This window comes from Streptomyces sp. NPDC049813, from assembly GCF_044465085.1.
Lineage (GTDB): Bacteria > Actinomycetota > Actinomycetes > Streptomycetales > Streptomycetaceae > Streptomyces.
Window position 1 is genome coordinate 609502 of sequence record NZ_JBITLI010000003.1, and the last position, 56842, is coordinate 666343.

Below are 56842 nucleotides of genomic sequence, written 5' to 3' on the forward strand. Positions count from 1 at the left end.
CAACTGCGCGGGGGCGCGCTTCGAGGCGGCCGTCCCGCAGGACGCGCTGGACTCGGCGCGAGGCGAGCTGGGACGGCCCGGCGTCGAGGTGGAGCCGAGGAAGATGTGGCCCACCGGGCTCGCCGCTGTCGGCATCGATCTCAAGGGCCGTATCCCGGCCGGAGAGCAGATGGGCGCGGGCCGGGCGCTCGGCCGCCTCTCGGACATCGGCTGGGGCAACCGACTGCGGCCCATGCTCACCCCCCAGGCCCCGGACGGCCCGGTCCCGGACGACGTGGCGCGGGCGGTCGTGGAGGTCCTGGCCGACTGGGCCAAGGGTCCGGGCGGCTGGGCGAGCGGCGCCCCGGACGCGCAGCCGCGGCCCGTCGGCGTCGTCACTCTGGCGTCCCATACGCGTCCGCAGCTCATCGAATCGCTGGGAGCGGGCATCGCCCAGGTGGGGCGCATGCCGCTCCTGGGGCGCATCGAGTACGCGCCGGGCAGCGACACCGCACACATTCCGCGGAGCAACAGCGCCCAGCGTCTGCGCGCGCTGGAGGGCACCTTGAAGTTGCCTTCCGAGCTGGGCGAGTCCCTTTCGCGCGCGGGTGGCCCCGTCCTGCTCGTGGACGACTACACGGAGACCGGATGGACCCTCGCGATGGCGGCTCGGCTGCTCCGTCGGGCCGGCGCCGAGGGGGTGTTGCCGCTGGTCCTGGCGGTACAGGGCTGACGCACGCGTCGAAGACCGTTCCGGTGGGCAGGATATAGACGACGGATCACCAGATACGGGGCCCCGACCGCAATTGCTCGTTGCCGTGCGCTCGCGCGCCGGGAAGAATTGGAAGCGCTCCCCGCGTGGCTCCCCGTGGTCCGGTAGGGCTGTGCCGCGGTGCGCTCCCCCAGTCCGCCCCTGCCCGCGTCTGGGCGTGTAGCCGAAGGGAGGACCGTGACCTTCGGATTCGCTCCATCCTCGGCCGCATCGCTGTCCGCTTCCTCGATGCGCTCCGAGAGGTCCGCCGACTCCGCCGACCGACCGACGAGGATGCTGGAACCCACGGAGTGGGCGGCGGCCGGGATACCGCTGCTGCGTAATCCGCGCGAGGTCGTCAGCGGACTGCACACGCGTCATCGGCCGAGACCGCGCACCGCCGTGGTGGCCGTTCTCGACCCGGAGGAGCGGCTGCGTGCCAGCGCCTCGTTCGTGCGCCGCGAGAGTGCCGTGGACGGCTGGACGTTCCGCAACGCCCTGCTTTCGCAGTTGCGTCGGGTGATCCCGCACGACCTGCGGCGTCGCACCCCGGTCCGGACGGCGGTCCTGCTGTACTGCCGAGAGGGCGACACCCGTTGGACGCAGGAGGACGGCGCCTGGATGTGGGGATTGCGCGACGCCTGCACTTTGCACGGTCTGCGCTGTGGCGCGTACATCACGATGACGCACGACGGCTGGCAGGTGCTGGGCGAGGGCCGGGGCGGCCGACGTCCGAGTGCGGACTCCGTCGCCGAGGCCTTCGGCGGCGACGAGGAGCCGGCACCGCGGACCGGGGGCGCCGCGACGGAGATGCTCCGTCGCGCGGCGGCGCGCTGACCGCAGCCAGGGGCACGCACCGGCCTGCCGGCCTGCTCCGGCACCGGCGAGCGGTGCGGACGGCCGGCAAGCGGTGCGTCAGACTCCGGCGCCCAGCAGCGTGTTGACCCGCTGCGGTTCACCGCACACGACCAGCAGGGTGCCTGCCCTGCCGAGAGCGAGCGGCAGGGCTGCCGTGGCTGCTTCCTCGTCGCCGTTCACGGCGACGACCACGACGGGCCGCGATGCCGCACGGTTCAGGGCGGACGCGTCGGCGTAGAAGACGTCGTCGCCGGCGTCGTGCTGCGCCCAGTAGGCGTCCTCACCGAACGACAGCTCGTGAGCGGCCCACGGGTGCGGTCCGCCCGTGGTGATCACCAGGATGTCGCCGGGCGCACGGCCCGTGTCGAGCAACAGGTCGACGGCTTCCTCCGCGGCGTCCAGCGCGCCCTCGGCCGAGGCCGGGATGAGCTGGACCTGCGGCTGGGCGGCCGAAGTCGACGGGACGGTGGGGGCGTTGACCCCCGGCTTGGCGGCCGGGACCGGCTCGCGCGGGGTGCGCTGCGCGGGCGGCGTGGGCCTGGGACCCGGACGTCCGGGTCGCGGCGGCGCCGCGGGACGCGGGCCGGGTACGGGACGAGGGGTCGGCGCGGTGCGGGGACCCTGGGCACTCTCGTGAATCTGAGGCTCCTCGGGAATGAGAGGCATGAGCTGATATCTATCAAACGCAGGTGCGGTATGCGTCAGCGGGTGGCACATCAGTGCGAACGCACTGGTCAGAAGTCGAAGCCGAGCTGGCCCTCGATCTCCGGAACGGTCGCGTCCGCCCAACTGCGGGCCTTCTTGAGATGCCGCCACTGGGGCAGCGCATCAAGATACGCCCATGAAAGCCGGTGGTGCGGGGTGGGCCCCCGCTCCTCCAACGCGGCGCGGTGCACCGGCGACGGGTATCCGGCGTTGGCCGCAAACCCGAAGTCTGCATGGTCGACGCCCAGTTCGGCCATCATTTTGTCGCGGCGGACCTTGGCGATCACCGACGCCGCGGCGACGGCGACGCAGGAACGGTCCCCCTTGATCACCGTACGAACCTGCCAGGGAGCACCGAGATAGTCGTGCTTCCCGTCGAGGATCACCGCTTCCGGTCGCACCGGCAGGGCCTCGAGGGCCCGGCAGGCGGCGAGCCGGAGCGCCGCGGTCATCCCCAGGTCGTCGATCTCCTCGTGCGAGGCGTGCCCGAGGGCGTGCGCGGTGACCCAGCTCTCCAGCTGCTCCGCCAGCACCTCGCGGCGCTTCGGGCTGATCAGCTTGGAGTCAGTGAGCCCCTCAGGCGGGCGGCGCAGTCCGGTGACGGCGGCGCAGACGGTGACCGGGCCCGCCCAGGCACCACGGCCGACCTCGTCGACACCGGCGACGATCTTGGCTCCGGTGAGGGCGCGCACGGAGCGCTCGACGGCGTGGGTGGGTGGTTCGTACGGCATGGCGGCAACCAGCCTACGCCGCCCAGGTCACGCCGCGACACCCGGCCGGGGTCAGTCCTCGTCCCGCCGCAGCAGCGGGACCATGACGTGATCGATCAGCGCCACCAGATCCGCCTCCTCCCATTCGCTTCCGCACACCTTGGAGCGGTACATCATCATGGCCGGGATGACCTCGAAGACCGCGGCGTCCGTGGCGTCGGGCCGGACCTCCCCGCGCTCGATCCCCCGGAGCACGACCTCCTTGATCAACTGCAGGCCGGGCTCGACGACACCACCGACGATCACCGCATGGAAGCGCTCGGCCGTGAAGGTGTCGCATTCGTGAAGCACGGAGCGAAGCGCGAAACCCGGACGCGAGTACATGGCCTCCCGCATCTGGCGGCACAGCTCCAGCAGGTCCTCGCGCACGCCTCCGAGGTCCGGGGCGGAGTCCAGCTTCGGCAGTCCGGCCTGCAGGGCGTCGACGACCAGGTCCTCCTTGGAGGGCCAGCGCCGGTACACGGCGGCCTTACCCGTCTGCGCGCCGGCGGCCACGCCCTCCATGGTGAGCCCGTTCCAGCCGACCGTGCTGAGCTGGTCCAGCGCGGCGTCGAGGATGGCCCGTTCGAGCACGGGACCACGTCTGCGCATGGACGCGGCCGATCCGGCGGAAGCGGGCGTCCAGCGCGAAGTAACCATCGTCTTCTCTCCGTTGAGCGGTTCGGGCGGCACGAGACGCACGGCAGCAGATTCAGTGAACGGTTGCGTTCACTGAAGGGGATTCACTACCGTTGACGCGACAGTGAACGGTCTCGTTCACTAAAACGTTCGTGGGGGATCCATCGTGTCAACCTCTCAGTTAACGCCACGTCAGAAACCTGGGACAGCCCGCCGGGAGGGACATCCCGGTATCGCGCTCGCCGTCATCGCCGCCTGCCAACTCATGGTGGTCCTCGACGCGACGATTGTGAACATCGCGCTTCCGCACATCCAGAATGCCCTCAGCTTCTCGACGACCGACCTCACGTGGGTCGTCAGCGCCTACACCCTCACTTTCGGCGGCCTGTTGCTGCTCGGTGGCCGCGCGGGTGACATCCTCGGCCGCCGCCGGGTCTTCATGACCGGCATCCTGCTCTTCACCTTCGCCTCCCTCCTCGGCGGTCTCGCCCAGGAGCCCTGGCAGCTGCTGACCGCACGCGCCCTCCAGGGTGTTGGCGGCGCGATCGCCTCGCCCACTTCCCTGGCCCTCATCACGACCACGTTCCCCGAAGGGCCGGAGCGGAATCGCGCGTTCGGGGTCTTCGCCGCCGTCTCCGCGGGCGGCGGCGCCGTCGGACTCCTCGCCGGCGGCATGCTCACGGAGTGGCTGGACTGGCGCTGGGTGCTGTTCGTGAACGTACCCATCGGCATCCTGATCGCGGCGCTCACTCCGAGGTACATCAACGAGTCCGAGCGTCACCCGGGGCGGTTCGACATAGCCGGTGCGCTCACGTCCACGCTCGGCATGGCCTCGCTGGTGTACGGGTTCATCCGCGCCGCCGAGGACGGGTGGCGGTCCAGCCTCACCCTCGGGTCCTTCGGCGCGGCGGTGGTGCTGCTCCTGGCCTTCGTGGCCGTGGAGAACCGCGCCAAGGAGCCGATCACCCCCTTGCGGATGTTCGCCGACCGCAACCGGTCGGGGACGTACGTGATCATGCTGAGCCTCGCGGCGGCGATGTTCGGGATGTTCTTCTTCATCGTGCTGTTCGTGCAGAACGTGCTCAGCTACTCGCCCATCAAGGCGGGGCTGGCCTTCCTGCCGGTGACGGTGGCGATCGCCTTCGGCGCGGGTCTGTCGCAGCGGTTCCTACCGGTCCTGGGGCCCAAGCCCTTCCTGGCCGGCGGATCGGCGTTCGTGGTGGTCGGACTCCTGTGGCAGACACTCATCAGCCCCGACAGCTCCTACGTGGGCGGTGTCCTCGGCCCGATGGTGATCTTCGGCTTCGGTATGGGCCTGAACTTCGTGACGGTGACGCTCACCGCGGTCTCCGGCGTGGCCCCGCACGAAGCGGGAGCGGCCTCGGGCCTGCTCAACACGACTCAGCAAGTGGGAGGTTCGCTGGGGCTGTCCATCCTGACCACGGTCTTCGGTACGGCCAGCCGCGACGAGGGGAAGAGCCAGGCAGCCGACTTCATGGCCACCGCGTCACCGGAGCAGAAGGCCGCGTTCGCCCGGACTCACGAGCTGCCGCCGCCCTGGGGTCATGAGGTGCTGGCCCACGGCATCTCCACGGCCTTCATACCGGCGGCGGCCATGGCCGTGCTTGCCCTCGTCGTCGCCCTTGCGGTCATCAAGGTCCGCAAGAGCGACCTGGAGGCGCTCTCCGGCACGGCGAGCGCGGCTGGACCGGCCGGAGGCTGAGCAGGCTCCTACGTGCTGGGCCACCCCGCGCGGCGCGGCCCAGCACGTAGGGCTCAGCGCTGCACGGCGTGGCGTGGCGTGGCGCAGCCTCAGACCGTCGTGGTCGGCGTCCATCCAGGAAGCGCCTCGGTGTGTTCCAGCCAGCCGGCCGGCGGGTCAGCAGGGATGACACCGCCCACGATGGCGCAGGTCGTGTCCATGTCCCCGCCCACCTGGGCGGTGGTCCAGAAGGCCTGCGCGAAGTCGCCGAGCCCGCGCGCGGCCGACCACAGAGCGAAGGGCACGGTGTCGTGCGCGGTGGTCCGCCGGCCGCAGCCGAGCACCGCGGCCACCGTGGCCGGGTCGTCGTAGTCGAGCATGTCCCGGGCCCGGCGCAGCCCCGCTCCCACCGCGCTGCGCGGCACGAGGGCGATCACGCCGTCCAGGAGTTCCTGCGGACGGGGCGGGCCCGCGGGGTCGGCCGCGAGCGCCGCGGCGGCGGCCACGGCCATCGCGCCGACGACCGCTTCCCGGTGTTGATGGGTCGGATAGGCGGAGATCTCGGCCTGGTGGGTGGCCTGCTCCGGATCATCGGCGTAGTAGGCGCCGAGCGGCGCGATCCGCATCGCCGCCCCGTTGCCCCATGATCCCTGTCCCTTGAACAGCGCGCTGGCGAGCGTCCGCCAGTCACCGCCCTCCCGGACCTGCCGGAGCAGCCGGTTCACCGCGGGCCCGTATCCGCGATCGAAGTCATGGCGCTCGGCGAAGGCACGGGCGAGGGCATCCTGGTCGATGCGTCCGTGCGCTTGCAGGACGGCCACCACGGAACACGCCATCTCGGTGTCGTCGGTCCACTGCCACAGGCCGTCCGGCACCGTCTGCCGCTTGAGCAGCGGGTAGTTCTCCGGTACGAAGAACTGCGATCCCAGCGCGTCGCCCACGGAGAGTCCGCGCAGACTGGACAGAGCGCGGTCCAAGCGCCTGTCGGGTGCGGAGTCAGCGATCATTGCGCAGCCACCCTATCCGGTTGCCCCATACGAAATGGGGTCGCACCAACGCTCGAATGGCCGGTCCATCGCGTACTTTCCGTTCTCCCCGAGAACGAGCGCCCGCGTCTCGGCGTTCCCGGGATTCGACAGCGACTCGAATTCCGCGACGGACCAGTGGAACCACCGCATGCAGAACAGCCGCATCGTCAGCCCGTGCGTCACGAGGAGCACGTTCGGCGGATGGTCCGGCTGCTCGAAACTGCGGTACAGGCTCTCCAGGAACGCTCCCACGCGGTCGTACACGTCCGCTCCGGACTCACCTTGCGCGAACCGGTAGAAGAAGTGGCCGTAGGCATCGCGATAGGCCTTCTGGAGCCGTACGTCGTCCCGGTCCTGCCAGTTGCCCCAGTCCTGCTCCCTGAGCCGCGGCTCCTCACGCACCCGGACGAGTCCGGGGTCGAGCCGGAACGCCCGGAACGTCTCGTGGGTGCGCCGGTACGGCGAGACGTAGACGCTGACGCGTTCTCTGCCGAAGAGGTCTCGCAGCTCCTTGCCGGTCTCCTCGGCCTGCTGCCGGCCCTTCTCGGTGAGGGCCAGGGCATGGTCGGGCTCGCGCTCGTACACGGTGTCGTCGGCATTGCCTTCGGATTCGCCGTGCCGGACCAGAACAATGCGCCGCGGTCGTGCCATGCCCAAACACTAGATCGGTTCGGTCGGTTTCGAGCACTCGTACGGGCTCCATCCGGCGTACCGATGTCTGCCCGTACGCACCAGGCACGCACAACGGGCACGCGCGCGTGGTGGCGCGTTCAGACCGTCCAGGTCGGCTCCAGTTGCACGATGTCACCGCCGATGGCTTGGATGTCCACCTCGGTCTGCGCCCGCAGCGAGAGCCGCTCCACCCGCTCCACCTGGTACTTTCCGCGCTCGGCCGCCGATAACCACATCGACAGGACCAGGAACTCGTCCGCGGGGGCCGCCGCGAAGAGGCCCCGGACCATTCCGGGCGAGCCCGCCATCGCGGGGTTCCAGACCTGCTGCTGCATCAGCGTGAAGTGCTCGGCGCGATCGGCGCGCACCGTGCAGTGCGCGATCCGCACGACATCCGCGTCCGTGAACCTCGGCTCGAAACCCGTCTTCAGGTCGAAGACGTGGTCGAACAGCTTCGCCTGCATGTCGCGGTAGGTCCCCGTCTGGGCAGAGGCGAGCCGGTCGTGGGTCCGCGCCATGAAGGAGTCGTAGAAGGCACGGCTCTCCCAGAAGCCGAAGACATGGGCCACGTCGGGGTGTTGTCTGCTCCAGCCCCCGCCCTGCCCCCGGAACCCCGGCTCCCCCAGGAGCCCCGCCCATTTCCGCTGCCCCCGCTCGAACCCCCGACGGTCCACCACAGCACAGCGAATCCACTTGACCAGCACCGCGCCATCGTACGGCGCGGCGCGTGGCCTGGGACCACTCTCGGGCGCAGTGCGCGCACACCGACTCGCGCTCCGGGCGCAAGCCCGGGCTCGGCGCCGAGCTCCCTGCGCGGCGCCTGTCTCCCCGGTGCGCGACCCGTGATGTCAGTGGGAGGACGTAGCGTGTCCGTAGACGCAACAGGACGCCGCGAAGGGGGAGTTCGGTGAGCAGTCTCCGCAAGGGGATCGAGAAGGTCGAGGTCGGCCTCAAGTGGGACCCGAGCCCGTTGGGCTCGCCGCCCCACGATCTGGATCTCGTCGCCGCGCCGTACACGAGCGACGACCCACACGGCGCTCCGGCCTACCTCGTCCACTTCGACAGCCGCTCCCCCGACGGGACCATCCATCTCGACCGGGACAGCAGGACGGGCCAGGGCTTCGGCTTCGACGAGGTGATGACCCTGGAGCTGGACCGGCTCGCGCCGCAGTACGTGCGCGTGGTCGTGGGCGTGGCGCTCCAGCAGGGCGAGCAACAGCAGGGCCGGGCCACGGTGTTCGGGGACGTGGCGAGCACCGCGGTGCGCATCCGGCAGGACTACACCGAGCTGTCGCACCACGACCTCTCCGCCGTGGAGAGCAGTTCGGCGGCCACCGTCGCGGAGTTCACCCGGGACGCCGACGGCGAATGGTCGTTCCACGAGCTGATACGCGGCTTCGACGGCGACCTCACGACGTTCGGCGCCGCCATGGGTTCCCTGTAGCGCTCCGCAGTTCCGTGGCGCGGACACGCCGAAGGGGCGGCGGGACCATGGTGGTCCCGCCGCCCCTTCAGGTCAGGCGATCAGCTGCAACCGCTGGTGGAGCCGCAGCCCTCGCAGATGTAGCAGGAGCCGGCCCGCTGCATCTTCGTACCGCAGGAGAAGCAGAGCGGGGCGTCGGCCTGGATGCCCAGCTGCATCTCGACGAGCTCGGCGCTGGTGTGCGCCTGCTGCGGGGCGGCCTGCACGGCGGCGCTCTCGGCCTTCGGCGTCTCGACGACCTTCAGCGACTCGGTCTGCGGCGACTGCAGGGGCGCCGACTGCGCGAGCCCCTCGACGTCGACCTCGTCCTCGGACGGCTCGTAGGAGCCCGTCTCCAGGTGACGCTGGCGCTCCTCGGCGGAGTGGATGCCGAGCGCGGAGCGGGTCTCGAAGGGCAGGAAGTCGAGCGCCAGGCGGCGGAAGATGTAGTCGACGATCGACTGCGCCATCCGCACGTCCGGGTCGTCCGTCATGCCGGCCGGCTCGAAGCGCATGTTCGTGAACTTCGAGACGTACGTCTCCAGCGGCACGCCGTACTGCAGACCCACGGAGACGGCGATGGAGAAGGCGTCCATCATGCCCGCGAGGGTGGAGCCCTGCTTGGACATCTTCAGGAAGACCTCACCGAGACCGTCGTCCGGGTAGGAGTTGGCGGTCATGTAGCCCTCGGCGCCGCCCACCGTGAAGGAGGTGGTGATGCCGGGACGGCCCTTGGGGAGGCGCTTGCGGACCGGACGGTACTCGACGACCTTCTCGACGGCCTTGCGGATCTCCGCCTCGGTCTTCTCCGTGACCTCCGCCTTCTCCTTCTCCTTGGTCTTGGCGGAGAGGGGCTGGCCGACCTTGCAGTTGTCGCGGTAGATGGCGAGCGCCTTGACGCCCATCTTCCAGGCCTCGAAGTAGACCTCCTCGACGTCCTCGACCGTCGCCGTCTCCGGCAGGTTGACGGTCTTGGAGAGGGCGCCGGAGATCCACGGCTGGATCGCGGCCATCATGCGGACGTGACCCATCGCGGAGATGGAGCGCTCGCCCATGGCGCAGTCGAAGACCTCGTAGTGCTCGGTCTTGAGACCGGGGGCGTCGATCACGTTGCCGTTGTCGGCGATGTGGGCGACGATCGCCTCGATCTGCTCCTCCTGGTAGCCCAGGCGGCGCAGGGCCTGCGGGACGGTGCCGTTGACGATCTGCATCGAGCCGCCGCCGACCAGCTTCTTGAACTTGACCAGGGCGAGGTCGGGCTCGAGGCCGGTGGTGTCGCAGGACATCGCCAGGCCGATGGTGCCGGTCGGGGCGATGACGGACGCCTGCGCGTTACGGAAACCGTTCTTCTCACCGAGGCGGACCACGTCCTGCCAGGCCTCCGTGGCGGCGGCCCAGATCGGGGTGTCCAGGTCGTCCATGCGCACGGCCGCGGTGTTGGCGTCGGCGTGCTGCTGCATGACGCGCTGGTGCGGCTGGGCGTTCTTGGCGTAGCCGTCGTACGGGCCCACGACCGCGGCGAGCTCGGCCGAGCGCTTGTACGACGTACCCGTCATCAGCGACGTGATGGAGCCGGCGAGGGCACGGCCGCCGTCGGAGTCGTAGGCGTGGCCGGTCGCCATGAGCAGGGCGCCCAGGTTCGCGTAGCCGATGCCGAGCTGACGGAAGGCGCGGGTGTTCTCGCCGATCTTCTCCGTGGGGAAGTCCGCGAAGCAGATCGAGATGTCCATCGCGGTGATGACGAGCTCGACGACCTTGGAGAAGCGGTCGACGTCGAAGGACTGGTGGCCCAGGCCGTCGTCCTTCAGGAACTTCATCAGGTTCAGCGAGGCGAGGTTGCAGGACGTGTTGTCCAGGTGCATGTACTCGCTGCACGGGTTCGAGCCGTTGATCCGGCCGGACTCCGGGCACGTGTGCCACTGGTTGATCGTGTCGTCGTACTGGATGCCGGGGTCGGCGCAAGCCCAGGCGGCCTCGGCCATCTTGCGGAAGAGGGACTTGGCGTCGACCTCCTCGATGACCTCGCCGGTCATCCGGGAGGTGAGGCCGAACTTGCCGCCCTGCTCGACGGCCTTCATGAACGTGTCGTTCACACGGACCGAGTTGTTGGCGTTCTGGTACTGGACGGACGTGATGTCGTCGCCGCCCAGGTCCATGTCGAAGCCCGCGTCGCGCAGGGCGCGGATTTTCTCCTCTTCCTTCACCTTGGTCTCGATGAAGCCCTCGATGTCGGGGTGGTCGACGTCGAGGATGACCATCTTGGCCGCGCGGCGCGTGGCGCCACCCGACTTGATCGTTCCTGCGGAGGCGTCGGCACCGCGCATGAAGGAGACGGGACCCGAGGCGTTGCCGCCCGAGGAGAGGAGCTCCTTGGAGGAGCGGATACGGGAGAGGTTCAGGCCGGCGCCGGAGCCGCCCTTGAAGATCATGCCCTCTTCCTTGTACCAGTCGAGGATCGACTCCATGGAGTCGTCGACGGCCAGGATGAAGCAGGCCGAGACCTGCTGGGGCTGCGGGGTCCCGACGTTGAACCACACCGGCGAGTTGAAGCTGAAGATCTGGTGCAGGAGGGCGTACGCCAGCTCGTGCTCGAAGATCTCGGCGTCGGCGGGCGAAGCGAAATACCTGTAGTCCTCGCCGGCCTTCCGGTACGTCTTCACGATGCGGTCGATGAGCTGCTTGAGGCTCACCTCGCGCTGCGGGGTGCCGACGGCACCCCGGAAGTACTTGCTGGTGACGATGTTGACCGCGTTCACCGACCAGAACTCGGGGAACTCGACGCCACGCTGCTCGAAGTTGACCGAGCCGTCGCGCCAATTGGTCATGACGACGTCACGGCGTGCCCATTCCACCTCGTCGTACGGATGCACGCCGGGAGTGGTGTGGATGCGCTCGATACGCAGACCCTTGGTGGTCTTGGAACCCTTCGTACGGGAACCTCGCGCCGGGCCGCTCGCCGTCTCTGTCATGCCGCCTCCCATATACCGGGCTAAAACGCCCAAAAGTGCCGCGTCATTCCCGTGGCACGGTGTGTGTCTTGTGTTGCGGACGCCGCTCACGCCGCCGCAACAGGTCTGTGGATGCCGCCGTCCGTCCCGTCCGGGTCCGGTCAGTCGGCAGCGTTCGCGGGCACGGGGACCTCCACAGTCCCTCCGGGCCCGCCGTCACTCTTTTCGCGCTCGTCGTCGGCGCGATCCGCCGTCGCGCCGCCGGCTTGCTCCCGCAGTTCGGCGATCGCCGACTCGAAGTCCTCCAGCGAGTCGAACGCCCGATAAACGGACGCGAAGCGCAGGTAGGCGACGAGGTCCAGCTCCTGAAGGGGGCCGAGCATGGCAAGGCCCACATCATGCGTGGTCAGTTCCGCACTTCCGGTGGCGCGCACCGCTTCCTCGACACGCTGGCCGAGCAACGCCAGGGCGTCCTCCGTCACCGGCCGGCCCTGGCAGGCCTTGCGCACGCCGTTGATCACCTTGGTGCGGCTGAAGGGCTCCGTGACCCCGCTCCGCTTGATCACCATCAGTGAACAGGTCTCCACCGTCGTGAAGCGGCGGGAGCAGTCCGGACACTGCCGGCGGCGGCGGATCGACGTGCCGTCGTCGGTGGTGCGGCTGTCGACGACCCGGCTGTCGGGATGCCTGCAGAAGGGACAGTGCATGAACTCCCAACCCTCCTCACGGCACGACTAGATAGCCCCGAGAGGCTGGACCCGCCCCTCGAAGCAGCCCCAAGCATAGGTGATGACCTAGGCCGCGAAACCACCGGGACCACAACCCCTGGGCTGCTGATGCCATCCAACCACTAGATGTGGGGTTCAGCTGCCTTTGGGGCCTAGAGCGTGTCGCGGGAAGCGGAGTCGTCCGCACACGGCCCGGAAACACCACAGGCCACAGCCCCGACCGACGCTCGACCGGCCCCCGATCGAGTTTCCGCTCGGCGCGGCGCACGCGAGAAGGGGGCGGTGCCCGGACGGCGAGGGAGCCGATGGCAGACTGGAAGCGCCCTCGGAGGGGCCTCGGTCCCGGCGGTGAAGCGTACCGGATTGAGCCGAAATGCCACTCCGCAGGCCCGCCAGCCATACACCTAGGCACATGATCACGACAAGTAATCTACGGTTTTTCACTCGAACGTGTGTTTGGCGCAACCTTTCGAAAGGAACTACCGTTGGCTAGCTAGGGAGACATTCTCGAGAGGGGCCGACCGACGTGACCACCACCGCAGACAGCGCCACCATCACTGCCCAGGGCCGCGCCCCTGGCCGACTCGAGCCGGTGCATGCCATGACTGACGCGACCATGAGCCAGGAGGGCCCCAAGCCGGGCCGCTCCCTGCCCGGACGACCTCCCGGGATCCGCGCGGACAGCTCGGGCCTCACCGACCGGCAGCGGCGGGTGATCGAGGTGATCAGGGACTCGGTGCAGCGTCGCGGGTACCCACCGTCGATGCGGGAGATCGGCCAGGCGGTGGGCCTCTCCAGCACGTCCTCGGTCGCGCACCAGCTCATGGCCCTTGAGCGGAAGGGTTTCCTGCGGCGCGACCCGCACCGCCCCCGTGCGTACGAGGTCCGGGGCTCGGACCAGCCGAGCACGCAGCCCACGGACACCACGGGCAAGCCTGCCGCTTCGTACGTGCCCCTGGTCGGCCGCATCGCCGCAGGCGGGCCGATTCTCGCCGAGGAGTCGGTCGAGGATGTCTTCCCGCTCCCCCGGCAGCTGGTCGGCGACGGTGAGCTGTTCGTCCTCAAGGTCGTCGGCGACTCGATGATCGAGGCCGCGATCTGCGACGGTGACTGGGTCACGGTCCGTCGCCAGCCCGTCGCGGAGAACGGCGACATCGTCGCGGCCATGCTCGACGGCGAGGCCACCGTGAAGCGCTTCAAGCGCGAGGACGGCCACGTCTGGCTCCTCCCCCACAACTCCGCGTACCAGCCGATCCCCGGTGACGAGGCGACCATCCTCGGCAAGGTGGTGGCTGTCCTGCGCCGGGTGTGACCCCTCCCTGACCGGGCCCCGGGACCAACTGCGCCGGTTCCGGGGCCCTGCGCTGTCCGCGCCGGGCCCCGATCCGCCGTGGAGCTACGTCTCGTCGGCCTTCGCGGTCGCGTCGATCGCCGCGAGCGAGCGCCGCACCTGATTGCGGTCCGTGGTGTACCAGAAGTCCGGCATCGAGGCCCGCAGATAGCTGCCGTAGCGCGCTGTCGCGAGGCGGGGATCGAGGACGGCGACGACTCCCCGGTCCCCGGACGCCCGTACGAGTCGCCCGGCGCCCTGTGCCATGAGCAGCGCCGCGTGGGTCGCGGCCACCGCCATGAAGCCGTTCCCACCGGCCTCCTCGACTGCTTTTTGCCGGGCGCTCATCAGCGGGTCGTCCGGCCGCGGGAACGGGATCTTGTCCATGACGACCAGCTGGCAGCCCGTGCCGGGAACGTCCACGCCCTGCCACAGCGACAACGTGCCGAACAGGCAGGTCTTCGGGTCCGCGGCGAAATTCTTGATCAACTCACCGAGGGTGTCCTCCCCCTGCAACAGGATGGGGAACTGGGGGATCCGCGTGCGCAGCTCCTCGGCCGCCGCCTGAGCGGCGCGCATCGAGGAGAAGAGCCCGAGCGTCCGCCCGCCGGCCGCCTGCACCAGCTCGGTCAGCTCGTCCGTCATGTCGGTCCGCGTGCCCTCGCGTGCCGGACGCGCCAGGTGCTTGGCGACGTAGAGGATGCCCTGCTTCGGATAGTCGAACGGCGAGCCCACGTCCAGGCCCTGCCACTCCGGCATGTCGTCGCCGTGTGTGCCTTCGGGGGCGAGGCCCAGGGACGCCCCTACGCCGTTGAAGTCGCCGCCGAGCTTCAAGGTGGCCGAGGTGAGCGTCACGGAGCGGTCGGTGAACAGCTTCTCCCGGAGCAAGCCCGACACGGACATGGGCGCCACTCGCAGGGAAGCCCCGCTCTGCCGGTAGGCGGAGCCGGCCCGCGGTTCGTGGCGTTCGTACCAGACGACGTCCCACTCCGACCCGTTCGTGATCCGCTCCGCGACGTCGTGCACGCTCTCCACCGACGCGAGAGCCTGCTTACGCACCGCGTCCTCGTCCTGGACGGACTTGTCCCGCGTCGAGCCGATGGCCGTGATCACCGCCCGGGTGGCGTCGCGCAGGGCCATCAGCGCGTAGCCGAGGTCCTCGGGGATCTCTTCGAGGCGGCCGGGCAGCGCCAGCTCCATGAGCCGCTCGAAGCCCTCGGCGGCCGTCTGGAGCTGGTCCGCCACCTTCTCGTTCACCAGCTTCGCGGCCCGGCGCACCGCGCGGTTCACCTGACCGGGGGTGAGCTCGCCGGTCGCCACCCCGGTCACTCGGGAGACCAGCTCGTGGGCCTCGTCCACGATCAGCACCTCGTGCTCCGGCAGGACCGGCGCGCCTTCGATGGCGTCGATCGCGAGCAGCGCGTGGTTGGTGACGATGACGTCCGAGAGCTTGGCCCGCTCCCGGGACATCTCGGCGAAGCACTCCTGCCCGTACGCGCACTTCGACGCGCCCAGGCACTCACGGGAGGACACGGATACCTGGGACCAGGCTCGGTCCGACACGCCCGGGGTGAGGTCGTCCCGGTCGCCGGTCTCCGTCTCGTCCGCCCAGTCCCGCATCCGCAGCAGGTCCTGACCGAGTTTGCTGGTCGGCGCGGCCGCCTCGAACTGGTCGAAGAGGCCCTCCTCCTCGTCCTGCGGGACGCCTTCGTGGAGGCGGTGCAGGCACAGATAGTTCGACCGGCCCTTGAGCATGGCGAACGAGGGGCGCCGCCGCAGCAGGGGGTGCAGGGCCTCGACCGTGCGCGGCAGATCGCGCTCGACGAGCTGCCGCTGCAGGGCGAGGGTGGCCGTCGCGACCACGACGCGCTCCCCGTGGGCGAGGGCCGGCACCAGGTACCCGAGGGACTTTCCGGTGCCGGTGCCCGCCTGGACAAGCAGATGGGAACCGTCGTCGATCGCCTTGGCGACGGTCTCGGCCATGGCCACCTGGCCAGGGCGCTCCGTGCCGCCGACAGCGGTGACGGCGGCGTGCAGGAGCTCGGGGAGTGAGGGCTTCGTCATAGCTCGACCACCCTAGACGGCGGCACTGACAATCCCGCGGTCACGGTTGGTGCAGGGGGTTGGCGACGGTCCCGTGGACGGCGGCGTGCGGGCGGTGGGCCCGGTCGCGGTAGCCGTCGAGGTGGAGACGGTTCCGGTTGAGACACAGGCGCTCGATCCGCGGGGTGAGCAGGTCGAACAACTCATACCGCTCCTTGAGCTCCGGGAAGCGGGCGTGGTGGCGGAGGATCTCGGCGCGCACCAGTGCCCAGAATTCAGCCTCCGGGACGCCGAGTTGGCCCTCGCACAGGGGCGCCAGATAGCGGAAGACGCCTACGAAGAGCCCGGAGTGGATGAATTGCGTGAGGAAGTCGGGACGCTCTGTGAGCAGGACGTCGCGTACGTCCTGCGGCATGGAGTCGTGCTCCGGCAGTGGAGTGGCGCTGACATTGACGTCGTCGACGAAGTCCTTGACCGCGAGCCGCACGGGTACGTCCTGCTCGTCGAAGACGACGATGGCGTTCTCCCCATGGGGAGAGAACACGGTTCCGTAGCGGTAGAGGAAGCGCAGCAGAGGGGGCAGCAGGGCGGCGAAGAGCCTGCGCAGCCAGGTTTTCGCGTCGAGGCCCGAACGCGCGATCAGCTCCGTCGTGACGGCCCGTCCCTGTGGGTCCACGAGTAACAAGGAAGCGAGGGTGCGGGCACGTTCGCCGGGTGCGAGGTACCGCTTCACCGGCTCTCGCCAGATGGCGCCCAGCAATTCCTTGTACTGATAGGGGACTTCTTCCAGGCCGCTGTACATGGGGTGTTGTACGGCCACAGAGGCGACCTCTCCCAGCAGGATGACGTCGCACTCGTCCCTGAGGAACGGATCGCCCTCACGCATTGCGTGCATCCATGTCGTCACGGCAGGTGCGGCAAGGGTGCGTTCGGTCGGTAGGCCGCGCCATACAAGGGTGTTGAGGACCGACAAAGGAAGTTTGACGGTGTGCCGTTCCGGGCGGCTGGTGTTGAGGAAGGTACGGATCGATTGCTGGGGAAGTCGCACGTCGCCGTCGGTGGGAAGCGGGACGATGGTGTCCGTGGCGACGGAGTGCGCGAAGAGGGGGAGCACGATGTCGTCCCATTGCCACGGGTGCACCGGCAGGTAGAGGTACGCGGCCGGGTCGAGGCCTCGCGCGCGCAGGCTCTCGGCGAACAGCCGTCGGGTGGGCGGATCCAGCTCGCGGGAGTAGAGGGAGTCGGCGGTGCCGAGGCCCGGGGCCCCGCGGTAGGTGGCGAGGCTGGTGTGCACCGCGATCCAGGGCAGGCGGGTCGGGCGGCGGGCTTCCGGTGCCCAGCGGGACGTGTCGGTCGCGGAGAAGCCGAGCCGGCCCTTGTTGAGGACGATCCAGGGGTGGCCGGTCTGGTGTCCTTCCAGGTCCGCGTAGCCGAGGTCGGCGAGCTGCAGGGCCGTCAGTGCGCTGTGGTCGAGGCGGGCGTCGGCGGCGAGAGTGACGGAGAGCTCGCGGATGAGGTGGCCGAGGGTGGCGCCGTCGAGGCCGATGAGGTGCCTGGTGCGCAGGAGGAAGGCGAGTGGGTCGGTGAAGGGTTCGGGGGCGTGGGCCGACCCGGCCTCGCCCTCCGTCGTGATGGGTCCCGCCGCCCATTCGATGCTGTCCGGCTCCACCTGCCAGCTGCCATAGGCGCCCCGTCGGGCGTAGAAGTGGAGCTGACCACCAGCCGAGTGGCCGGCCTGCCGGTCGTCCGATCCGTCCGGCTGGTGCCGGTCCGATCCGTCCGGCTGGTGCCCGGTCGCTCCGTCGGCCAGTGCCAGGGTCTGATCCCAATCGGGTGAACCGGTCGGACCGCCGGCCGGTCCTCGGGCCTGGTCCCGGTGGGGTGAACCGGTCCGGTCGCGGCCGGGACCACTGGTTCCGGCGTCGTCCGCCTTCTCCTGGCTCGGCACGGTCAAGGTGTAGGGGCGCCGGCCCGGGGTGACGACCGCGTCCGCGTCGTGCCCGACGGGCAGCGGCCGGAGGATCTCCTCGTACGCGAACTCACCGATCAGTTTGGCCAGCAGGCGTGCTCCCGCCCGCTCCCAGTTCTCCCGGGTGAGCTCGGGCGGGTCGTACAGCTCGGACGACTCGGCGGGAGGCGGGACGGCGGACGGATTCGGCACGACGGGCGGGTTCGGCACGGGGACTCCTCGCGAGGGAACCGGATCGGGTCGAGCGGTGTACTAAGAGTGACCGCCTCAGAGCACGGTGCGCAGGGCACGGTCACGGACCATGAGCGCGGCCCGCTTGTCGGGGAGGTCCACCTCGGCGGCGAAGCGGAAGCCGGCGCTCAAGAAGGCGGAGACGGAAGGGGTGTTGCGAAGGTCGGGTTCTGCGATGACGCGCGCGCACGTCGGGCGGTGATCGAGCACGAGGTCGGCGACGGCTTTGAGCAGCGTGGTCCCCAGCCCCCGTCCACGATTGGCGACACCACCGATGAGGAGGTGGATACCGGTGTCGTGCGGACGGGCGGGGTAGTGGCGGGCCAGCGGGTCGAGGTCGGCGCGGTAGATCTCCCAGTAGCTCATGGGTGTGCCGCCGAGGACGCCGAGGCAGGGGACGCTGCGCCCGTCTCCGTCGAGCTGGGGCGCCAGGTGGTCCGCGGTGACCGACTCGGGGCCCGCGAGCTCCCAGAAGGCGGCCACGGCGGGGTCGTTCATCCACCGGCTGATGAGCTTGAGGTCGCGCTCGACGCGGACCGGGACGAGCTGGAACACGCCCGCAGGGGTGGTGGCCGGCCCCCATCCCCCTACGTGGTCGAGCAGGTCGTCCTGGGGCGTACTCGCGGGGACGGGCACCCCCCGGTGCGAGGTGTCCGTGCCGTCCGCGGTTCCTGCTCCGTCCTGGTCGGCGATGAACGCGACGAGTTCCTCGGAGAGGCGCAGGTCAAGGGTGTCCTGGCAGTCCGGGTTCTCCGCCGGAGCGGCGGATTCGTCCGGAGCAGCGACGGGGGTGGCATCGGCGTCGGTGCTCGCGTCGGCGGAAGGCACTGCGCTCCTCTCGGGAGGGGGAAGGGGTGTGGGATGTGGTCCTCGGTGGTCGGGGAGGTCAGATGTGAAGGGGGTTGGCGATGGTGACGTAGACGGACTGGGTGTCGACGGGGCCTACGAGTTCGTCGAGGCCGTGCAGGCGGGTGAGGAGGTTGGCTTTGCAGCGCAGCGTGGGTGAGTCGAGGAGGCGGTGTGGCAGGGGGCTGCGCAGCTGCCGCGGCCCGGTGGCTGCTCCGCGGAGGAAGCGTTGGAACGCGGCGAGCAGCACCTGTTCGTCGGCGAGTTGCTGGGATCCGAAGGCTCCGATGAGACCGAAGACGTTGTTGATGGCGAGGTAGTAGGCGAACCGCTCGTCGGTGACGTCGTCGGAGACGAACGTGTCGCTGTGCTCCCCGATGCCGGGCAACCGCTCGTCGAGCGCGGCGCGACGGGACTCGCGGAAGTAGTAGCCCTGGTTGTCGCGGTAGCGGCCGCCTGCGGGCCAGCCCTCGGCGTCGAGAAGCAGGAGGGTGTTCTGCTGGTGGGCTTCCAGAGCGACGCCCGCTTCGCTGTCGAGCCAGAGCACGGGGCGCACCACGTGTTCGAGGTAGCGCAGGAACCACTCGGTGGCCACGGCTCCCCGGGGTCGACCGGTGCGGATCGCGAGGCGCGTGAGGGTGTCGGCGAGCCGGGAAGTCATCGGGGCGCGGTCCGGGCGGATTTCCTGCTCGTGCGCGGGTCGCGGTGAGACGAATCCGGCGATGCAGGTGGCGTCGGAGTCGGGCCCGAAGGGGTTGTTGCGGATCATGACGTCGAGGCCGGGGAGGGGGTCGCCGGACGGGTCGTCGACCGCGAGCCAGGCGGGGTCGCGGACGATGTCGAAGTCCGGGTGGGCGGCGTGCCATTGCTCGGCGAGGCCGTTGCGCAACAGCCGATGGACCTCGACGCCTCGGTGGAGTTCCTTGCGGAGGTTCTCGCGGCGGGAGTTGGTGATGCGCAGGCCGAGGGAGAGTTTCAGCATCGCCGGCGAGCCGGGCCGGTACAGGGTGCGGACGGAGGAGGTGGGGTACCAGGGGTCGCCGTGGGGGCCGAGTTCACGGAGGAGGTCTGCGGCCAGGAGGGCGGCGGAGTCCGGTCGGTGCTTCAGTTCGCGGAGCTGCCAGGGATGGACGGGCAGCGCGGCGTAGCCGTCCGGCAGTGACAGGTCGGCGCCCGCGAGTTGTGCGGTGAGGTGGGTGGCGGGGACGGTGCGGCCGCGTTCGGTCCAGGCCGAGTCGTGGGCGAGGATCTCGGGCGCGACAGCGATCCACTGCAGGACGAAGGAGCCGCGCAGCTCCGGGGAGTAGAGGCGGCTCTCGGTCTCGGAGAGGCCTTCGCGGCTCTTGGGTGTCGGGTGCAGCGGGTGTCCGAGGAGCAGCGCCTGTTCCGCGGCGAGGAAGCGGTCGGGGCTGTCGACGCGATGCCGGCGACGGTCGGCGATGAACTCGGCTGTGCGGCGGACGGAGTCGGCGACGCGGCCGACCAGATCACCGCCATCGCCGGCGTGAGCGGTGTCCGGGGCGGGCTCTGCCCCGGCGGGCGGGGTCGCCGGGGTCTGGTCGTCGTCGCCTCGGGACGCGTCCGGCTCGGCGGCGGAGGCCGTTTCGCGGCTCAGGAGGGCGGCGAGGGTCACCGCGTCGACGCAGGGGGCGCCGTGGGGGCCGTCCTCCAGGTAGGGCAGGCCGAAGCGATGCCAGCCGGTGAGGGACCAGTGGTGGACAGGGACGAGGAGGGCGGTGCCGCTCGCGGGCAGCGGGACGCGGAGGGCACCGACGGAAGGAGGAGCGATGTTGTTCTCGCGTACCCAGCAGCGGAGCAGGTTCTCGACGGCCGCGACCTGGGCGGAGGTCGCGGGGTCGGGGTGGCCGAGCAGGTCGGCGGGTGAGGCGTACAGGCGTTCTGCCTCTAGGACGCCGTCCTTCTGCCGGGGGACCGTTTCGCACTCCGGCCCGCAGGGGGTCTGCGTGTCGCAGGCTCCTTCGGCGAGGGGGCGGGGAGGACCGTCGGATGCGGGGGTGGCGTTCACGAGTGCTTCCTTGCGTGAGGTGGGGGGCTCCGTGGGGCGGTGGTCCGGATGGTCCGGTGGCCGTGGCCGGCGCTGGGGCAGCGCGTGCCTTCGTAGGCCGGCGTGGTGGTCGCCCCACTGGATCTCTGAAGGAGAGGGGGCGGCGTCCGGGGCGGATGCCCCTCGGCCTGTGAGGTGGAGGGCCAAGTGGGCGAGCCGCCGGTCCCGTCGTGTCAGCGACCGGCGCGCGTGCGGGGTGGCGCGGCGCCGGGCCGTGACAGCGGAGGGGGTTCTAGGGGCGGGCCCGGGCGACGGCGGCGATGGCGTCCGCGAGGCGGTCGACGATGGCCGCGGCCTGTTCGTCGGTGATGGTGAGGGGAGGCAGGAGGCGGACGACGCTGGAGTGGCGGCCACCGAGTTCGACGATCAGCCCCCGGTCCAGGCAGGCGTCGCGGACAGCCGCGGCCAGGTCGGGAGCGGCGGGGAGCGGACTGCTTACCAGGTCGCCGAGGAGGGGGTCGGCCGAGAAGTCGGGGGCCGTGGTGCCGTGTGTGACGTCAGCGGTCCGCGCGACGTTCGTATCGGCGGCGTGGCCAGGGCCGGGAGCGTCACGGCTTCGGAGGTCTCCCCCGCTGCTTTCCCGACGGGCGCTGCTTTCCCGAGGGGTGCTCTCCCGAGTGGGGCTGTATGTGTCCCCGGAGGGGTGGGATGCGCCGCCCTCCGGGTCCACGACTTCGACCCCGATCATGAGGCCCCGGCCCCGCACGTCGCCGATGCAGGGGTACTCCTTGGCGAGGGACTTGAGCTGACCGATCATGCGGGCGCCGAGCTCGGCGGCCCGGTGGGCGAGGCCGTTCTCCCGCACGTAGGCAAGGGTCGCGGTGCCGGCCGCCATGGCGAGTTGGTTGCCGCGGAAGGTGCCCGCGTGGGCGCCGGGCCCCCAGACGTCGAGGTCGTCGCGGTAGACGATGACGGCGAGCGGGAGGCTGCCGCCGATCGCCTTGGACAGGACCATGACGTCCGGCACGACACCACTGTGGTCGACGGCCCAGAAGGCTCCGGTCCTGCCGACGCCGGTCTGTACCTCGTCGGCGATCAGCGGGATGGAGCGGGCCTCGGTGATCGCGCGCATCCGGCGCAGCCAGGCGTCGGGGGCCGGGTTGACACCGCCTTCACCCTGTACCGGTTCGAGGATCATCCCGGCGGGGCTCGGCACGCCGGACTTGGTGTCGTCGAGGAGCGATTCGGTCCAGCGGGCGCCGAGTTCGGCTCCGCGCGGGCCGCCGATGCCAAAGGGGCAGCGGTAGTCGTGCGGGTAGGGAAGGCGGGCGACCCGTACGTCCTGGGCGCCGCCCGATGCTTCGAGGGCTCCGGCGGTCATGCCGTGGTACGCGCCGCTGAAGGCGAGGAGGCCGGGGCGTCCGGTGGCGGTGCGGACCAGTTTCAGGGCGGCTTCGACGGCGTCCGTTCCGGCCGGCCCGCAGAACTGGATGCGGGCCCGGTCGGCGAGGGCGCGCGGCAGCGTACTGAACAGTTCCGTGGTGAAGGCGTCCTTGACGGGGGTGGCCAGGTCGAGGACGTGCAGCGGCGCACCCGAGTCGAGCACCTTGCGGATGGCTTCGAGCACCACGGGGTGGTTGTGGCCGAGGGCGAGGGTGCCCGCACCGGAGAGGCAGTCCAGGTAGCGGCGGCCGTCGGCCCCTTCGATGGTGAGACCGCGGGCCCGTACCGGCACGATCGGCAGGGCGCGCGCGTAGGTGCGAGCTGCCGACTCCCGTGCGGACTGGCGGCGCAGGATCCCTTCATGCACGGCGCTCTCGCGTGCGGGGTTCCCGTGCCTCTCGCCGTCGTCTGGGGTGGGGTGCGCCCCGTCGTCCGGGGCGGGCACCGTCACGGGCGCAGGGTCGGTCACGGCCACGGTTGCTGGTCCTCCCGCTGGAAGTACGGCCGACTGGTCGGGTCGACTCACCGGTGGGCGCGGCAAGTTGGCGAGTACAGCATCGAAGGACCGCCCTGGCGGCACACCAGGACGGTTCGAGGGCTGAGCGCCGACTGCGGATCCCCCGTACGCCCTAACGACGAGAAGGCGAGAGGAACACGGGCCGCTCGAAGACTCGTGACGAGACCTGCGCCACACATGCCCGGGCCCACGCTTACATCTGTGACAGCGGCAGCGGCGGCGGCGTCGATCCCGTCCGGCCCGGCGGGTAGAGGGCGCGGCAGGCAGGGCGGCCGAGCTCCGGGCGGCCCAGCCCCGGGGGCACGATCCCGCCGTAGCCCCGTGGGCAAGATCCCGCCGTGACGGAACCGTTGCGGTTCCGTAGGTCGACCCCGACGGCACCGGCATAGTGTGGGGTGCCGTTCGGGGAGGGCCGGCACCGCTCGTGGGCCGCACCCGTTCGGCAGCGCACTGATCTCGAAGCCCAGGGGGATTCACACCATGCGACCCATACGCCCGCTGTTCGCCGCTCGCCGCGCCGGGAGCGTGCGCGGCCGAACGTCCCCTGTGGCGGCGGCCGTTGCCCTCGGCGCGGTCCTCGCGCTGACCAGCACCGCCTGTGGTCCGGGTGAGGACGACGCGAGTGACAAGGCGTCGTCCTCCGCGAGCGCGGGCGACGGCTCGTTCCGGATCCCGCAGAGGATCAAGGACAAGCTCCGGGAGCACGGGATCGACCCGGACAAGTGGAAGAACGGCGAGTGGAAGAACTGGGACCGGGACAAGTGGCTGCGTGAGGCGCAGGACTTCGTCAACCCGATCATCGACGGTCTGTGGGACTCGGACCGGATGCGCGACGCCGACAAGAACCCTGGCGGCGAGGTCGACGAGAACGACATCTCCGGTGACCAGGGGGTGACGGACCCGACGCCGCAGCCGGTGGAGGCCGCGGCGGTCGCGAGCCCGTACCACGGCAGTGCGCCGTACGCGGGCAAGCTGTTCTTCGACGGGCCGGAAGGGTCGATGGTGTGCTCGGCGACGGTGGTCGCCGACCCCGCCCACCCGGGCAAGTCCGACATGCTCTGGACGGCGGGACACTGCGTGCACGCGGGCAAGAAGGGCGGCTGGTACCGCAACATCGCGTTCGTTCCCTCGTACAACGACGCGGGCAAGAGCGCCGCGGAGTTGCAGGGGGCGCCCAAAAGCGAGGTCGCCCCGTTCGGTGTGTGGTGGGGCGACTGGGCGCAGACGTCCGACCAGTGGATCGAGCAGGGGGGTCCGACGGGCGGTGCGGGCGCGCCGTACGACTTCGCCGTCATCCATGTGACGCCGGAGAAGGGTGGCTCGGGCAAGTCGCTGGAGGAGACGGTCGGTTCGTCGCTGCCGGTGAACTTCAACGCGCCGACGGTGTCGAAGATCGCCCAGCTGACGGCGAAGGGGTACCCGGCGGCGCCGCCGTTCGACGGGCAGAGGCTGTTCCAGTGCGCGGACAAGCCGGGACGCCTCTCGCTGACCTCGGCGGATCCGACGATGTACCGGGTGGGCTGCACGATGACCGGGGGTTCGTCCGGCGGCGGCTGGGTCGGGCAGGGCTCCGACGGCAAGCCGGCGCTGGTGTCCAACACCTCGATCGGCCCGGTGACGGCAGGCTGGCTGGCCGGTCCGCGGCTGGGCAAGGAAGCCAAGGGGATCTACGACGCCGTGAGCAAGAAGTTCGCGAGCCAGTGACCCGGGTGCGAGCGGCGGCGCGGGGGTGGAAACCTTCACCACCCCGCCGCCGTTCGTCCGCACTTCCCCAGGCATAGTGGGGTGCTGTGTCGCAGCGGGTGCGTGCGGTCGCCCGCCCGCCTATGACACGCTCATGACAGTCCACGTGCCGCGCCCGGTGCCCACGCGCCCCGGGTGCGCGTCGCGTCGCATTACTTCGGGGGTACTCGCACCATGCGTTCCATACGTCCGTCCGTCGTCCGTGGCCGGAGACGGCGTTCCGCTCTCGCCGCCACAGGACTCGCCGCCGTTCTGGCGCTCACTGCCACCGCGTGCAACGACGGCGAGGACAGCGCCGCGGCCGAGCCGGCCACGGCCTCCTCGCAGGGGTCGCAGAGCGGGGCCGAGCTGCCGGCCGACATCGCCGGCAAGTTGAGGAAGCACGGCATCGATCCCGACAAGTGGGAGAGCGGTGCGTGGAAGAACTGGGACAAGGACGACTGGCTGCGCGAGGCCAAGGACTTCGTCAACCCGGTCATCGAGGGGCTGTGGAAGCCCGAGCGGATGAAGAACGCCGAGGAACCCAAGAAGACCATCGCGGCCAAGGACGCACTGAACGACCAGGGCGTCACGGACCCGGAGCCCGACCCCGTACCGGCTCAGGCCGAGAAGACGCCGTACCACGAGAACGCGGCACCGGTCGGCAAGGTCTTCTTCGACTCCCCCGAGGGTTCGATGGTCTGTTCCGGCACCGTCGTGAAGGACCAGCGCAACCCGGGCAGGTCGAACCTGGTGTGGACCGCGGGCCACTGTGTGCACGCGGGGTCGGGCGGCGGCTGGTACCGCAACATCGCGTTCGTGCCGTCCTACAACGACCGGGGCAGGTCGGCGGACGCGCTGCGCGACGCGTCGCAGGCGGAGATCGCCCCGTACGGAACCTACTGGGCTGACTGGGCCTCCACCTCGAACGAGTGGATCGACCAGGGGGCGGAGTCCGGCGGCGCGGGCGCGCCGTACGACTTCGCCGTGTTGCACGTGAAGCCGGAACAGGGCACCAAGTCCCTGGAGGAGACGGTCGGCAACGCGTTGGACGTGGACTTCTCGGCGCCGTCCGTGCAGTCGGTCGGTTCGATGGGTGCGTGGGGCTACCCGGCCGCTCCGCCGTTCGACGGGCTGCTCATGAACAAGTGCCTCGACCGGCCAGGGCGGCTCTCGCTGAACGCGACCGACCCGACGATGTACCGGATCGGCTGCACGATGACGGGCGGCTCGTCGGGGGGCGGCTGGTTCCGCGTCCGTGACGGCAAGACGGTCCTGGTGTCCAACACCTCGATCGGCCCGGCCGGCAACACGTGGCTGGCGGGCCCGCAGTTGGGCCGGGAGGCCCAGCAGGTCTTCGACATGATGAGCGCGAAGTACGGCAGCAAGTAGGGAGCGGCCGGTCGCCCCTGGCGGCCGTCAGCAGCCCAGGAGCCAAGTGAGGAGCCCCGCCCGGGTCGACCCGGGCGGGGCTCCTCACTTTCTTACGTCAGCTGTAAGCGCCCGCTCCGCGGTGCGGCTCAGCGCGCCGTACGGCCGAGCGCGGCACACGACTCAGCGCGCCGCACGGCTCAGCTCGCCGCGGCCGCGGGAACGTACGGCGCGAGTTCCGCCGCGAGTTCCTCGTGGACGCGCGCCTTCAGGAGGGTGCCCTCGGGGGTGTGCTCCTCGGAGAGCACCTCGCCGTCGGTGTGGGCCCGCGCGACCAGCCTGCCCTGCGTGTACGGGACGAGCGCCTCGATCTCGACCTCGGGCCGCGGCAGTTCGACGTCGATGAGCGCGAGCAGCTCCTCGATGCCCGCGCCCGTACGGGCCGAGACGGCGATCGAGTGCTTCTCCTGGCGCATCAGCCGCTGGAGGACCAGCGGGTCGGCCGCGTCCGCCTTGTTGATCACCACGATCTCGGGGACGTCGGTGGCGCCGACGTCGCGGATCACCTCGCGCACGGCGGCGAGCTGCTCCTCGGGGACCGGGTGCGAACCGTCGACCACGTGCAGGATCAGGTCGGCGTCGCCGACCTCTTCCATCGTGGAGCGGAACGCCTCGACCAGGTGGTGCGGCAGGTGCCGGACGAACCCGACGGTGTCGGCCAGCGTGTACAGCCGGCCGCTCGGCGTCTCGGCCCGGCGCACGGTCGGGTCGAGGGTGGCGAACAGCGCGTTCTCCACCAGGACGCCCGCGCCCGTGAGGCGGTTGAGCAGGGACGACTTGCCCGCGTTCGTGTATCCGGCGATGGCGACCGACGGCACCTTGTTCCGGCGGCGCTCCTGGCGCTTGATCTCGCGGCCGGTCTTCATCTCCGCGATCTCACGGCGCATCTTCGCCATCTTCTCGCGGATCCGTCGCCGGTCCGTCTCGATCTTGGTCTCACCGGGACCACGGGTGGCCATGCCGCCACCGGAGCCGGAGGAGCCACCACCACCCATCTGCCGGGACAGCGACTGACCCCAGCCGCGCAGTCGCGGCAGCATGTACTGCATCTGCGCGAGCGCGACCTGCGCCTTGCCCTCTCGGGACTTGGCGTGCTGGGCGAAGATGTCGAGGATGAGGGCGGTCCGGTCGACCACCTTCACCTTGACGACGTCTTCGAGGTGGATGAGCTGGCCGGGGCTGAGCTCACCGTCGCACACGACGGTGTCGGCTCCGGTCTCGAGGACGATGTCCCGCAGCTCCTGGGCCTTGCCCGAACCGATGTACGTCGCCGCGTCAGGCTTGTCCCGGCGCTGGATGACGCCATCGAGTACGAGGGCGCCCGCCGTCTCGGCGAGGGCGGCGAGCTCCGCGAGGGAGTTCTCCGCGTCGTCGACCGTGCCCGACGTCCAGACGCCGACGAGGACCACGCGCTCCAGGCGGAGCTGCCGGTACTCGACCTCGGTGACGTCCTCGAGCTCGGTGGAGAGGCCTGCCACGCGGCGCAGGGCCGCGCGCTCGGAGCGGTCGAACTGGTCGCCGTCCCGCGCGGTGTCGATCTCATGGCTCCAGGCGACGTCCTCTTCCATCAGGGCATCGGCCCGAAGACCCTCGGGTTGGTTCAGCGCGAAGCTCTGCGCGTCCTGGGAAGGGGAAGAAGAGGAGGTCATTGGATCCTTACGTCGCTGGGATTCGGTCATGGTGACGGACGTCTCGCCCGACACCACTGATAACGCTCGGCACCGCCCGGAGATTCCCGGGAGGTCCGGTCAGAGGCGACCGGGCCGGTCCGCGCCGTCGATGCACGATGTTCGCACGGGACGGGGCGTCTCGTCATCCGAGTTATGTCCCAGGATCACGGGGCTCACGCCTCACCGTCCGTACGGCGCACCGCTCACCCGCGCGACCAGCGCGTCTCCCGCCCGTCTCACCGCTCTGCCTGCTTCTGTACCGGGGTGGACTTCCAGTCCGGGTGTCCGGGCATCGGCGGCGTCTTCTGCCCGTAGAGCCACCCTTGGAAGAAGCCGGTCAGGTCGCGGCCGGCGACGTCCGAGGCGAGGCGGACGAAGTCGGCGGTCGTGGCGGTGGAGTCACGGTGCGTGCTCACCCAGGTCCGTTCCAACCGTTCGAAGGCGTCCTTGCCGATCTCCTGGCGCAGCGCGAAGAGGACCAGGGCGCTGCCGTCGTAGACGACCGGCCGGAAAATGCTGATCTTCTCGCCCTGTTCGGGGCCCTTGGGCCGGGCGGGCGGCCCGCCTGCGTGGCGCCAGCCGTCCGAGGCGAGGTAGGCGTTGCGCATCCGCTTCTCCACGGGTGCGTGCGCCTTCTCCTCGGTGTACAGGGCTTCGTACCAGGTGGCGTGGCCCTCGTTGAGCCAGAGGTCGGACCAGGTGCGGGGGCTGACGCTGTCGCCGAACCACTGGTGCGCGAGTTCATGCACCATGATCGATTCGACGTACCACTTCGGGTACTCGGGGCGCGTGAAGACGTCCCGTTCGAAGAGGGAGAGGGTCTGTGTCTCCAGTTCGAAGCCGGTGCTCGCCTCGGCGATGAGCAGGCCGTAGTTCTCGAAGGGGTACCGGCCCACCTTGCTCTCCATCCAGGCGATCTGGTCGGGCGTCTTGGCGAGCCAGGGCGTTACGGCCTTGGTGTCCTTGGCGGGGACGACGTCGCGTACGGGCAGGCCGTGCGGTCCCTTGCGGTGCAGGACGGCGGAGCGGCCGATGGAGACCTGTGCCAGTTCGGTGGCCATGGGGTGGGCGGTGCGGTAGGTCCAGCTGGTGGTGGGTCCGGAGCGCTGTTTCGCCACGGGCAGCCCGTTGGCGACCGCTTGCAGGCCCTTGGGTGCGGTCACCCGGAAGGTGAAGAAGGCCTTGTCCGAGGGGTGGTCGTTGCTCGGGAACACCCGGTGCGCGGCGTCCGCCTGGTTCGCCATGGCGAGCCCGTCCTTGGTGCGGATCCAGCCGATGTCCTGCTTGCCGGGCCGGGGGTCACTGGTGTGCCGCACCGTGATGTGCAGCGGCTGTCCCGCCTCCACCGGCTGAGCGGGCGTGACGACCAGGTCCTCTTCACTGGTCGCGAAGCGGGCCGGGGCGCCGTTGACCTCCACGGAGCGCACCGTGCCGTGCGAGAAGTCGAGGTTGACCGCCTCCAGGCGGTCGGTCGCCTGCGCGTCGATCTTGGTCACGGCGGCGAGCGGCTTGTTGTTATCGCCTCCGTAGGTGAAGGCGATGTCGTACGACCGGACGTCGTACCCGGGGTTGCCCAGGTGCGGGAAGAGCCGGTCGCCGATGCCGAGCGGGGTGACGGACTGCGGCGCGCCCGCCGCGAGGAGGGCGACGGAGGCACCTGCGGCGAGCAGCGCGGCGGTGCGGGGCGTTTGGGAGCTGAGCAGCATGAACTACCGCTATCAGCGGGCCGCCCTGCGGCGGGGCCGGTACACGCCGCTCCCACCCGAACGAGGTCCACCGGCGCCCAGGCGGTCTCCGGCCGGAAATACCACCGCACGCCGGCGGTCCTGTCGACGCCGCACGCCTGCGTACCGGGCGTCGCGGGTCAGGTGGGACTTCCAGAACAAGCCGCTAGAGCGCCCCGGTCGTCGCGTGCTGCGCGCGTCCCACGTCGTACACGCCCGGCACGTTCCGCATCGCCCGCATCAGGCCGGGCAGGTGGGCGGCGTCCGGGAGTTGGAGTGTGTACGTGTGCCGGACGCCACCCTGGGTGGGCGGTTCGACGGTCGCCGAGATGATGGCGACGCCCTCCAGCGCTATGGCTTCGGTAAGGTCGGCGAGGAGGTGCGGGCGGCTGAACGACTCGGCGGTGAGCGTCACCCGGTACTCGGCGGTCTCCGCGTCGGCCCAGCGCACGCCCACCTCGGCGCGTCCGTCGCTCTTCATGCGCGCCACGCCGGGGCAGGCGACGCGGTGCACCGTGACGACGCCGCCGCGGACGGCGAAGGCCGTGATCTCGTCGGGCGGCACGGGCGTACAGCAGCCCGCCAGCCGCACGGTGGCGCCCGGCTGGTCCACGACGGCGTTCGCCGTCGCGGGCCGCGCCGAGGGGCCGCTGTAGGGCGCCCGTGGGGCCGTCTCCTGGACGCTCGGGCCTTCGGGATGGGCGGTGAGCCAGCGACGGATGGCGATGCGGGCGGCGGGCGTACGGGCGTGGTCGAGCCAGTCGCGGGACGGTTCGGAGGCGGCCGCGCCCTCCATCCGGTCCATCAGGAGCTGCACCGTGTCGCCGTCGACGAGGACCGTGCCGAGCGCCGCCAGGCGGCCGTTGACCCGCGCGCCGATGCAGGCGTGGGCGTCCTCGCCGTACTGGGCGTAGGCCGCGTCCACGCAGCTCGCGCCCGCGGGCAGCCCGATGGTGCCGCCGTCCGGCCGGAAGACGGTGATCTCGCGGTCCTGGGCCAGGTCCTCGCGGAGCGTCGACCAGAACATGTCGGCGTCGGGCGCGGACTGCTGCCAGTCGAGGAGGCGGGAGAGCCAGCCGGGGCGCGTGGGGTCGGCGCGCTCACCGACCGTGTCCAGGTGCTCCTCGCCGGACGGCGTGTAGGGATTGCCGAGGGCGACGACGCCCGCCTCTGCCACCTTGTGCATCTGGTGCGTACGGATGAGCACTTCGGCGACTTCGCCGTCGCCGCGGGTGACGGCCGTGTGCAGCGACTGGTAGAGGTTGAACTTCGGTACGGCGATGAAGTCCTTGAACTCCGAGACCACCGGCGTGAAGCAGGTGTGCAGCTCCCCGAGGACGCCGTAGCAGTCCGCGTCCTCCGCCACGAGGACGAGGAGACGGCCGAAGTCGGTGCCGCGCAGTTCGCCGCGCTTGCGGCGGACCCGGTGGACCGAGACGAAGTGCCGGGGGCGGATGAGTACTTCGGCGCTCAGGCCCGCCTCGCGGAGCACGCCGCGCACCTCGTCGGCGATGGCGGCCAGGGGGTCGTCCTCGCGCGCCGCGTTGGTCGCCATGAGGGTGTGGACCTGCGCGTACTCCTCCGGGTGGAGGATGGCGAAGACGAGGTCCTCCAGCTCGGTCTTCAGGGCCTGGACGCCGAGGCGCTCGGCGAGCGGGATGAGGACGTCGCGGGTGACCTTGGCGATCCGTTCCTGCTTCTCCTGGCGCATGACGCCGAGGGTGCGCATGTTGTGCAGGCGGTCGGCGAGCTTGATGGACATGACGCGTACGTCGTTGCCGGTGGCGACGAGCATCTTGCGGAACGTCTCGGGTTCGGCGGCCGCGCCGTAGTCGACCTTCTCCAGTTTGGTGACGCCGTCGACGAGATAGGCGACCTCCTCGCCGAACTCGGCGCGCACCTGGTCGAGCGTGACGTCCGTGTCCTCGACCGTGTCGTGCAGCAAGGAGGCGGTCAGGGTCGTGTTCTCGGCGCCCAGCTCGGCGAGGATCAGCGTCACGGCGAGCGGGTGGGTGATGTACGGCTCACCGCTCTTGCGCATCTGGCCGCGGTGCGAGGACTCGGCGAGTACGTAGGCGCGGCGCAGCGGGTCGAGATCGGCGTCTGGGTAGTGCGCGCGGTGCGCCTCGACCACGTGTCCGATGGCGTCGGGGAGGCGGCCGCGGGCAGTGGAGCCGAGGAGCGCGGCGCGGCCGAGGCGGCGCAGGTCGATCCGGGGGCGGGCACGCCTTCGGTGGGCTCCGGGCGTGATCGGCCCTGGGGTGGCGGGGTTGGTCGCCTCCGCGCTCATGAGCACCTCCGGCTTTCTCTACCCGGCGGCGGGCTGGCGGGGGTACCCGTCCGGACCGGTGCTTGATGCTACCGAGCCCACCACGTGGCACAGACCAGCTCTCGCCCAGCGTGAAACGGATCACCCATTCGAGCGATGCTTCACGGGTTTACGGTTTCGATCGTCGCGAACCAGTCCGCGTCGATCATGCCTTCGGCCACGATCTCGGCCGGTCCTGTCATCTCGATCTCGCCACCGGGCCGCTCGGTGATCGTCAGGCGGCCGCCGGGCAGATCGATCTCGTACGTCACCGGAGCCCCGGTCGCAGCCGGGTCGAGGCCGTCTCTTCGCGCCGCGGCGACGGCCACCGCGCAGGCGCCCGTGCCGCAGGAGAGCGTCTCGCCGGAGCCGCGCTCGTGCACGCGCATGGCCAGTTGCCCGGGACCGCGGTCGACGACGAACTCGACGTTCACCCCGTCCGGGTAGGCGGTGGCCGGCGCGAAGGGCGGCGGGTCGTACAGGGTGCCCGCGTGGGCCAGGTCCGCCACGAAGGCGACGGCGTGCGGGTTGCCCATGTTCACGTTCGTCGCGGGCCAGGTGCGGTCACCGACGGAGACGGTGACCTCGCCCGCGGGCAGCTCGGCGCGGCCCATACCGACCGTGATCAGGCCTTCCTTGTCGATGTGGACGCGCTTGACGCCGCCGCGGGTGGCCACGGCGAGGTCACCCTCCTCGACGTGCCCGGCGCGCTGGAGGTAGCGGGCGAAGACCCGGACCCCGTTGCCACACATCTCGGCGACGGAGCCGTCCCCGTTCCGGTAGTCCATGAACCACTCGGCCTCGGCCGCCATGGAGCGCGCCTCGGGGTGGGCGGCGGAGCGCACGACGTGCAGGACCCCGTCACCGCCGATACCGCCACGGCGGTCGCACAGCGCGGCCACCGCGGCCGCGGAGAGCTCGATGCCGTTCTCCGGGTCCGGGATGATCACGAAGTCGTTCTGCGTCCCGTGGCCCTTGAGGAAGGTGGTCATTCCTCGATCGTACGAGACGGCGCCGACAGCGGGCCCACCGCGGTCAGCGCAGGCGGGCGACGCGCCAGACGGCCAGGACCGCCACCGCGGCCACCACGACCACGTACGCGGCCACGACGCGCCAGTCAGGCCGGCGGCCCGCGCCGCGCGGCGGGAAGCCCGGCAGGGTGTAGCCCACCCGGCGGGCGGCCATCATGCCCCAGCCGGCCGCGCACGAGCTGATCAGCAGGCCCAGCATCGCGACGACCGCCCCGCCGTCGCCGAACTCGAAGAAGAGCGGGAACGCGAACATCAGCGAGCCGACCGTGGCAAGGATCACGATGGGGGCGAGCTGCCAGATGCGCAGGCGGCGCTGCGGGCGCAGCTCGATCTCGACCTCGGCCGCCGCGTCCTGGGCGGTGAGCTCGTCGGCGGTGGGCCCGTCGGCGATCACGCCGTCCGGGATCGCCTGTGGACCGTCGGGGCTCAACTGCTCCCCGCCTGGTGCGGTGTCACGAGGGCCGGCCTCCATCGCCACGCGCCCTCCCACTCCGGACTCCATTGGTCGATCGATGGTCGATGATGGCACGCCCGAAGAGGCGCGGATGACGGGCAGAGCGTCCCGATGCCATCACGTGATCAGGCTGTGACCGGTCGTTCGACCAACGCCATTGCCCGGCCCCGGAGTTCCCCGCGTCCGGTGATTGTTCCGTTCAACCAGTGCACCCGTGGGTCGCGCCGGAACCACGAGTCCTGGCGGCGTGCGAAGCGCTTGGTGGCGCGGACGGTCTCCGCGCGCGCCTCTTCCTCGGTGCACTCCCCCGCGAAGGCGGCAAGGACCTGCTGGTAGCCGAGGGCGCGCGAGGCCGTGCGGCCCTCGGCCAGGCCCTGCGCCGCCAGGGTGCGCACCTCGTCGACGAGGCCCGCCTCCCACATACGGTCCACGCGCGTGGCGATGCGCCCGTCGAGCTCCGGGCGCGGGACGTCGACGCCGATCTGGACGGTGTCGTAGACGGAGTCGTGGCCGGGAAGGTTGGCCGTGAAGGGCTTGCCGGTGATCTCGATGACTTCGAGGGCGCGCACGATGCGCCGGCCGTTGCTCGGCAGGATCGCGGCACCGGCCTCCGGGTCCGCTGCGGCGAGGCGCGCGTGCAGGGCTCCGGAACCGCGCAGCGCGAGCTCCTCCTCCAGGCGCGCGCGGATCTCGGGGTCGGTGCCGGGGAACTCCATCTTGTCGACGGCGCCGCGTACGTAGAGCCCGGAGCCGCCGACGAGGACGGGCCAGCGGCCCGCGGCAAGGAGGCGGTCGATCTCGGCGCGGGCGAGCCGCTGGTACTCGGCGACGCTCGCGGTCTCCGTGACGTCCCAGATGTCCAGGAGGTGGTGCGGAACCCCGGCGCGCTCCTCGGGCGTCAGCTTGGCGGTGCCGATGTCCATCCCCCGGTAGAGCTGCATGGAGTCGGCGTTGACGACTTCACCGCCGAGCTCCTGGGCGAGGAAGACACCGAGATCTGACTTTCCGGCGGCGGTCGGACCGACGACGGCGATGACCCGCGGGGCGGGAGCTGCGCTACTCACCGCCCCAGTCTTGCAAATCGCGGATCTCTTCTCGAATGAGCTACGTGACGCCACAGGTCCGGGGTCGTTGCCTGTTGCGAGGTTCCAGCCGCCGGTTTCGAGGACCGGTGACCCGGGCGACGCAATGGGACGCACCGGGCAGGGCGGGATTTCGCCCGCACGAGTAACGTATGGAGTTGAAATGGGCGTTTTTGCCATGTTTCGCCGGAAGGCCAAGGACAGTGACGCGGTCGCGTCCGCCGAGACGCAGGCTGCCCCTCTGACCACCGCCGCGGACGCGGAGGAGGCGGAGGGCGCGGAGCGCACCGAGGGTGCGGCGTCCCCCTCCGAGGCGGCCGGTGAGGCCTCCACGGCCGCGTCCGGGGCCGGGGAGACCGAGGCCGGCGCGTCGGCGGAGGCTGCCGCACCGGAGAACGTGGAGATCCCCAAGCAGCAGTCCGCGGAACAGGCCGCGGACAACGAGGCGGCCGACGAGGGCGCCAGTAAGTGACGTTCGCGAGAGAGGTGGCTCCATGGGCTTCCTGGACAACCTGAAAGCCAAGCTCGGCCCCGCCAAGGACAAGGTCTCCGACCTCGCGCAGCAGCACGGGGACAAGATCGACCAGGGTCTGGACAAGGCCGCCAAGGCGGTCGACGGCAAGACCAAGGGCAAGTACAGCGACAAGATCCAGCTGGGCACGAGCAAGGCGAAGGACGCTCTGGACCGTCTCTCCGCGCCGGACGGGCCCGGCGGCCCGGAGAGCCGCGGCAAGGACCGCGGCGCCCCGCCGTCGCCTCCTGCGGCGTCCTGACGCCGCGCCCCGCCGCGTCCTCGCGGCGCCACGTCCCGCTCACGGCGACGGCCGCGAAGCCCTCGGGTTTCGCGGCCGTCGCCGTGTGTGCGGGGCTTGCCTCGTCGTGAGCGCGGGAGGGGCTAGTGGCGCGCTACGTGCTGGCCGTCGGGCCTCTTGCAGCGCGCTACGTCCCGGACGAGGGCCCCTTGCAGAGCGCCATGCCCAGGAAGTGGGACCCCTTGCCGCGCGCTACGTCCAGGACGCCACGAAGTAGCCCACTCCGTAGGGCGCGTCCTCGTACAGGAGGCGCGCTGTGCCGTGGTCGCCGTGGTCCTGGGTCCAGGCCGCGGAGAGGAGCTGCCAGGGTGCGCGGCCGGAGACCTTCAGTTCGGCGGCGAGGCCGGCGTCCAGCTGGGCCAGGTAGCCGTCCCGGTCGAGCGTGCGCAGGGATTCGGCGATGCGCATGTCGACGCCCTCGGCCCGCTCGTCGAGGTAGCCGGGGGCTTTCACGGTGCGGCAGGCGGTGCCGTCGCCCATGACGAGGAAGCCGACGCGCTGCGCCCCGGTGGGGCCGCCGGTGAGGTCCCGTACACCGTCCGCCGCCGCGAAGGGCGTGCCGTCCTGTGCCACTTCGTAGCCTCGCGTCTGGCCCGTCCATCCCGCGCGCGCGAGCAGCCATGCACCTACGGAGAGGGACGGTGGGAGCGCGAGCGCGCCCGCTTCGGCGGTCTTCTCGGGCGCTCCGAGACGCACGTCGAGGTCGACGCCGAAGGAGCGGAAGGAACCCCGGGCGCCCGGCTTGTGGACTCCTGGACGCGGGCCCCCGCCGATCACCCACAGCACGTCGGGCCCGGCGGCGAGGACCGCGCCGATCGCCTCGTCGCAGGCCGCGCGGGCGGCGTCCAGCTCGGGGGCGGCGCCGGCGGCGACCTCGGGCACCAACAGCGGCGGACAGGGGCAGACAGCGGCGGCGACAAGCATGATCGTCAGCCTACTTGCCGCCGTCGGCCGCGGGCGGTGGGACGCAACCGTCGCGCGGGCGAGCGCGCGACCGGGCACGCAGCCCCTGCGTAGCCGTCCGCTCAGCCGACCGCACTACCGATCACACCGCCAGGGGGCACAGCCGTCCGCTCAGTCGACCGCGCAACCCCCCGTCACCGCCGGCAGCGGTGCCGGGACGCCGACCGTCGGGAGGCCGAGCAGGACGCCCTGCTTCTTGTCCTGCTGCTCCTTCGTGCGACGTTCCCAGGCATCGCCCGCGCGCGTGGGGCGTACGTCCAGGACCGGGCCCTCGGCGAGAAGGTGGTGCGGGGCCGCGTAGGTGATCTCGACCGTGACGACGTCGCCGGGGCGGACCTGTGCGTCCGGCTTGGTGAAGTGGACCAGGCGGTTGTCGGGGGCGCGTCCGGAGAGGCGGTGCGTGGTGCCGTCCTTGCGGCCCTCGCCCTCGGCGACCATCAGTTCCAGGGTCCGGCCGACCTGCTTCTTGTTCTCCTCCCAGGAGATCTCCTCCTGGAGGGCGACGAGACGCTCGTAGCGCGCCTGGACGACCTCCTTGGGGACCTGGTCCTCCATGGTCGCGGCCGGGGTGCCGGGGCGCTTGGAGTACTGGAAGGTGAAGGCGTTGGCGAAGCGGGCCTCGCGCACCGCGTGCATCGTCTGCTCGAAGTCCTCCTCGGTCTCGCCGGGGAAGCCCACGATGATGTCGGTGGAGATCGCCGCGTCCGGCATGGCGGCGCGGACCTTCTCGATGATGCCGAGGAAGCGGTCCTGCCGGTACGAGCGGCGCATCGCCTTGAGGACCGAGTCGGAGCCGGACTGCATGGGCATGTGCAGCTGCGGCATCACGTTCGGCGTCTCGGCCATGGCGGCGATCACGTCGTCCGTGAAGTCGCGCGGGTGCGGAGAGGTGAAGCGCACGCGCTCCAGGCCCTCGATCTGCCCGCAGGCGCGCAGCAGCTTGCTGAAGGCCTCGCGGTCGCCGATGTCGCTGCCGTACGCGTTCACGTTCTGGCCGAGCAGCGTGATCTCGCTGACGCCCTCGGCGACCAGGGCCTCGATCTCGGCCAGGATGTCGCCGGTCCTGCGGTCCTTCTCCTTGCCGCGCAGCGCCGGGACGATGCAGAAGGTGCAGGTGTTGTTGCAGCCCACCGAGATCGACACCCAGGCCGCGTACGCGCTCTCGCGGCGGGTGGGCAGCGTGGACGGGAAGGCTTCCAGCGACTCGGCGATCTCGACCTGTGCCTCTTCCTGGACGCGGGCGCGCTCCAGGAGGACGGGCAGCTTGCCGATGTTGTGCGTGCCGAAGACGACGTCCACCCAGGGCGCCTTCTTCACGATGGTGTCGCGGTCCTTCTGAGCGAGGCAGCCTCCGACGGCGATCTGCATCCCCGGGCGCTGCGTCTTCCGCGGGGCGAGCCGTCCCAGGTTGCCGTAGAGCTTGTTGTCCGCGTTCTCGCGCACCGCGCAGGTGTTGAAGACCACGACGTCGGCGTCGCCGTCGGCGCCCTCGGGGGCGCGGACGTAGCCCGCGTCCTCCAGGAGGCCCGACAACCGCTCGGAGTCGTGGACGTTCATCTGGCACCCGTAGGTGAGTACTTCGTATGTCTTGGGCACGCTGGGTGAACGGTCGTCCACGGACGGACGCGGGTGGCTGCTGCTCATGTCAACAAGGGTATGGGGTGCACGGGGCCGCCCCGCGCACCCCTTCCTCGCTCCCCTCGCTACCTGCGGCGGTCCGCGACTGCGGCGATCCAGCGGATGAAGTCGGCCGGGTCCTCGTCGGCGCCGTGACCGGCGTCCCAGTAGCAGGCGGCGTTCACGTCGTCGCCGAGAGCGGTGAGCCGCGCGGCGAGGTTGCCCGCGACCGTGTGCGAGGTGTCGGTGTCCTTGGTGCCGAGCCGGATCCACCAGTGCCGGGAGCGGTGGCCGTTGCCCGCGCCGGCGAGGTGCGGCATCGGGTTCATGAGGCGGAGCTTGGCGGGCAGGTCCGGGGCGAGGCGGGCGCTGTCGCCGTTCGCATGACGGAGGCTGTAGAGGGTGAAGTGGCGCGCCTTGGTGGTGCCCGTGCCGAAGAGGTTGGTCTCGGGGCTCGTCATCGCGAAGTCGTCGAAGGCGGGGGCGTTCTTCTTCCGAGGCCCTACGTGGTTGAGGAAATCCACCCAGGTGAAGGCGGCCCGGCCGTGGGACCAGGTGAGGAACGGATGGGCGGCCAAGTAGGCGGTGCGGTCCGCGTCCGACAAGGAGGCGAGGTGTTTCGTGGCCGAAGGCTCCATGAAGGTCTTCAGGAGGTACGTGTCCATGGTGCGGGCGGTGAGCGGGCCGACACCCGTCGCCTTCAGGTGCAGCGACGCCAGGTAGTCGCCATAGGAGGTGGCGAGTTCCCTGGAGACGGCGCGGTCGACCAGGGAGCCGTCACGCAGGGGGTTGGTTCCCCAGCACCACTCGTACGCCATGTCGGCGTGCTCCAGGTCCGTGATCGGGCACCACGTGCCGGTGGCGTGGATCGCGTCCGACCCCGGGGCGGCTCCGAGTGCCTCCAGGTAGGGCCGGTAGAGCGGGCTGTCGCCCGAGGCGCCGAGCAGGGCGGAGACGGCGCCGCCCGCGCTGACTCCGGCGGAGACGATCCGGTCCACGTCGCCGGGGACGCGCCCCTTGTTGAACTTCAGGTACCGGACGGCCGCCTTCAGATCGACGATCACGGCGGGCGCGGTGCCGTAATACGTACCACTGGAGTCGACGAGGGTACGGCCGCGGGCGCCGGGCTCCACGACCACGTATCCGGCGGCGAGCGCGAGGCCCTGGCGGCTGGTGCCGCCGCCCACCCCGGAGGCGTTGATCCCGATGGCGGCCGCCACGGAGGACGGCATGTAGCCGCCTATCTGGTTGGCCAGCAGGATGGGTGCGCGGCCGGCGTCGACGGCCTTGCCGTCGATCCGCACCGGGACGCTGACGTTCAGGGACTGGTACGCGGGGTCCACCGGTTTCGCCACGTAGGACGCGACCTTGGTGAAGCGGTAGACGACCTCGTGGGCCATGCCCTCGGTGTCCTCGATGGTGGTGGTGAGCTCCGTGTACGCCTTCGGGTCGAAGACCAGGGAGTCGGCGGCCGGGGACGCGGGGCCCCGGGACGGGGGCGCGGCCGCTCTGGCCGCCGCGGCGGCGGTGAGGCCGGCCGCCGGTGCGGCGGCGGCCGCGGTGAGTCCCCTGACCACTGTCCTGCGCTTCACGTACGTCTCCTGTCGTCACGACGGGTGCGGGCCGCTGCCGGGCAAGCCGCACGCGGTGCGACGCGGGCTCGCCTGATCGGGCAGCGGGGCACCACTGTAGGAATCGCCTACAAAATTGTCAGCAATTTTGCCCGCATTCGAACGGCGTGATCGCCCCGGATTCGATCGGCGTGATCGATGCGCCTGGCAGAAGGGGGCGCCGCACCGGGCGATGACCTGGTTGGGCGGGACGCCGCAGGCGGCAGGGAGCCGGCGGCCGGGGCCTCCCCGGGATCCCCGACAGGCCTGGTCAGCGCACGGGCGAGCTGGCAGGATCGCGCCCATGCCCGCTGCGTACACCCGTGTCACCCGCCGTCGCGCCCTGCTCGGCGCCGCCGCCGGGCTCGTCGTGTCCGGGCTGCTGCTGTGGTGGCTGCTCCCCCTGGGCGAACCGGCCCAGAGCGGCCGCGTCACCATCAGCACGGGCGCCCACACCGGCGTCTACGAGAAGTACGGCAACCTGTTAAAGACGGCGCTGTCCCGTGACATCCCCCGGCTCGACGTCTCCCTCACCAGCAGCGAGGGCTCCTGGGACAACGTCGAGCGGGTCGCCACCGGACGGGCCGACTTCACCATCGCCGCGGCCGACGCGGTCGCCAAGTACCAGTACGAGGACCGGCCGGGCGCGACCCGGCTGCGCGGCTGCGCCCGCCTCTACGACGACTACATGCAGCTCGTCGTGGCACGTTCCTCACCGGTGAAGAAGGTCGCGGACCTGCGTGGCAAGAAGGTCGCCGTCGGCGGGGACCGGTCAGGTGTGCGGCTCATCGCGGACCGCGTGCTGCGCGCGGCGGGCCTGGACATCAACCGGGACGTCACGCCCGTGGGCATCGGCATCGACGCCATGCCCAAGGCCCTCAAGTCCGGGGAGATCGACGCTTTCTTCTGGTCCGGGGGCCTGCCCACCAACCACGTCCGGACGCTGTCGCAGCAGTTCCCGGTCCGGCTCGTCGAGCTCGGCAGCCTCGTCGACACGCTCCACAAGCAGGGCGAGTCGTCCCGCTACTACCGGGCCGCCGTGATGCCCGCCGACGCCTACCCGGCCGCCCAGCAGGGCCGGGCCGTCAGCACCCTGGCCGTGGCGAACCTCCTGGTGACCACCGACCGCACCGATCCCGGACTGACCGAGGCGATGACGCGTACGGTCATCGACAGCCGCGACCACATCGGCGCCGAGGTCCACGCGGCGCAGCTCGTGGACCTCAGAACCGCCGTCTACACCGACCCGCTCTCCCTGCACGAGGGCGCACGCCGCTACTACCGCTCGGTCAAACCCTGACGCGCCGGCGCGCTCACCGTTCGGCGGCGCGGGACGGTGGCACCGGCGCCGTCCTGGGCACCCGCACCGTCACCCGCAGCCCGTGCGGCTCGTGGTGGGCGTAGACGATGGAACCGCCGCCCGCGGTCAGCAGTGCGCGCGAGATCGACAGGCCGAGGCCCGAGCCCTTGATGTTCTGGTGCCTGCCACTGCGCCAGAACCGGTCGCCGATCCGGGCGAGTTCCTCCTCGCGCAGGCCCGGGCCGCCGTCGGCGACCACGACGGCGGTCGTCTCCCCGTTCGCCGCCACCGTGACGGTGACCTGCTCTCCGGCGGGCGTGAACTTCAGGGCGTTGTCCACGACCGCGTCCAGGGCGCTGGACAGCGCGACCGGGTCGGCCCAGCCGGTCGCCGCTGGGCAGTCGGCGACCAGCCGTACGCCCTTGTCGTCCGCGAGCGGACGCCACGCCTCGACCCGCTCGGCGGCCAGCTCACCGATGTCGGTCAGTCGCAGGTCCGCGGGGGCGTGCTCGGCCAGGGCCAGGTCGAGCAGGTCGTCGAGGACCCGGGCCAGGCGTTTGCCCTCAGCCCGTACGGACGCGATCTCCTCGTTTCCCTCCGGCAGTTCGTAGGACAGCACTTCGATGCGCAACAGCAGGGCGGCGAGCGGGTTGCGCAGCTGGTGCGAGGCGTCTGCGACGAAGGCGCGCTGCTGCTCCAGCACGTCCTCGACGTTGTCCGCCATCTCGTTGAACGAACGGGCCAGGCGCTGGAGTTCCGGCGGGCCGCCGGCGGCCGCGACCCGTGACTTGAGGCGCCCGGTGGCGATGTCGTGGGTGGTCGCGTCCAGCACGCGGACCGGCCGCAGCACCCAGCCGGTCAGCCGCAGCGCGGCGCCCACCGCGAGGAGCATCGCGGCGACCTCGCCGGCCGCGACGAAGAGCCAGCCGCGCAGCGTCGCGGCCCGCATCGCGTCCGTGGGCGAGTCGGTGACGACGACCGCGACGACGTCGCCGTCCCGGATGACCGGTGAGGCGACCACCACGCGGCCGCCGCGCTGCCACGGCCACACCTGTGGTGGATCGTGGCTGCCGCGCGAGTACAGCGCCTCGTCGAAGGCGGACCGCACGGCGCCCCGCGTCGGCACGAGGAAGTCGCTGGGCGCTCGCCCCATCGGCTGCCAGTCGCGGTAGAAGACACCGGCCTTTATGCCGTAGACGTCGTGATAGCGGGCGAGTTCCTTCTGCAGCGTCTGCTGCCGCTCGTCCGCTCCGTCATCCTCCTGCCGGCCGGCCGCCTCCTTGTCGTCCTCGTCCGGCCTGGTCGTCACGAACTGCGCGAGCGAGGCGAACCGGGCCGTGTCGTCGATGCGGTCGACGACGACTTTCTGCTGCTGCGCGGAGGCCACGCTCACCGCGAGCGGGAAGCCGAGCGCGAGCAGCACGCCCGCCATGAGGACGATGAGCAGCGGAAGCAGGCGGGCGCGCACCCGGGGACTCTACGGCTTCCGCTACGCGGCCGGCGCCACGAGCCGGTAGCCGACACCGCGCACCGTCTCGATCAGGGCGGGCCTGCGCAGTTTCGAGCGCAAGGAGGCGACGTGGACCTCGAGAGTGCGCCCTGTGCCTTCCCAACTCGTGCGCCACACCTCGCTGATGATCTGCTCGCGCCGGAAGACGACGCCCGGTCGCTGCGCGAGGAGAGCAAGGAGGTCGAACTCCTTACGGGTGAGCTGCACGACGGAGCCGTCCACCGTGACCTGCCGGGTGGGCAGTTCGATGTGCACGCCGCCGAACCGCAACCCGGTCTCGGCCACGGGCGCGTTCTCCGCGCCCGTGTTGCGCCGGCTCACGGCATGGATGCGGGCCAGCAGCTCTCCGGTGTCGTACGGCTTGACCACGTAGTCGTCCGCGCCGAGATTGAGCCCATGGATGCGCGAGCGGACGTCCGCGCGCGCGGTGACCATGATGACGGGCGTCGAGGTGCGCTTACGGATCTTGCCGCAGACCTCGTAGCCGTCCTGGTCGGGCAGGCCCAGGTCGAGCAGGACGACACCGAAGGCGTCGGGCGCGGGGACGAGCGCCTGGAGCGCTTCCTCGCCGCTGCGGGCATGCAGGACCGAGAAACCGTGTCTGGCCAGCACGGCGGAGAGGGCCGCCGCCACATGGTCGTCGTCCTCGACGAGCAGCAGTCGCATCCCGGCCCCCCTCTCACGTCCCGGCTTGTCCAGGTTCACCAAGGCATCCACGCCGATACACAAGGACGCAGTCAAGAGCCCGCCGGTCACGGCCCGGTTCCGTTATGCAGCCGGTACGCGCGACCCCCGCCCCCTTCACGCAGAGTGTCGGGTTGCAGCCGGATCGTTATGCTCAATTTCCCCTCAGATGTAATGACGCTGGTCGCATGGCGTTACTAATGTCCTCCCAACCGAGGAGGATGGAGCAAGACCCCGATGACCGAAGTTTCGGTGACCAAGGACGCCACTCCCCCTGCGGGCGACGCACTGGTCGCGCTGAGCGAAGTCAACAAGCACTTCGGCGCGCTGCACGTGCTGCAGGACATCGACCTGACCGTCGCGCGAGGTGAGGTCGTCGTCGTCATCGGCCCCTCGGGCTCCGGCAAGTCGACGCTGTGCCGCACGATCAACCGCCTGGAGACGATCGACTCCGGCAGCATCACGATCGACGGCAAGCCGCTGCCCCAGGAGGGCAAGGAACTGGCCCGGCTGCGTGCGGACGTGGGCATGGTGTTCCAGTCCTTCAACCTCTTCGCGCACAAGACCGTGCTGGAGAACGTGACGCTCGGCCAGGTGAAGGTCCGCAAGGCGGACAAGAAGAAGGCCGACGAGAAGGCCAGGGGGCTGCTCGACCGCGTCGGGGTGGGCGCCCAGGCGGACAAGTACCCCGCGCAGCTCTCCGGCGGCCAGCAGCAGCGTGTGGCCATCGCACGGGCGTTGGCGATGGATCCGAAGATCATGCTCTTCGACGAGCCGACGTCGGCGCTCGACCCGGAGATGATCAATGAGGTCCTCGAGGTGATGCAGCAGCTCGCCCGGGACGGCATGACGATGGTGGTGGTCACGCACGAGATGGGCTTCGCCCGCTCGGCGGCCAACCGCGTCGTCTTCATGGCGGACGGCCGGATCGTCGAGGAGGCCGTCCCCGACCAGTTCTTCAGCAACCCGCGCAGCGACCGGGCCAAGGACTTCCTGTCGAAGATCCTGCACCACTAGTTCACTGCCGAATCTGCCGACACGAAGGCCGACACGAAGGATGTTCACCATGAAGCTCCGCAAGACCGCCGCCGCGGCGACCCTGGCCGTGCTCGCGCTGACCGCGACCGCCTGCGGTGGCGAGTCGGGCAACGCCGGCGACAAGCCCGCGGGTTCGGCCGGCGGCAAGGACCAGCCGAAGCTGCCCACCTACAAGGTGGCCACGGACGTCAAGCTCGACTCGCCGACCCTGCAGCGGGCCCAGAAGGCCGGCAAGATCGTCGTCGGCGCCAAGAACGACCAGCCCTTCCTCGGCTTCGAGGACACGGACGGCAAGCGCTCCGGGTTCGACATCGAGATCGCCAAGATGGTCGCCGCCGACCTCGGCTTCAAGGCCTCCCAGGTCGAGTTCAAGACGGTCGACTCGAACGTCCGTGAGACCACCATCTCCAAGGGCGAGGTCGACCTCTACGTAGGCACCTACACGATCAACGACGAGCGCAAGAAGCAGGTCGGTTTCGCCGGACCGTACTTCCTGGCCGGCGCGGACCTCCTGGTGCGCAAGGACGAGAAGGGCATCACCGGCCCGGACTCGCTCAAGGGCAAGACGGTCTGCTCCATCAAGGGCTCGACTCCGCTCCAGGAGATCAAGAAGCCCAAGTACGGCGCGAAGACCATCGAGCTGTCGAAGTACTCGGAGTGCGTGCAGCAGCTGCTCAACAACGAGGTCGACGCCGTCACCACCGACGACGCGATCCTCAAGGGCTACGCCGCCCAGCGCAACGAGAAGCTGAAGGTCGTCGGCAAGCCCTTCACCAAGGAGCCGTACGGCGTCGGCATGAGCAAGAACGACAAGGTGCTGCGCGACGCGGTCAGCGACGCCATCGAGGCGCACCAGAAGAACGGCGACTACAAGAAGGCCTACGACGCGACGCTGGGCCTGTCCGGCTCCGCGTACACCGAGCCGCCGGCCCTCGCGCGCTACTGATCACCGCCTGAGGAGCCCGTCTGCGCAGCGGGCGCACCCCTGCCGGTGCGCCCGCTGCGCGGCTCCCGCCGCCCGTCCGCTGTCGCCCGTCCGCTGCCGCCCACGAGGACATCCCCGTGAACGTATTGCTCGACTATCTCCCGGAGTTCCGCGAGGGGTTCATAGGCACCGTCCTGCTGACCCTGGCCAGCGGGCTCCTGGCGATGGTCCTCGGCGTGATCATCGCCGGCTTCCGTGTCTCTCCCGTCCCGCCGCTGCGCCTGTTCGGCACGGCCTGGGTCACGCTGTTCCGCAACACGCCCCTGACGCTGCTCTTCCTTGTCGTCTGGTTCGTCATCCCGGTCATCTTCCTGCCGGGCCTGAACCCGTGGACCAAGGCGCTGCTCGCACTGGGCTGCTACACGTCGGCGTTCGTCTGTGAAGCCGTCCGCTCCGGCATCAACACGGTGCCGCTGGGCCAGGCCGAGGCCGCCCGGTCGATCGGGATGACCTTCTCGCAGACCCTGCGCATGATCATCCTCCCGCAGGCGACGCGGACCGTGCTGCCGCCGCTCAGCTCCATCTTCATCGCGCTCACCAAGAACTCGGCCATCGCGGGCGCCTTCAGCGTCGCCGAACTCTTCGGGGTGCAGAAGCTGTTGAGCGACAAGGGCTTCGCGATCGGCTGGATCTTCCTGTGGGTGGCCCTGGGCTACCTGATCATCACCTTCGCCATCAGCGGTCTCTTCCGGCTGCTCGAGCGCCGCATGGGGGTCGCACGATGAGTGGTTCGAGCGTCCTGTACGACGCGCCAGGCCCCAAGGCCCAGGTGCGCAACCGGATCTACACGGTGGTCGGCTCCCTCGCGGTGCTCGGCCTCATCGCGTTCACCCTGTACCGGATGAACGCCACGGGCCAGCTGGAGCCCGAGGTCTGGAACATCTTCAACAACGCGGGTGTGCGCGCCAACATCCGCGACGGCGTGGTGACCACCCTGAAGGTGTTCGCCGCCGCCGGCGTGCTCTCCCTGGTGCTCGGTCTGCTGCTCGCCGTGGCCCGGCTCTCCGACCACAAGGCGATCCGCTGGTTCGCGACCGGCTTCATCGAACTGTTCCGCGCGATCCCGCTGCTGATCACGATCTACGCCCTGTGGGTGCTCTTCCTCACCTACAAGGAGAACCTCGGGGTCGTCGGCGACAACTCCGCCTTCTGGGCGCTCGTCATCGGCCTGACCGTCTACAACGGCTGCGTCCAGGCCGAGGTCCTGCGCGCCGGTGTCAACGCCGTACCGCGCGGCCAGGTCGAGGCCGCGTACGCGCTGGGGCTGCGCAAGTCCCAGGTGATGACGATGCTGCTGCTGCCGCAGGCCGTCCGCGCGATGCTGCCGACGATGATCAGCCAGCTCGTGGTGACCCTGAAGGACACCTCGCTCGGCTACATCATCACCTACGGCGAGCTGCTGTTCGCGGCCCGCACGATGGCCAACAACATCATCGTGAACGGTGACAACCCGATCACCGCCGTCGTCATCGTCGTGGGTCTCATCTACATCGCGATGTGCCTGGCCCTGTCGGCGCTGGCCACGTGGATCGAGCGGCGGGGGCGGCGCAGCACCAAGAAGGGCGTGGCCGTCGCGCCGGCCGGCGAGCCGACCGTGGAGATGTCGGAGATCGAGCAGGCCCTCGGCAAGGGGGGCACCGGCGGTGCCGGAGGCATCGGGGGCCCCGGCGGCTCCTGACGGGCCATCAAGGTCCGCGCATCGACCGTTCCGGTGTCACGGAGGCAGTGGCATGATCGCCACTGCCTCCGTCACTTGACGCAAGCACCAGCAGTGGGTTGCATACGCTCTGTGAACGTGCACCCTGCTCCAACTGCCCCTTCCCGTACGTCCCGTCCGCCGTCCGCACCGCGCGGGACGCTTTCCGGCGGGCTTTTCGGGGCAGGAGGCGCCGCGCCGTGGACCCGGTGATCGTCGTCGGCGCGGGCCCTGTCGGGCTCACGCTCTCCCTCGCGCTCGCCCGCCACGGCGTACCGACCCTGGTCCTGGACGAGGGTCCCGGCAAGGACGAGCAGCGTCTCGCCCGTACGGTCGTCCTGCGGGAGGACACCGCAGCGCTCGCGGAGCGGCTTTCGGGCACGTCGTTCGACCGGGCGGGCGCTCGGTGGACCGGCTGGCGTTCCCTGCGCCGCAAACAGGGAATGCAGGCCCTCACCTTCGGTGAGCATCTGCCCGCCCCGCTCCACATCGCCCAGCACGAACTGACCGGTGCGCTGCGCCGGGCCGTCGCCCACGAGCGGCGCGTCAAGGTCGTCGTCGACAGCCGCATCGACGCGATCGAGGAGGACGCCGGGGGGCTGACCGCTCACACCCGTGGCCCGAAGGGCACGTGGTGGCGCGGCAGTTATCTGGTGGGCTGCGACGGCCCGCGCTCCACCGTCCGCAAACTGCTCGACATCCGCTTCCCCGGCCGCACCGCCGTCGAACGACACGCCGTGGCCGCTCTGCGGACGGAACTTCCGTGGCCCGGTGAAGCGTTGCTCCATCGGAACCCTCCGTGGCGGACCTCCGGCCCGGCGGGTCCGGAGGTCGTCGGCCGCCCCCTCGCCGACGGCGTCTGGCGCCTGGACTGGCTGCTGCCGCCCCGCAGCGACCTGGTCACCCCGGACGTGCTGGTGGCGCGCATCCGGGAGACCCTCGGCGGGTGGTGCGAAGGCTCCACCCCGCCGTACGAACTGCTGGACACCGGCGTCCACACCGTCCACCACCGCCTCGCCCGCCGCTGGCGCGTGGGGCGCGCCTTCCTCGCCGGCGACGCGGCCCACCTGCTGGGCGCGCTCGGCACCCAGGGCCTGGACGAGGGGCTGCGCGACGCGGACAACCTCGCCTGGAAGCTGGGGCTGGCCTGGCACGACGGCCCCCGGCCCGTCCCCGCCGCCCTGCTCGACAGCTACCAGGCCGAGCGCCGGGCCGTCGTCGCCGGCCGACTGCGCGCGGCGGACCAGGCCCTGCCGATACTGCGCGGCGGCAAGGGCGCCAAAGGGCTGCGCGCGTACGTTCCCGGTGGCGCCCGGGGCCACGACGCGCTGCTCACCGACGGTCACCTGGGGCACGGCCCGCTCGGCGCGCCGGGGGCGTACGCCGATTCGCCGCTCGCGCCACCGCCCTCCGAGTCGCAGGTGGAGGTGGGTACCGCGGTCGGCGCCCCGGTCGCGGACGTGCGGGTGACGGCACCGGACGGCTCGTTCGTCCAGCTGCGCGACCGGCTGGGCCTGGGGCACCTGCTCGTCGTCCTCGTGGCGCCCGGCACCGGTGTGTGGGATCGCAAGCACTGGATGTCCGCCGGGCTGATGCCCCGGCTCGCGTCGGCCATCGCCGCGCTGCCGCACAGCGCCGAGCTGCTTGTCGCGGAGAGCTACCCCGAGGCCGCCGCGCACACGGTGTTGCTGATCCGGCCCGACGGGCATCTGGTGACAGCCCTGAGCGGCGTGCACCCCACGGAGCTGTACGAGGCGGCGTGCACGGCGCTCGGTGGCCCCGCCCCCGACGGCGAGCCGGTGGAGGCCGGCGCGCGGTCGGGCGGCTCCGCCTGACCGATCCCCTCCCGGCGGCTCGGTAGCCGGCCGGATCGGGCCGCGCGCGGTGTCGGGAAGGGGCGTGCGCCGGGCGTGGCCCGCCCGCATGTCCCGCCGGGCCGCGCGCCCGCGCAGCCCCTTCGGACACGTGAGCGGATCGCGTGTCCGGAGCGGCTGATGAGGGCCCTGGAGGCACCCCTGGGCCCGAGAAGAGGGCGCCGGACGTGAGTTGACCGGCATCCACCTCCGTGGTGTACTCCGGAGCGTGACGATCGACACCGATGTGCGCCTGTGGCGGAGGGTCCATATGGACCTGGTCCGCTACGCGGGCTGCGTGTGTCGCCCGTCCTGCTGATTTCGCCTTCTTCTCCCTCCGCGCCCCGCCCTGCGCTGCCGACCTCTCGGCACCCGCGGCGCGCGTCCTCAGCGAACTCCAGGACGGTACCTGCCGTGTCTCTTCCCACGCCCCTGACGTCTTCCCCTGCCCCGGCCGGCCCGGCCGCGCCCAGGACCGAGCCGACCCAGGCCGAGCTGCTCGCCTTCGTCCGCCGCACCGCTGCCGCCCGCGACCTCATCGCTTCGCTGCCGCTGGATCCCGAGGGCCGTACCTGGGTGCGCCTCGAAGGGCCCGGCGGCAGCGAGGCCTGGCTCATCGGCTGGCCGCCCGGCACGGGCACCGGCTGGCACGACCACGCCGAGTCGGTCGGCGCCTTCCTCACCGCCTCGGGCGAGCTGAAGGAGAACTCCCTGGCGGCCCGGCTGCCCGCCGACGGCTGGCAGACCCTGGAACTGTCCGAAGGCGTCGACCGGGAGCGCCGGCTGACGACGGGTCAGGGCCGCGCCTTCGGCCGCCATCATGTGCACGAGGTCATGAACGAGTCCCGCACGGCGCACGCCGTCTCGGTCCACGCCTACTATCCGCCGCTCCCGCAGATCCGCCGGTACAGCCGCACCGGCCAGGTCCTGCGCCTGGAGTCGGTGGAGCGTCCGCAGGACTGGCAGTGAGCACCGCGGAGCGGCCCCCGGTGGGCATCGACGCGCTGCTGGAACAGGTGCGGGCCGGGCTGGACCGGGTCGAGGCACAGGACGCCTTCGACGCGGCGGCCACCGCCGGAGCCCTCCTGGTCGACATCCGGTACGCGGCGCTGCGCGAGCGCGACGGGCTGATCCCCGGCGCGCTGGTCGTCGAGCGCAACGAACTGGAGTGGCGGCTCGACCCCCAGGGCAGCCACCGCGTCCCCGAGGCGACCGACCACGACCTGCGCGTCATCGTCCTCTGCAACGAGGGCTACGCCTCCAGCCTCGCGGCCGCCTCCCTGCGGCAGCTGGGCCTGCACCGCGCGACGGACCTGGTGGGCGGCTTCCAGGCGTGGCGAACGGCGGGCCTGCCGGTCCTGCCACCGATCACCGAGGCGTAAGCGGGGCATGGGCGGGACGGGCCCAGCGGCTCCTGCTCAAGGCTCCGCCCACCGCCTGCCCGCCTGCTTGCCCCAGCGCAGCAGCCCGTCACCGCTCCCGGCCTACTCCCCGAACCCCAGGTCCTCCGTCTCCTCCCCCTCTTCCTGCAATGCCTGCCGCACCACCCGCAGCGCCATGCCCTCGGAGTACCCCTTGCGGGCGAGCATGCCCGCCAGCCGGCGCAGCCTCTTGTCGCGCTCCAGGCCGCGGGTGGAGCGGAGCTTGCGGGCGACGAGTTCGCGCGCGGTCTCCTCCTCCCGCTCGGCGTCGAGCTGCCCGACGGCCTCGTCGATCACCGTCGAGTCGACCCCCTTGGTGCGCAGCTCACGCGCGAGCGCGCGCCGTGCCAGGCCGCGCCCGTGGTGGCGGGACTCCACCCAGGCATCGGCGAAGGCGCTGTCGTTGATCAGCCCGACCTCTTCGAAGCGGCTGAGCACCTCGTCCGCCACCTCGTCCGGGATCTCCCGCTTGCGCAGCGCGTCCGCCAGCTGCTTGCGCGTGCGCGGCGTCCCGGTGAGCAGCCGCAGGCAGATGTTCCGCGCGCGCTCCGCCGGGTCCCCCGTCGGCTTCTCCCGTCCGGCCCCCGAGGGGTCAGGAGGGCCGTCGTCCCCTGCGGCGCCCGGCTGATCCCCGAATCCGCCTCTGCGCCGGCGTCCGCGGGGCCCGGCCGTGCCCCGCGCTCGTCCCCCGCGGCGCGGCCCCCCGCTCGCCGCCGTACCGTCCTCCCCCGTTCCCCCGTCGTGTCCGCTCTCCCCGTACGCGGCGTCGTCGTACGCCTCGTCGCCCTCCTGTCCCCGGCCCGCCGGGACAGTGGGGCGGGCGTCGTACTCACCCCAGTCGGTTCGTCGTGTCACGGACTAGCTCTTGGCCGCCGCGGCCTTGGACTTGGTGGCCTTGGGAGCGGGCACCGTCTTGGCGGCGTCCTCGGTGGGCGCACCGGCCACCGCGTCCACGACCGGTTCGGCGGCCGGCTCCTCCGGGCGGACGCCGACGCCCAGCTTCTCCTTGATCTTCCGCTCGATCTCGTTGGCGAGGTCGGGGTTGTCCTTCAGGAAGTTGCGCGCGTTCTCCTTGCCCTGACCGAGCTGGTCGCCCTCGTACGTGTACCAGGCGCCTGCCTTGCGGACGAAGCCGTGCTCGACGCCCATGTCGATCAGGCCGCCCTCGCGGCTGATGCCCTGGCCGTAGAGGATGTCGAACTCGGCCTGCTTGAAGGGCGGCGCGACCTTGTTCTTGACGACCTTCACGCGGGTGCGGTTGCCGACCGCGTCCGTGCCGTCCTTCAGGGTCTCGATGCGGCGGATGTCCATGCGCACCGACGCGTAGAACTTCAGCGCCCGGCCACCGGTCGTGGTCTCCGGGGAGCCGAACATCACGCCGATCTTCTCGCGGAGCTGGTTGATGAAGATCGCGGTGGTCTTGGACTGGTTGAGCGCGCTGGTGATCTTCCGGAGCGCCTGACTCATCAGGCGGGCCTGGAGGCCCACGTGCGAGTCGCCCATCTCGCCCTCGATCTCCGCGCGCGGCACCAGGGCGGCGACGGAGTCGATGACGATGAGGTCGAGGGCGCCGGAGCGGACCAGCATGTCGACGATCTCCAGAGCCTGCTCGCCGTTGTCCGGCTGGGACAGGATCAGGTTGTCGATGTCGACGCCGAGCTTCTTCGCGTACTCGGGGTCGAGGGCGTGCTCGGCGTCCACGAAGGCCACCGCGCCACCCGCCCGCTGGGCGTTGGCCACAGCGTGCAGGGTCAGGGTCGTCTTGCCGGAGGACTCCGGGCCGTAGACCTCCACCACGCGGCCGCGCGGGATGCCGCCGACGCCGAGGGCGACGTCGAGGGCGGTCGACCCGGTGCTGATGACCTCGATGGGCTCGTTCGGCCGCTCGCCCATGCGCATGACAGCGCCCTTGCCGAATTGCCGTTCAATCTGTGCGAGCGCGGCTTCGAGCGCCTTCTCGCGGTCGGTTCCTGCCATGGGTTCCACCCGGTTTGCTTGTGTCGATCGCTTCACGTCAAAGACGCTAACGCCTGCCACTGACAATCGGCCTCGACGCCCGTCGGCCTGTGGATAACTCGAGGCTTCTCGCCCGGTCACTCTCTCCGGATCCCTTGGGATTCCAGCGAAGAACGCCCCTGGACGCTCCATAAGAATGGATGTTCGATTTTGGTGTCAAGCGCACCACGCGGGGCGCGCCGAGGCCCGTCACCCGCTCCGGGTACCGCTCACCGGTCCTCGGCGTTCGGCTCGTTCGGACCACGCAAGGCGCGCCGGGCGCGGGCGAGGACGGAGCCGCCGCCGCGCCGGCGGTGCCCGTGCACCCGCGGATCGTCGGTGACGTCGTACCGCTTCACGTACGCGCCCAGGAACGCCTGCAGCGTCGCGACGGCGGGGATCGCGATCAGCGCGCCCACCGCGCCGAGCAGCGCGGTGCCCGCGATGACCGAGCCGAAGGCGACCGCGGGGTGGATGTCGACGGTCTTCGAGGTCAGCTTCGGCTGCAGCATGTAGTTCTCGAACTGCTGGTACACGACGACGAAGATGAACACCCACAGCGTGTACCAGGGGTTCACGGTGAAGGCGATCAGCATCGGCAGCGCGCCCGCCAGGTAGGTGCCGATGGTCGGGATGAACTGCGAGACGAGACCGACCCACACGGCGAGCACCGGCGCGTACGGCACCCCGAGCACCTGCAGCAGGATGTAGTGGGCGAGCCCGGAGATCAGCGCCATCAGGCCGCGCGAGTACAGGTACCCGCCCGTCTTGTCGACGGCGATCTCCCAGGCGCGCAGCACCTCGGCCTGCTTCGCGGGCGGCAGCACCGAGCACAGGGCGCGCCGCAGCCGTGGCCCGTCGGCGGCGAAGTAGAACGAGAACAGGGTGATCGTCAGGAGCTGGAAGAGGCCTCCCAGCACCTGCGCGGACACGTCGAGGACGCCGGTCGCGCTGTTCTGCACGTACTTCTGGAGCCAGTCCGAGTGCAGCAGGCTGTCCTGGACCTCGACGCGGTTGAGCTCGGTGTGGAAGGTCTGGTTGACCCAGCTGATGACCTGGTCGAGGTATTTGGGGAAGTCCTCGACCATGTCCACGATCTGACCGGCGAGCATCGACCCCATCAGGACGACGAAGCCCGCGCCCGCGATCATCACCGCGAGGAAGACGAGGCCGGTGGCGAGGCCGCGGCGCAGGCCGCGCGCCGACATCCAGCTCACCGCGGGCTCCACCGCGAGCGCGAGGAAGAACGCGATCAGAACGTTGATCAGCAGCCCGGTGACCTGGTGGAAGGCCCAACTGCCGAACTGGAAGCAGGCGATGAGGGCCAGGGCGAGCACCATGGCCCGCGGCAGCCAGCGCGGCATGCCCGCGTGCGGGGTGGGTGCCGGGCCCGGCGGCCGCTCGGGGGGCGCCGAACCGGGTGGTGCCGAACCGGCCGTCACCGGGTTGGTCTCGTCAGTCGCTGCCACGGGTCCAGTCTCGCCCACGCCAGGGGCATCGGTGAACTTCCCGGCCGCCGCCTCGGTCAGCGCTTCTCCGCGGGCACGTCCATCGTGGCGCACACCACACGCCAGACCTCCTTGGCGTCCCAGCCTGCGTTCAGCGCCTCGTGCACCGTGCGCCCGCCGAGCCCCGCCATCACGTGGTCGCGCGCGAACGTGTCGGCGTACCCGGACCCGAAGTGATCCGCCATCCGCTGCCAGAAAACCGTCAACCGCATGCCTCCAGTATCCCGCCCCTGAGAGTGGGCCACGGGCAGGGAGGCATCCGGAGACCGCTTTCCGTCCTACGGTCGGTACATGGCCGAAACCGGAGCTTCCCCACTCCCCTCGTCCCCGTCGGCGCGCTCCCCGCTCTCCCGTGCCGCGTCGTTCGTCTGGCTGACCGCGCGCGTCCTGGAGCAGCGCCGCTTCGCCTACCACTTCCTGGACTCCTCGTCCGCCGCGGCCGATGCCGTGGAGACCGCCCTGGCCGCCTACCGCAACGAGGACGACGGCTACGGGTGCGCTCTCGAACCCGATCTGCGCGGTCCCGTCAGCCAGCCCCTGCACACCGGCCACGCGCTGCGCGTCCTGGACTCCATCGGCCGGTGCTCGGGGCAGCGCGTGGAGCGGATCTGCCGCTATCTGACGGCCGCGTCCACCCCAGAGGGCGCCCTTCCGGCGGTGCTTCCCAGCCAGCGGGACTATCCCCACGCCCCGTTCGTCCCGGTGGTGGACGCCCCGCCCGGCGAACTGCTGGCGACGGGGCCGGTGGCCGGGCTGCTGCACCGCAACGAGGTGTGGCACGCGTGGCTGTTCCGGGCGACGGACTTCTGCTGGTCCGCCGTCGAGTCGCTGACGACCTCGCATCCGTACGAGGTCGAGGCGGCGGTCGCCTTCCTGGACGGCGTGCCGGACCGCTCGCGCGCGCGGGCCGCCGCGGACCGGCTCGGCCGCCTCGTACGGGAGCAACGCCTCGCGGTCCTCGATCCGGGGCGCCTGGACGCGTACCCGGTCGCCCCGGGTTACGCGCCGGGCGAGCACCACTTCCCGTACGACTACGCGCGCGTGCCCGAATCGCTGGCCCGCTCCTGGTTCACCGACGAGGAGATGGCCCGCGCGCTCGACCACTTGGCGGGCGCGCAGCAGCAGGACGGCGGCTGGCCGCTCGACTGGCGGCAGTGGGCACCGGGCACCGCCTTGGAAGCGCGCCCGATGGTGACCATCGAGGCGTTGCGCACCCTGCGCGCTTACGGACGCCCCTTGTAGGCCGGCGGCAGCGTGCGCTGCTCTAGCCGGCGAGCGCCCGCACTCCTGCCGTGACCACCACGGCCACGGCGACGACCACGAGGAACGGCGCCCGCAGCAGCAGCGCGAGGGCCGCTGCCGCGAGCCCCGCGGCCTTGGCGTCCAGGACCAGGACGCGGCCCTCCGCGAACGTCTGCTGCGCTGTGAGCGCCGCGAGCAGCGCGACCGGCAGCAGCGCCGCGAGCCGCTTGACCACGGGGCGCTCCAGCGCCCCGGCGGGCACGAGCAGACCGATCAGCTTGACGGCGTAACAGCCCACTGCGGTGACGCCGATGGCGATCCAGATGTTCATCGGTCTCCTCCTTGTGCGGCGTCGGAGTCCTCAGTGCGGCGGCGCCCCTCTACGTAGAGCACGGCCGGCGCGGCGAGCGCGGCCACCAGGACCGGGACGCCCGCGGGCAGCACAGGAAGCAGTGCGAGCCCGAGCACGACGGCGAGCGCGGCGACGGCACGCTCCCTTGTGGACTTCAGCATCGGAGCGAGCAGCGCGAGGAAGACGGCGGGCCCGGCCGCGTCGATCCCCCAGGCGTCGGTGTCGCCGATGGCCTCGGCCCCCAGGGCGCCGAGCAGAGTGGTCAGGTTCCACAGGACGTACAGGGTCAGGCCGGTGACGGTGAAACCCATCCGTACGCTGCGCCGCGTCGGCTGCGCCAGGGCGACCGCCGACGTCTCGTCGATGACCCAGTGCGCGGCGAACGGCCGCACCGCGCGCGGGAGGGCCAGCAGCTGCGACAGACGCAGCCCGTAGAACGCGTTGCGGACCCCGAGGAAGAACGCGCCCGCGGCGGCGGTGAACGGGTTGCCGCCGGCCGCGAGCGCGCCGACCAGCGCGAACTGCGACGCCCCCGTGAAGACGAGGAGGCTGAGCGCACAGGTCTGCCACACGCTGAGGCCGCCGCCCGCCGCGGTCACGCCGAAGGCGAAGCCGGACAGGCCGACGGCGACACCGACGCCGAGCGCGTCACGGATGACGGCTGCGTCGGACTTCACGGCCTCGTCGGCGTGCTCGCGAGCGTCAGGTGCACGTCTGTCCGGAGTCCGTGTGCCAGGTGCTCGTGTCTCTGCTGTGCGTATGTCTGCGAGGGGTGTCTGTTCTGCCACGCCTCGGACAGTACGAGAGAGCGGTCCGCCGCATCTTGTACGTTCTTGCGGCCCCGCTGGTACGCCCCGGGAGGCACCCCGACGATCCGGGTGAAGTGCCGGTTCAGGTGCGGCTGGTCGGTGAATCCGACGGTCAGGGCGGCGTCCGCGGGCGCCGTGCCCTGTTCCAGCAGGCGCCGGGCCGCACGCACCCGCGCGTTCGTCAGCCAGGCGTGCGGCGGCATCCCGTAGGCGTCGCGGAAGGCCCGCAGGAGCGCGAAAGGACTGGTGCCGAGGTCGGCGGCGAGCGTCTCCAAGGAGGGCGGGTCGCTCAGGCCCTCTTCGAGGACCTCACGCGCGCGGGCCGCCGCCCTCGCCCCGGCCGACCGGCGCGGTCGCGGGGCGGGCGCCGTGCCGTGCTCCCGCAGGAGCCGGGCGAGCAGGATGCGCAGGACGCTGTCGGCCGCCAGCGCGTTGCCCTGCTCGGCTGCGCGGTGCACCTCCCGGATCAGGTGGGCGGCGCCCGGGTCGGTGACGATGGTCTCGCCGAAGCTCACGGTGCCGCGGACGGTGGTGGTCTCGGCGGCGATCTCACCGACGACCTCGGCCGACGGGTAGAGCGTGGCGTACGACCAGCCGTCGGGGCCGCCCGCCCGCGCGGTGTGCGCCACCTCGGGGTTGATCATGACGACGGTGCCGGGCAGGGCATGCACGGTGTCGCCGGGCATGCCGACCTCTTCGATCCCGCGCGACACCGCTCCGAGCACGAAGCCGTCGTGGCTGTGGCGCGGGAAGGTGTGGCCGACGTAGCGGGCGCGGAGCAGGTCGAGGCCCGGCAGCCGCTCGTACTGCCAGTGCCGCGCCCACTCGCCCTTGCCCGCCATGTCCCCATTCTGCGTCACGTCACCCCGATGAACCAGTCGTTTCCGCAGGTCACGGCCTTTGTCAGTGGCGGGGTGCAGGATGGGGGCATGGTCAGGTCCAGCAAGGGTCCCCAGGGCGCCCTCGACGGGTTCTCCCCCGCGACCCGCGGTTGGTTCACGGGGGCCTTCTCCGCGCCCACGCCCGCCCAGGCCGGAGCCTGGCAGGCCATCGGCGAGGGATCGGACGTGCTGGTCGTCGCGCCGACGGGATCGGGCAAGACGCTCGCCGCGTTCCTCGCCGCGCTCGACCAGCTCGCCTCCACGCCCCCGCCCGCGGACCCGAAGAAGCGCTGCCGGGTGCTGTACGTGTCGCCGATGAAGGCACTCGCCGTCGACGTGGAGCGCAATCTGCGCAGTCCCCTGATCGGCATCCGTCAGGAGGCGGTGCGCCTCGGTCTGACCGAGCCCGAGGTCAAGGTCGGCATCCGCTCCGGCGACACCCCGCCCGCCGAGCGCCGCGCGCTGGCCACCCGCCCGCCGGACATCCTGATCACCACACCGGAGTCGCTCTTCCTGATGCTGACGTCGGCCACGCGCGA

The 56842-nt window shown here is 71.0% G+C and carries 51 protein-coding genes (2 of these 51 running past the window's edge); 20 read left to right on the forward strand and 31 right to left on the reverse strand.

The window, feature by feature from the left end:
- Positions 1-712, forward strand: the end of a protein-coding gene (locus ACIBW6_RS10075) for a RecQ family ATP-dependent DNA helicase (protein WP_399058661.1). It extends 1451 nt beyond the left edge of the window; 712 of the gene's 2163 nt are visible here — the last part of the coding sequence; its start codon lies beyond the left edge, outside the window; the stop codon is at positions 710-712.
- A gap of 216 nt (positions 713-928) precedes the next feature.
- A complete protein-coding gene (locus ACIBW6_RS10080; RefSeq protein ID WP_399058663.1) occupies positions 929-1567 on the forward strand; it encodes a hypothetical protein in 639 nt (212 codons plus the stop codon).
- A 78-nt stretch (positions 1568-1645) separates the two neighbouring features.
- Here ACIBW6_RS10080 and ACIBW6_RS10085 read toward each other — a convergent pair whose 3' ends face one another.
- The 3 genes from ACIBW6_RS10085 to ACIBW6_RS10095 form a co-directional block, all read right to left on the reverse strand.
- Entirely contained in the window at positions 1646-2254 is a 609-nt protein-coding gene (locus ACIBW6_RS10085) for a hypothetical protein (protein ID WP_399058665.1), read from the reverse strand.
- Between the two features lie 68 nt (positions 2255-2322).
- Positions 2323-3024 (reverse strand): ribonuclease HII, encoded by a 702-nt coding sequence (locus ACIBW6_RS10090; protein ID WP_399058667.1) that lies wholly within the window; start codon positions 3022-3024, stop codon positions 2323-2325.
- Positions 3025-3075: 51 nt separating this feature from the next.
- Positions 3076-3702 carry a TetR/AcrR family transcriptional regulator gene (locus tag ACIBW6_RS10095; RefSeq protein WP_399058669.1) on the reverse strand — a complete coding sequence of 209 codons (627 nt, stop codon included), beginning with the start codon at positions 3700-3702 and terminating at the stop codon, positions 3076-3078.
- 145 nt (positions 3703-3847) lie between these two features.
- On the opposite strand from ACIBW6_RS10095, the gene ACIBW6_RS10100 reads away from it, so the two are divergent.
- Positions 3848-5404, forward strand: coding sequence for an MFS transporter (locus ACIBW6_RS10100; RefSeq protein ID WP_399058671.1), 1557 nt, complete (start codon positions 3848-3850; stop codon positions 5402-5404).
- Between the two features lie 89 nt (positions 5405-5493).
- Here ACIBW6_RS10100 and ACIBW6_RS10105 read toward each other — a convergent pair whose 3' ends face one another.
- The 3 genes from ACIBW6_RS10105 to ACIBW6_RS10115 all read right to left on the reverse strand — a co-directional run bounded on the left by ACIBW6_RS10105 (position 5494) and on the right by ACIBW6_RS10115 (position 7787).
- Entirely contained in the window at positions 5494-6390 is an 897-nt protein-coding gene (locus tag ACIBW6_RS10105; RefSeq protein ID WP_399058673.1) for an ADP-ribosylglycohydrolase family protein, read from the reverse strand.
- Positions 6391-6402: 12 nt separating this feature from the next.
- On the reverse strand, positions 6403-7062 hold the full coding sequence (locus tag ACIBW6_RS10110) for a histidine phosphatase family protein (RefSeq protein ID WP_399058675.1): 660 nt from the start codon (positions 7060-7062) through the stop codon (positions 6403-6405).
- A gap of 119 nt (positions 7063-7181) precedes the next feature.
- Positions 7182-7787, reverse strand: coding sequence for a YdbC family protein (locus tag ACIBW6_RS10115; protein WP_399058677.1), 606 nt, complete (start codon positions 7785-7787; stop codon positions 7182-7184).
- A gap of 203 nt (positions 7788-7990) precedes the next feature.
- Here ACIBW6_RS10115 and ACIBW6_RS10120 point away from each other — a divergent pair, with 203 nt between their 5' ends.
- Positions 7991-8527, forward strand: coding sequence for a TerD family protein (locus ACIBW6_RS10120; RefSeq protein ID WP_399058679.1), 537 nt, complete (start codon positions 7991-7993; stop codon positions 8525-8527).
- An 80-nt stretch (positions 8528-8607) separates the two neighbouring features.
- Here ACIBW6_RS10120 and ACIBW6_RS10125 read toward each other — a convergent pair whose 3' ends face one another.
- Positions 8608-11514 (reverse strand): vitamin B12-dependent ribonucleotide reductase, encoded by a 2907-nt coding sequence (locus tag ACIBW6_RS10125; RefSeq protein WP_399058681.1) that lies wholly within the window; start codon positions 11512-11514, stop codon positions 8608-8610.
- A 140-nt stretch (positions 11515-11654) separates the two neighbouring features.
- A complete protein-coding gene (nrdR, locus tag ACIBW6_RS10130) occupies positions 11655-12200 on the reverse strand; it encodes a transcriptional regulator NrdR (RefSeq protein ID WP_399058683.1) in 546 nt (181 codons plus the stop codon).
- A gap of 547 nt (positions 12201-12747) precedes the next feature.
- Here nrdR and lexA point away from each other — a divergent pair.
- Positions 12748-13533 (forward strand): transcriptional repressor LexA, encoded by a 786-nt coding sequence (gene lexA / locus ACIBW6_RS10135; protein WP_356491090.1) that lies wholly within the window; start codon positions 12748-12750, stop codon positions 13531-13533.
- A gap of 84 nt (positions 13534-13617) precedes the next feature.
- Here lexA and ACIBW6_RS10140 read toward each other — a convergent pair whose 3' ends face one another.
- The 5 genes from ACIBW6_RS10140 to ACIBW6_RS10160 all read right to left on the reverse strand — a co-directional run bounded on the left by ACIBW6_RS10140 (position 13618) and on the right by ACIBW6_RS10160 (position 22563).
- On the reverse strand, positions 13618-15615 hold the full coding sequence (locus tag ACIBW6_RS10140) for an ATP-dependent DNA helicase (RefSeq protein ID WP_399058686.1): 1998 nt from the start codon (positions 15613-15615) through the stop codon (positions 13618-13620).
- 40 nt (positions 15616-15655) lie between these two features.
- The gene (locus tag ACIBW6_RS10145; RefSeq protein WP_399058688.1) at positions 15656-17773 is read right to left on the reverse strand and encodes an IucA/IucC family protein; all 2118 of its coding nucleotides are present in this window, start codon (positions 17771-17773) and stop codon (positions 15656-15658) included.
- Between the two features lie 57 nt (positions 17774-17830).
- Positions 17831-18622, reverse strand: a complete 792-nt coding sequence (locus ACIBW6_RS10150) for a GNAT family N-acetyltransferase (RefSeq protein WP_399058690.1) — start codon at positions 18620-18622, stop codon at positions 17831-17833.
- Between the two features lie 58 nt (positions 18623-18680).
- Positions 18681-20666: an IucA/IucC family protein gene (locus ACIBW6_RS10155; RefSeq protein ID WP_399058692.1), complete on the reverse strand. Its 1986-nt coding sequence runs from the start codon at positions 20664-20666 to the stop codon at positions 18681-18683.
- 271 nt (positions 20667-20937) lie between these two features.
- Complete coding sequence (locus ACIBW6_RS10160) at positions 20938-22563, reverse strand: diaminobutyrate--2-oxoglutarate transaminase family protein (RefSeq protein WP_399058694.1); 1626 nt, start codon at positions 22561-22563, stop codon at positions 20938-20940.
- A gap of 522 nt (positions 22564-23085) precedes the next feature.
- Here ACIBW6_RS10160 and ACIBW6_RS10165 point away from each other — a divergent pair.
- Complete coding sequence (locus ACIBW6_RS10165) at positions 23086-24309, forward strand: trypsin-like serine peptidase (RefSeq protein ID WP_399058696.1); 1224 nt, start codon at positions 23086-23088, stop codon at positions 24307-24309.
- Positions 24310-24522: 213 nt separating this feature from the next.
- Positions 24523-25719 carry a trypsin-like serine peptidase gene (locus tag ACIBW6_RS10170; protein WP_399058698.1) on the forward strand — a complete coding sequence of 399 codons (1197 nt, stop codon included), beginning with the start codon at positions 24523-24525 and terminating at the stop codon, positions 25717-25719.
- Positions 25720-25898: 179 nt separating this feature from the next.
- Here the strand turns inward: ACIBW6_RS10170 and hflX are convergent, their stop codons facing one another.
- From hflX to miaA, 6 genes are all read right to left on the reverse strand, one after another.
- A complete protein-coding gene (gene hflX / locus ACIBW6_RS10175; protein WP_399058700.1) occupies positions 25899-27407 on the reverse strand; it encodes a GTPase HflX in 1509 nt (502 codons plus the stop codon).
- A 257-nt stretch (positions 27408-27664) separates the two neighbouring features.
- The gene (locus tag ACIBW6_RS10180) at positions 27665-29134 is read right to left on the reverse strand and encodes a M1 family metallopeptidase (RefSeq protein WP_399058702.1); all 1470 of its coding nucleotides are present in this window, start codon (positions 29132-29134) and stop codon (positions 27665-27667) included.
- Positions 29135-29318: 184 nt separating this feature from the next.
- Positions 29319-31442 carry a RelA/SpoT family protein gene (locus ACIBW6_RS10185; RefSeq protein ID WP_399058704.1) on the reverse strand — a complete coding sequence of 708 codons (2124 nt, stop codon included), beginning with the start codon at positions 31440-31442 and terminating at the stop codon, positions 29319-29321.
- Between the two features lie 140 nt (positions 31443-31582).
- Positions 31583-32452: a diaminopimelate epimerase gene (dapF, locus tag ACIBW6_RS10190; protein WP_399058706.1), complete on the reverse strand. Its 870-nt coding sequence runs from the start codon at positions 32450-32452 to the stop codon at positions 31583-31585.
- Positions 32453-32495: 43 nt separating this feature from the next.
- Entirely contained in the window at positions 32496-32963 is a 468-nt protein-coding gene (locus tag ACIBW6_RS10195; protein ID WP_399058818.1) for a hypothetical protein, read from the reverse strand.
- 107 nt (positions 32964-33070) lie between these two features.
- Complete coding sequence (miaA, locus tag ACIBW6_RS10200; RefSeq protein WP_399058708.1) at positions 33071-34009, reverse strand: tRNA (adenosine(37)-N6)-dimethylallyltransferase MiaA; 939 nt, start codon at positions 34007-34009, stop codon at positions 33071-33073.
- Between the two features lie 196 nt (positions 34010-34205).
- On the opposite strand from miaA, the gene ACIBW6_RS10205 reads away from it, so the two are divergent.
- Entirely contained in the window at positions 34206-34499 is a 294-nt protein-coding gene (locus ACIBW6_RS10205) for a hypothetical protein (protein WP_399058709.1), read from the forward strand.
- A gap of 22 nt (positions 34500-34521) precedes the next feature.
- A complete protein-coding gene (locus tag ACIBW6_RS10210) occupies positions 34522-34800 on the forward strand; it encodes an antitoxin (protein ID WP_399058711.1) in 279 nt (92 codons plus the stop codon).
- A 231-nt stretch (positions 34801-35031) separates the two neighbouring features.
- On the opposite strand, the gene ACIBW6_RS10215 is transcribed toward ACIBW6_RS10210, so the two are convergent.
- From ACIBW6_RS10215 to ACIBW6_RS10225, 3 genes are all read right to left on the reverse strand, one after another.
- The gene (locus ACIBW6_RS10215) at positions 35032-35763 is read right to left on the reverse strand and encodes a class III extradiol dioxygenase subunit B-like domain-containing protein (RefSeq protein ID WP_399058713.1); all 732 of its coding nucleotides are present in this window, start codon (positions 35761-35763) and stop codon (positions 35032-35034) included.
- A gap of 150 nt (positions 35764-35913) precedes the next feature.
- Positions 35914-37446: a tRNA (N6-isopentenyl adenosine(37)-C2)-methylthiotransferase MiaB gene (gene miaB / locus ACIBW6_RS10220; protein ID WP_399058715.1), complete on the reverse strand. Its 1533-nt coding sequence runs from the start codon at positions 37444-37446 to the stop codon at positions 35914-35916.
- 59 nt (positions 37447-37505) lie between these two features.
- Positions 37506-39011 (reverse strand): subtype B tannase, encoded by a 1506-nt coding sequence (locus ACIBW6_RS10225; protein ID WP_399058717.1) that lies wholly within the window; start codon positions 39009-39011, stop codon positions 37506-37508.
- A 322-nt stretch (positions 39012-39333) separates the two neighbouring features.
- On the opposite strand from ACIBW6_RS10225, the gene ACIBW6_RS10230 reads away from it, so the two are divergent.
- Positions 39334-40329, forward strand: a complete 996-nt coding sequence (locus ACIBW6_RS10230; protein WP_399058718.1) for a TAXI family TRAP transporter solute-binding subunit — start codon at positions 39334-39336, stop codon at positions 40327-40329.
- A gap of 13 nt (positions 40330-40342) precedes the next feature.
- On the opposite strand, the gene ACIBW6_RS10235 is transcribed toward ACIBW6_RS10230, so the two are convergent.
- Positions 40343-41797, reverse strand: coding sequence for an ATP-binding protein (locus tag ACIBW6_RS10235; protein ID WP_399058720.1), 1455 nt, complete (start codon positions 41795-41797; stop codon positions 40343-40345).
- A gap of 21 nt (positions 41798-41818) precedes the next feature.
- Complete coding sequence (locus tag ACIBW6_RS10240; RefSeq protein WP_399058722.1) at positions 41819-42505, reverse strand: response regulator transcription factor; 687 nt, start codon at positions 42503-42505, stop codon at positions 41819-41821.
- Between the two features lie 255 nt (positions 42506-42760).
- Here ACIBW6_RS10240 and ACIBW6_RS10245 point away from each other — a divergent pair, with 255 nt between their 5' ends.
- From ACIBW6_RS10245 to ACIBW6_RS10280, 8 genes are all read left to right on the forward strand, one after another.
- Positions 42761-43540, forward strand: coding sequence for an amino acid ABC transporter ATP-binding protein (locus tag ACIBW6_RS10245; RefSeq protein WP_399058724.1), 780 nt, complete (start codon positions 42761-42763; stop codon positions 43538-43540).
- 49 nt (positions 43541-43589) lie between these two features.
- Complete coding sequence (locus tag ACIBW6_RS10250) at positions 43590-44507, forward strand: glutamate ABC transporter substrate-binding protein (RefSeq protein ID WP_399058726.1); 918 nt, start codon at positions 43590-43592, stop codon at positions 44505-44507.
- Between the two features lie 116 nt (positions 44508-44623).
- Complete coding sequence (locus tag ACIBW6_RS10255; protein ID WP_356491110.1) at positions 44624-45271, forward strand: amino acid ABC transporter permease; 648 nt, start codon at positions 44624-44626, stop codon at positions 45269-45271.
- Positions 45268-46224: an amino acid ABC transporter permease gene (locus ACIBW6_RS10260; RefSeq protein WP_399058728.1), complete on the forward strand. Its 957-nt coding sequence runs from the start codon at positions 45268-45270 to the stop codon at positions 46222-46224. Before ACIBW6_RS10255 ends, ACIBW6_RS10260 begins: the two co-directional genes overlap by 4 nt.
- A gap of 218 nt (positions 46225-46442) precedes the next feature.
- Positions 46443-48077 carry an FAD-dependent monooxygenase gene (locus ACIBW6_RS10265; RefSeq protein WP_399058730.1) on the forward strand — a complete coding sequence of 545 codons (1635 nt, stop codon included), beginning with the start codon at positions 46443-46445 and terminating at the stop codon, positions 48075-48077.
- Between the two features lie 265 nt (positions 48078-48342).
- Complete coding sequence (locus tag ACIBW6_RS10270) at positions 48343-48414, forward strand: putative leader peptide (protein WP_309544753.1); 72 nt, start codon at positions 48343-48345, stop codon at positions 48412-48414.
- A 95-nt stretch (positions 48415-48509) separates the two neighbouring features.
- The gene (locus tag ACIBW6_RS10275) at positions 48510-49064 is read left to right on the forward strand and encodes a cysteine dioxygenase (RefSeq protein WP_399058732.1); all 555 of its coding nucleotides are present in this window, start codon (positions 48510-48512) and stop codon (positions 49062-49064) included.
- Positions 49061-49477 carry a rhodanese-like domain-containing protein gene (locus tag ACIBW6_RS10280; protein ID WP_399058734.1) on the forward strand — a complete coding sequence of 139 codons (417 nt, stop codon included), beginning with the start codon at positions 49061-49063 and terminating at the stop codon, positions 49475-49477. The genes ACIBW6_RS10275 and ACIBW6_RS10280 overlap by 4 nt, the downstream gene beginning before the upstream one ends.
- A gap of 102 nt (positions 49478-49579) precedes the next feature.
- Here the strand turns inward: ACIBW6_RS10280 and recX are convergent, their stop codons facing one another.
- The 4 genes from recX to ACIBW6_RS10300 all read right to left on the reverse strand — a co-directional run bounded on the left by recX (position 49580) and on the right by ACIBW6_RS10300 (position 53231).
- Positions 49580-50371 carry a recombination regulator RecX gene (gene recX / locus ACIBW6_RS10285; RefSeq protein ID WP_399058736.1) on the reverse strand — a complete coding sequence of 264 codons (792 nt, stop codon included), beginning with the start codon at positions 50369-50371 and terminating at the stop codon, positions 49580-49582.
- Positions 50372-50374: 3 nt separating this feature from the next.
- Positions 50375-51493: a recombinase RecA gene (gene recA, locus ACIBW6_RS10290; protein ID WP_399058738.1), complete on the reverse strand. Its 1119-nt coding sequence runs from the start codon at positions 51491-51493 to the stop codon at positions 50375-50377.
- A 248-nt stretch (positions 51494-51741) separates the two neighbouring features.
- Positions 51742-52980, reverse strand: coding sequence for an AI-2E family transporter (locus ACIBW6_RS10295; RefSeq protein WP_399058740.1), 1239 nt, complete (start codon positions 52978-52980; stop codon positions 51742-51744).
- Between the two features lie 56 nt (positions 52981-53036).
- Complete coding sequence (locus ACIBW6_RS10300) at positions 53037-53231, reverse strand: DUF3046 domain-containing protein (protein ID WP_399058742.1); 195 nt, start codon at positions 53229-53231, stop codon at positions 53037-53039.
- Between the two features lie 79 nt (positions 53232-53310).
- On the opposite strand from ACIBW6_RS10300, the gene ACIBW6_RS10305 reads away from it, so the two are divergent.
- Complete coding sequence (locus tag ACIBW6_RS10305) at positions 53311-54261, forward strand: hypothetical protein (protein WP_399058744.1); 951 nt, start codon at positions 53311-53313, stop codon at positions 54259-54261.
- A 22-nt stretch (positions 54262-54283) separates the two neighbouring features.
- On the opposite strand, the gene ACIBW6_RS10310 is transcribed toward ACIBW6_RS10305, so the two are convergent.
- The 3 genes from ACIBW6_RS10310 to ACIBW6_RS10320 are packed head-to-tail and all read right to left on the reverse strand — an operon-like array spanning position 54284 to position 56264.
- A complete protein-coding gene (locus ACIBW6_RS10310; RefSeq protein ID WP_399058746.1) occupies positions 54284-54592 on the reverse strand; it encodes an AzlD domain-containing protein in 309 nt (102 codons plus the stop codon).
- Complete coding sequence (locus ACIBW6_RS10315; protein WP_399058748.1) at positions 54589-55401, reverse strand: AzlC family ABC transporter permease; 813 nt, start codon at positions 55399-55401, stop codon at positions 54589-54591. Before ACIBW6_RS10315 ends, ACIBW6_RS10310 begins: the two co-directional genes overlap by 4 nt.
- Positions 55287-56264: an AraC family transcriptional regulator gene (locus ACIBW6_RS10320; RefSeq protein WP_399058750.1), complete on the reverse strand. Its 978-nt coding sequence runs from the start codon at positions 56262-56264 to the stop codon at positions 55287-55289. Before ACIBW6_RS10320 ends, ACIBW6_RS10315 begins: the two co-directional genes overlap by 115 nt.
- An 87-nt stretch (positions 56265-56351) precedes the next feature.
- Here ACIBW6_RS10320 and ACIBW6_RS10325 point away from each other — a divergent pair, with 87 nt between their 5' ends.
- Positions 56352-56842 carry the beginning of an ATP-dependent helicase gene (locus ACIBW6_RS10325; RefSeq protein WP_399058752.1) on the forward strand. The gene runs 4261 nt beyond the window's last position, so the window shows 491 of its 4752 coding nt (coding positions 1-491); it begins with the start codon at positions 56352-56354; the stop codon falls past the right edge of the window.

What these genes read in the sequence shown, in the direction of transcription:
- recA (WP_399058738.1), bottom strand. Translation starts at nt 51,493, where the DNA reads ATGGCAGGAACCGACCGCGAGAAGGCGCTCGAAGCCGCGCTCGCACAG.
- ACIBW6_RS10105 (WP_399058673.1), bottom strand. Translation starts at nt 6,390, where the DNA reads ATGATCGCTGACTCCGCACCCGACAGGCGCTTGGACCGCGCTCTGTCC.
- miaB (WP_399058715.1), bottom strand. Translation starts at nt 37,446, where the DNA reads ATGAGCAGCAGCCACCCGCGTCCGTCCGTGGACGACCGTTCACCCAGC.
- ACIBW6_RS10245 (WP_399058724.1), top strand. Translation starts at nt 42,761, where the DNA reads ATGACCGAAGTTTCGGTGACCAAGGACGCCACTCCCCCTGCGGGCGAC.
- ACIBW6_RS10140 (WP_399058686.1), bottom strand. Translation starts at nt 15,615, where the DNA reads ATGACGAAGCCCTCACTCCCCGAGCTCCTGCACGCCGCCGTCACCGCT.
- ACIBW6_RS10170 (WP_399058698.1), top strand. Translation starts at nt 24,523, where the DNA reads ATGCGTTCCATACGTCCGTCCGTCGTCCGTGGCCGGAGACGGCGTTCC.
- ACIBW6_RS10165 (WP_399058696.1), top strand. Translation starts at nt 23,086, where the DNA reads ATGCGACCCATACGCCCGCTGTTCGCCGCTCGCCGCGCCGGGAGCGTG.
- ACIBW6_RS10205 (WP_399058709.1), top strand. Translation starts at nt 34,206, where the DNA reads ATGTTTCGCCGGAAGGCCAAGGACAGTGACGCGGTCGCGTCCGCCGAG.
- ACIBW6_RS10110 (WP_399058675.1), bottom strand. Translation starts at nt 7,062, where the DNA reads ATGGCACGACCGCGGCGCATTGTTCTGGTCCGGCACGGCGAATCCGAA.
- dapF (WP_399058706.1), bottom strand. Translation starts at nt 32,452, where the DNA reads ATGACCACCTTCCTCAAGGGCCACGGGACGCAGAACGACTTCGTGATC.
- ACIBW6_RS10215 (WP_399058713.1), bottom strand. Translation starts at nt 35,763, where the DNA reads ATGCTTGTCGCCGCCGCTGTCTGCCCCTGTCCGCCGCTGTTGGTGCCC.
- ACIBW6_RS10230 (WP_399058718.1), top strand. Translation starts at nt 39,334, where the DNA reads ATGCCCGCTGCGTACACCCGTGTCACCCGCCGTCGCGCCCTGCTCGGC.
- hflX (WP_399058700.1), bottom strand. Translation starts at nt 27,407, where the DNA reads ATGACCTCCTCTTCTTCCCCTTCCCAGGACGCGCAGAGCTTCGCGCTG.
- ACIBW6_RS10195 (WP_399058818.1), bottom strand. Translation starts at nt 32,963, where the DNA reads ATGGAGGCCGGCCCTCGTGACACCGCACCAGGCGGGGAGCAGTTGAGC.
- ACIBW6_RS10085 (WP_399058665.1), bottom strand. Translation starts at nt 2,254, where the DNA reads ATGCCTCTCATTCCCGAGGAGCCTCAGATTCACGAGAGTGCCCAGGGT.
- ACIBW6_RS10310 (WP_399058746.1), bottom strand. Translation starts at nt 54,592, where the DNA reads ATGAACATCTGGATCGCCATCGGCGTCACCGCAGTGGGCTGTTACGCC.
- ACIBW6_RS10125 (WP_399058681.1), bottom strand. Translation starts at nt 11,514, where the DNA reads ATGACAGAGACGGCGAGCGGCCCGGCGCGAGGTTCCCGTACGAAGGGT.
- ACIBW6_RS10180 (WP_399058702.1), bottom strand. Translation starts at nt 29,134, where the DNA reads ATGCTGCTCAGCTCCCAAACGCCCCGCACCGCCGCGCTGCTCGCCGCA.
- ACIBW6_RS10305 (WP_399058744.1), top strand. Translation starts at nt 53,311, where the DNA reads ATGGCCGAAACCGGAGCTTCCCCACTCCCCTCGTCCCCGTCGGCGCGC.
- nrdR (WP_399058683.1), bottom strand. Translation starts at nt 12,200, where the DNA reads ATGCACTGTCCCTTCTGCAGGCATCCCGACAGCCGGGTCGTCGACAGC.
- ACIBW6_RS10320 (WP_399058750.1), bottom strand. Translation starts at nt 56,264, where the DNA reads ATGGCGGGCAAGGGCGAGTGGGCGCGGCACTGGCAGTACGAGCGGCTG.
- ACIBW6_RS10240 (WP_399058722.1), bottom strand. Translation starts at nt 42,505, where the DNA reads ATGCGACTGCTGCTCGTCGAGGACGACGACCATGTGGCGGCGGCCCTC.
- ACIBW6_RS10260 (WP_399058728.1), top strand. Translation starts at nt 45,268, where the DNA reads ATGAGTGGTTCGAGCGTCCTGTACGACGCGCCAGGCCCCAAGGCCCAG.
- ACIBW6_RS10095 (WP_399058669.1), bottom strand. Translation starts at nt 3,702, where the DNA reads ATGGTTACTTCGCGCTGGACGCCCGCTTCCGCCGGATCGGCCGCGTCC.
- ACIBW6_RS10250 (WP_399058726.1), top strand. Translation starts at nt 43,590, where the DNA reads ATGAAGCTCCGCAAGACCGCCGCCGCGGCGACCCTGGCCGTGCTCGCG.
- ACIBW6_RS10210 (WP_399058711.1), top strand. Translation starts at nt 34,522, where the DNA reads ATGGGCTTCCTGGACAACCTGAAAGCCAAGCTCGGCCCCGCCAAGGAC.
- ACIBW6_RS10185 (WP_399058704.1), bottom strand. Translation starts at nt 31,442, where the DNA reads ATGAGCGCGGAGGCGACCAACCCCGCCACCCCAGGGCCGATCACGCCC.
- ACIBW6_RS10090 (WP_399058667.1), bottom strand. Translation starts at nt 3,024, where the DNA reads ATGCCGTACGAACCACCCACCCACGCCGTCGAGCGCTCCGTGCGCGCC.
- ACIBW6_RS10300 (WP_399058742.1), bottom strand. Translation starts at nt 53,231, where the DNA reads ATGCGGTTGACGGTTTTCTGGCAGCGGATGGCGGATCACTTCGGGTCC.